The organism is Mycobacterium sp. PO1 (genome assembly GCF_017312405.1).
In the GTDB taxonomy this organism is placed as follows: domain Bacteria; phylum Actinomycetota; class Actinomycetes; order Mycobacteriales; family Mycobacteriaceae; genus Mycobacterium.
Window position 1 is genome coordinate 115,343 of record NZ_BLTG01000018.1, and the last position, 55,841, is coordinate 171,183.

The window sequence follows — 55,841 nt, forward strand, 5'->3', positions numbered from 1 at the left end:
CGACAGCGCCACGATCCAGCGCATGGCCGAACCCGGGGCCGTCGCTCCGGTCGGCCAGGTCGCCGACGTGGTCTCGCGTGGCGAGGGCGGGCTACTGGGGTTGGCGACCGCGGGGTCGACCGTCTACGCCTACATCACCACCGCCGCCGACAACCGGGTGGTCACGATGCAGTTCGACGGCACCGCGCTGAGTCCACAGACGCCGCTGTTCACCGGTATCCCGGCCGGGACCATCCACGACGGCGGCCGCATCGCGTTCGGGCCCGACGGCAAGCTCTACATCGCCACCGGAGAGACCGGCAGCCCGCAGCTGGCACAGGATCCGGCGTCCCTGGGCGGCAAGATCCTGCGCATCAATCCCGACGGCTCGGTCCCCGCCGACAACCCCGACCCCGCATCACCGGTGTTCTCGCTCGGGCACCGCAACGTCCAAGGGCTGGCGTGGGACGGCGCCGGCCGGCTGTGGGTCAGCGAGTACGGTGCCAACACCTGGGACGAGCTCAACCTGATCCAGCCAGGCGGCAACTACGGCTGGCCGACGGTCGAGGGCCGGGCGAACCGGGAGGGCCTGATCGACCCGGTGCTGCAGTGGCGTCCCGACGAGGCGTCGCCGTCCGGACTGGCGTTCCACAACGGGTCGCTGTGGATGGCGACCCTGCGCGGGGAACGCCTGTACCGGATCCCGGTCCGAGCCGACGGCAGCGTCGGTGATCCGGCGCCACTGTTCGTCGGCGAGTTCGGGCGGCTGCGCACCGTGGTGGTCGCCCCCGATGGTGCGCTGTGGTTCACCACGTCCAATCGGGACGGCCGCGGTGACCCCCGCCTGGGTGACGACCGCATCCTGGCGTTCCGGCCGTAGGGCTGGCGGTCGATCCTGACCGCACGGCGCTGCGGGGGCTACCGTCGAACCGTGTCGAGGTCGCGCGTTGCCCGCGTCTGCGGCGTGGGCGCGGTTCTGCTGACGCTCGCCGCGGTCGCGTCCTGCGGACGCCCGGCACCGCCTGCGGCCACCAGCACGACGTCGACCACCGCCGCGCCCGAAGCCGTCGCTCCCCGGCCCGATATGCCGGCCACCACAACGCCGTCGGTGGCTCCCGCACCCGAGTTCGCACCGATCGCCCAACTCGTGAGCGAGGCGATCGCGGCGCATCGCCTGCCCGGGGCGGTCGTCCAGATCGGGCACGGCGGGCAGATCGTGTTCCGCCAGGCATTCGGTGAGCGCAAAGTCGCCGGCGAACCAGGACTGGACGGATCACCCGCGCCCGCCGAACCGATGACCGAAGACACCATCTTCGACCTGGCTTCGCTGACGAAAAGCATCGCGACCGCGCCCGCCGTCATGCAGATGTACGAACAGGGCCGGTTACAGCTCGACGACCCGGTGCAGGCGTACCTGCCCGGGTTCAACCCGGACGACGACCCGCGGCGCGCCCGGGTCACGCTGCGGATGCTGCTGACGCACACCTCCGGCATCGCCGGCGACCTGAGCCTGGACGGTCCATGGGGACTGTCCAGCGCCGACAAAGCAGAAGGACTGCACCGTGCGCTCGGCGCGTGGGTGGTCTTCGAGCCGGGCGAGCGCTTCCACTACTCCGACATCAACTTCATCCTGCTCGGCGCGATCGTCGAGAAGCTCACCGGCGAGCCGATCGACACCTATGTGCAACGGAACGTCTTCACCCCGCTGGGCATGCGGGACACCCACTACCTGCCCGCGGCGAAAGCCTGTGGCCCGTACCGAATCCGGGGTACCGCCCTCGCCTACGACCCGAGCTCGCGCCCGGAAGACGACTGCGCCGCGGGCACCTGGAACACCGACCTGCTGGCCCGGATCGCCCCCACCGCCATCGACGAAGATACCCCCGGCCTGAACCCCGACTACGGCCATCAGCTGCGCGGCACCGTCCACGACCCGACCGCACGCCGGATGGGTGGCGTGACCGGCAGTGCCGGGGTGTTCTCCACCGTGCACGACATCGGCCTCTACGCGCAGGCACTGCTCGATCGACGTGCCGGGCGGCCCAGCACCTTCCCGTTGCAGCAGGACACCGTGACCCTGATGACGACGCCACAGCAGCCGGGCGACGTATCGGATCAGCGCGGCCTCGGCTGGGACATCGACAGCCCCCATTCAGCGCCGCGCGGCGCCATCTTCCCGGTCGGCAGTTTCGGCCACACCGGTTTCACCGGGACGTCGCTGTGGCTGGATCCCGGGTCGGACACCTACGCGGTGGTCTTGTCGAACGTCATCCACCAGCGCGGCGGCCCCCCGATCGTGACGTTGAGCGGTGATGTGGCCACCGCTGCGGCCCGCGCGCTGCACCTGTACGGGAGCTAGGGACGGGGCGCCCCCTCAAAGCAATCAAGCCCCCTCGAAAGGGGGCCTGATCAGGGTGGCAGGTAGAGGATTCGAACCTCTGTAGGCGTAAGCCGACGGATTTACAGTCCGCTCCCATTGGCCGCTCGGGCAACCTGCCTGGATGCTGCACAGCGCGCGTTACAAGATACAACGAGGGTGGGCCCCCAACACAAACCGGCGGGTGGGGGGCGGTGTTCGCGCCCACGGACACGACGGGTGAAGATGGACGCAAGCACCATCTATCGAGCCCATGAACTATCGAGCCCACGAAGTACCTGAGGGAGGGACGAGTCCAATGGCGGATTCATCGTTCGACGTCGTCAGCAAGGTCGACCGACAGGAAGTCGACAACGCGCTCAACCAGGCAGCCAAGGAGCTGTCCACCCGCTTCGACTTCCGCGGCACCGACACCAGCATCGCCTGGAAGGGCGAGGAGGCCATCGAGATCGTCTCCTCCACCGAGGAGCGCGTGAAAGCAGCCGTCGACGTCTTCAAGGAAAAGTTGGTGCGCCGCGACATCTCCATGAAGGCGTTCGACGCCGGCGACCCGCAGGCCAGCGGCAAGACCTTCAAGGTGACCGGCACCCTCAAGCAGGGCATCAGCAGCGAGGAAGCCAAGAAGATCACCAAGATCATCCGCGACGAGGGCCCCAAGGGCGTCAAGGCGCAGATCCAGGGCGAGGAGATCCGGGTCAGCTCCAAGAAGCGCGACGACCTGCAGGCCGTCATCTCGCTGCTCAAGGGCTCCGACCTCGACGTCGCCCTGCAGTTCGTCAACTACCGCTGAGCGGGGTCATTCCTCCACAGGGTGCCGCCAGGTGAGACGCCGGAAACGGGCGAAGCCGCGATCGGCGCTGTAAAACGTCGCATTGTTCTCCAGGGCGTAGGCCGCCAGGTAAGCGTCCGGTACGTCGTTGCCGCGCGCGTCGATGTCGGTGGCGAGCTGCCGGAACAAATCCCAGTGACGCTCTGTCGGTCGCAAAGCAACGACCGCAGGAGCGTCGCGTAGCGCCTGCACAGCCGCCCACGCTTCCGCGGGGCTGGTGGGCTCACGAAAAACCCGCCGATTGGTCATGATCCGCACGAACCCGCTCAGCACCACGTCTGGGACACCAAGGGGTTCATCGTCGTTGGCCCAGACCTCGAGCATCTTCCGATAGTCGTTGTGCTCGACGAGATCGGACCGGTGCGCGTAGACGAGGACGTTGGTGTCAACGCATCGCACCGAGGCTGTCCCCTTCCTCCATCACGTCCGACACCGCGGCATTCGAGGCAAGGTCCACGCCGGGTCGCAACCCACCGCTGCCGCTCGCCTGCACCGCGAACCGGCTCCGTGCACCCCGGTCGGCCGGGTTGAGGCCGCGACGCACCGCGTCCTCGAGCACCGCCGCCACCGTGCGGCCGGACCGGGCCGCGCGCTCCTTCACCTCGCGGTACAGCGCGTCATCGATGCGGATCGTCGTGCGCATATCGCCACATTAGCATCAGGACTGAGCATCAAGATGCCGACGATAGTCAGGCGTTGCCCGCCCACTCGCACCGGCACCGCGAAATCCACCCTCGTAGCGCCCCCGCAGTCCTAATCTGATCGCCATGGCACCTGCACAGCGCGAACCCAAAGTCGTCGTCCTCGGGGGCGGATCCTGGGGCACCACCGTTGCCTCCATCTGCGCCCGGCGCGGGCCGACACTGCAGTGGGTGCGCTCGCAGGAGACCGCCGACGACATCAACCAGAACCACCGCAACTCGAAGTACCTCGGCGACGAGGTCGAACTGGCGCACACCCTGCGTGCCACCACCGACTTCTCCGAAGCCGCCGAATGCGCCGACGTCATCGTCATGGGGGTGCCGTCCCACGGATTCCGCAACGTGCTGACCGAGCTGGCCCGTGAACTGCGCCCCTGGGTGCCGGTGGTGTCGCTGGTCAAGGGCCTCGAACAGGGCACCAACTACCGGATGAGCCAGATCGTCGACGAGGTGCTGCCCGGTCACCCGGCCGGAATCCTGGCCGGGCCCAACATCGCTCGCGAGGTCGCCGAGGGTTACGCCGCTGCAGCGGTGCTGGCCATGCCCGACCCCCATCTGGCCGCGCACCTCGGCGGGCTGTTCCGCACCAAACGGTTCCGGACCTACACCACCGACGACGTCGTCGGCGTCGAGATGGCCGGCGCGTTGAAGAACGTGTACGCGATCGCCGTCGGCATGGGCTATTCGCTGGGCATCGGGGAGAACACCCGCGCGATGGTGATGGCCCGCGCGGTACGCGAGATGTCCAAGATGGGTGAAGCGCTGGGCGGTCACCGGGACACCTTCGCCGGGCTGGCCGGCATGGGCGACCTGATCGTCACCTGCACCAGCCAGCGCAGCCGCAACCGCCACGTCGGCGAACAGCTCGGCGCCGGCAAGCCGATCGACGAGATCATCTCCTCGATGAACCAGGTCGCCGAGGGCGTCAAAGCATCCAGCGTCATCATGGAGTTCGCCGACAAGTGCGGCATCACGATGCCCATTGCGCGCGAGGTCGACGGGGTGGTCAACCACGGCTCCACCGTCGAGCAGGCCTACCGCGGGCTGATGGTGGAGAAGCCCGGCCACGAGGTGCTCGGCTCAGGTTTCTGAGCCTCTGGTTCCTGAGCCGGGGGTTTCCGGGCCGGAGGTCTCCAAGCCCCTGGTTGCGGGGACCGCTACTCGGGCCGGGCTCCCTAGTTGAAGTACGGGTTGGTGCCCTCGGGCCGCACCAGTAGCGGATTGACGGCGTTGACCCACGATGCGTCTGGAGTCACGACGAAACCGGCCTGGTTGCGGCTGTCCACGCACGCCGTCGTCGCACCGTCGGTGCCGCAGCTGACCGTCCCGAAGCTCAGCCGGGTGTTCGGCGGCAGCGCGGCGACCTCACCCTCGAAGATCGGCCGCGGGGTCGAGCCGAAGCCGGGCACCCCACCCGCCGCGCCGCTGATGACGTTGGCGCCTTGCGGCGCGCCCGGTAGCGGGCCCTGGCATCCGTAGCCGCCGGAACGCTGCAGCATGCAGGTCAGCGCACCGGCGGTGAACGCATAGGCCGTGCCGTCGAGCACCGCGTAGTCCTGCGGGTTGGCCGGCGCCCACGCATTGACGTTCGGCGGGGGTGGCGGCGGAGGCGGGGGCGGCGGTTGAGCCGCCGCGAGGCCGGGCAACGCGGCCACGCATGCCGGAGCGACCAGCATGCCTACCAGGATTCTGCGCAGCACCATCACAGACTAGATGTCGCCGAAGAGGCCAGCAGTGTTTCAGAACGTGAAGCTGCCCGCCGGGCTGAGCACGAACCCGGACTGGTCGAGGGTGTTCACGCAGGACGTCACGACGCCGTCGGTGCCGCAGCTGACCGTCTGGAAACTCATCCGCGTGTTCGGCGGCAGCGGACGCGGGTTCTCGATCGCGCCGTACATCGGCCGATCCGACACCGCGAAGCCGGGGCTGCCCTGCGCGTAGCCGGACACCATGTTCGCGCCGTTCGGCGCCGCAGGCAGCGGACCGCTGCAGCCGTAGCCGCCGGTACGCCGGTCCATCACGCACGTCACGCCGCCCGGCGCGCCGAACGAGTACGACGCGCCCTCGTTGACGGCGAACTCGGCCGGGTTCACCGGGGGCAGCGCGTTGATGTTCGGCAGCGGGCCCGGCTGGGCGGCGGCGAGGCCGGGTACGACGAGGCCGAACGCACCCACGGCCGCGACACCGGACAGCATTCTGGTCAGCACGTGGCACACCTTAAGCGGATCGGGCGCGGTAGAGCACCTCGAGTGTCGACTTTCGCGCCGAATTCGCTAGTAGCGGTCGGGGCTCCGATAGTCTCCGGGCCCGGCCATCGCCTCCAGCCGCGCGATGCGATCGGCGACCGGCGGGTGGGTGGAGAACAACTTGCCGATCTTCTCCCCCGCGCGGAACGGGTTGGCGATCATCAGGTGCGCCTGGTCGGCCAGCTGCGGCTCCGGCGGGAGCGGCGCCCGCTCGACGCCGACGCTGATCTTGCGCAGCGCACTGGCCAGCGCCAGCGGGTCACCGGTCAGCTCGGCGCCGGACTGGTCGGCCTGGTACTCGCGCGACCGCGACACCGCCAGCTTGATGACCGTCGCGGCGATCGGACCGAGCAACGAAACCAGAAGGATCGCAAAAGGATTCGTTCCCCCGTCGCGGTTGCCGCCGAACATCGAGGCGAAGAACGCGAGGTTGGCCAGCGCGGTGATCACCGACGCCATCGCCCCGGCCACACAGGAGATCAGGATGTCGCGGTTGTAGACATGCGACAGCTCGTGGCCCAGCACCGCGCGCAGCTCACGTTCGTTGAGCAGACCCAGAATGCCCGTCGTGCAGCACACCGCCGCGTTGCGCGGGTTGCGGCCCGTGGCGAACGCGTTCGGCGCCGCGGTGTCGCTGATGTACAGCCGCGGCATCGGCTGGCGCGCGGTGGTGGCCAACTCGCGCACGATCTTGTACATCACCGGCGCCTGCATCTCGCTGACCGGCTGCGCGTGCATGGCGCGAAGCGCCAGCTTGTCGCTGTTGAAGTAGACGTAGGCGTTCATGCCCACGGCGAACAACACCGCCAGGAACATGATGTTGCGCCCGAACATGGCGCCCACACCGACGATCAGACCCGAGAACACCACCAGCAACAGGAACGTCTTGAACCTGTTGGCATGCGGATGCCACGTCACCGTGCTTGCCTCCTTCAAAGCAGCCGACTCATCGAACCTGTCAGAGTCCTCGATCAGTCAACGCCCGGACCGGCGGCGCGGGTTCCGCCGGTTCAGCCGTGCCGATTGATGGTGTAGTCCACCAGCGTGGCCAGCGCCTGCCGTCCCGGCCCGTCCGGCAGGTGCGCCAGCTCGTCGCGGGCCTGCTGGGCGTAGCGGGCCACGGTGTCCTTGGCCATCGCGATGCCCTGTGAGGAACGCAACAGGGCCAGGGCCTCGGCGACGTCGTCGTCGTCCTCGACCGGTGCGGACAGCAGTGCGCGCAACCGGTCGGCGCCGGGTCCCGTTTCGCGCAGCGCGTACAGGACCGGCAGCGTGTGCACCCCTTCCCGAAGGTCTGTGCCCGGAACCTTGCCCGACTCGTCGGCGTCGCTGTCGATGTCGATGATGTCGTCGGAGATCTGGAACGCCGTGCCGACGATGCCGCCGAGCCGCGCCAGCCGCTCGACCTGGTCGTCGTCGGCGCCGGAGAACGTCGCCCCGAACCGGCCCGACGCCGCGATCAGGCAGGCGGTCTTCTCGTAGACCACCTTGAGGTAGTGCTCGATCGAATCGACCTGGTCGGCCGCTCCCTGAGTTTCCCGCATCTGGCCGGTGACCAGCAGCGCGAACGTGTCGGCGATCACCCGCACGGCGTCCGGGCCCAGCCGCGAGACCAGCCGCGACGCGGTCGCGAACAGGTAGTCCCCGGCCAGGATGGCGATGTTGTTGCCCCAGCGAGCGTTGGCGCTGGTCGCGCCGCGACGCATCTGCGCCTCGTCCATCACGTCGTCGTGGTACAGCGTCGCCAGGTGCACCAGTTCGATCACCGCGCCGGCCACGCTGACCTGCCAGGCGTCGGGTTCAGGACCCAGCTGCGCGGACAGGACGGTGAACAGCGGGCGGAACCGCTTACCGCCGGCCTGGAACAGGTGCTGCACGGCTTCGGCCATCAGGGCGTCGGCTCTGCCCAGCTCATCGGACATCAGTGTCTCGATGCGGGCGACGCCGTCACGAACATCCTGGGCGAACTGGGCATCCCCGAAGTCCACTCCCGCCACCACGGTCGCCGGTGTCCTCACACTGCCAACATACTGGGAGCCATGGACTCGTCGGCGGGCAGGAGCGAAGCGACCGGGGGATCAATCGCGGCTGATGTGGTCGTCGTCGGAGCCGGACCAGCCGGTTCGTCGGCCGCGGCCTGGGCGGCCCGAGCCGGTCGTGACGTCCTGGTCATCGACTCCGCGCGGTTCCCGCGCGACAAGGCGTGCGGCGACGGGCTGACCCCGCGCGCGGTCGCCGAGTTGCAGCGGCTGGGCCTCGGCTCCTGGCTGGACGGCAAGATCGCACACCGCGGGCTGCGCATGTCAGGCTTCGGCGCCGACGTGGAGATCGCGTGGCCGGGCCCGTCGTTCCCGCCGACCAGCAGCGCGGTGCCGCGCACCGAACTCGACGACCGGATCCGCCAGGTCGCCGCCGAGGACGGCGCCGCCATGCGTCTGGGCGCGAAAGCCGTTGGCGTACATCATGGGCCGTCGGACCGGGTGGCCGCGGTGGTGCTCGACGACGGCACCGAGGTGACGTGCACGGACCTGATCGTGGCTGACGGGGCACGCTCGACGCTGGGCCGCGAACTCGGGCGGCAGTGGCACCGCGAGACCGTCTACGGCGTCGCGATCCGCGGGTACGTCGCCACGCCCCGCAGCGACGAACCGTGGATCACCTCGCACCTGGAGTTGCGCTCCCCGGCCGGCGAGGTGCTGCCCGGCTACGGCTGGATCTTCCCGCTGGGCAACGGTGAGGTGAACATCGGGGTCGGGGCGCTCGCCACGTCGAAGCGTCCCGCCGAGGCGGGGCTACGGCCCCTGATGAGCTACTACGCCGGACTGCACCGCGACGAATGGGGCTTTGCCGGGGAACCGCGGGCGGGGCTGTCGGCGCTGCTGCCCATGGGCGGCGCGGTCTCAGGGGTCGCCGGGCCGAACTGGATGCTGATCGGCGACGCCGCGGCGTGCGTGAACCCGCTCAACGGCGAGGGTATCGACTACGGCCTGGAAACCGGGCGGCTGGCTGCGGACCTGCTCGGCAGCGGCGACTATTCGCGGGTGTGGCCTGCCGTGTTGGAGTCGCACTATGCGCGGGGATTCTCGATCGCGCGCCGGCTGGCGCTGCTGCTGACCTTCCCGCGGTTCCTGCCCGCGACGGGCCCGCTGGCGATGCGTTCGTCGGCGCTGATGACGCTCGCGGTGCGGGTGATGGGCAACTTCGTCACCGACGAGGACGACGACATGATCGCCCGGGTGTGGCGCGGCGCGGGCCGGTTGTCGGGTCGCATCGACGCCCGCCGCCCGTTCACGTGACGTTCGTGTACCGGGCGCCGATGCGGCCGCGGCGTGATGACCTCGACGCGCAGCCCGCGATCGAACGGGCGCTGACGCACGGGCTGTGCGGGTTCGGCGACGACCCGTCCCCACAGGCCGCCGAGCGGTTCGCCCGGCGCATCGACCGGTTCGCCGCGGCACCGGAGGGGTCGCTGGTGTGGACCCGCGACGGCGACGGGCTCTACTGGCTGGGGCGCCTCGCCGGGCCCTACTTCTACGACGCGGACGGTGAGTCCGTCGACCTCGTCCACGTCCGGCGGTGCGTGTGGCGGGAACAACCCGTCCTCGAATCGCAAGCGCCGCCTGCCGTCGTCGCGACGTTCGGGCGTGGGGGACGCAACTTCCAGCAGATCCACGACGACCACGTGGGCGCTACCTCGGAACGGTTGTGGCGCTAGCCTTCCCGGCGCAGCGCTGAACGCGCGGATTCGGTGCCGCGCGCGTTGGGTCGGGCTCGGACACGCGGGCTCGCGCCGTAGGGACGCACCAGGAGGCCCCGGGAGCGGCGGGTATAGATCAGCCGAGCGAGTAGGCGAAGCCGCTCACGTCACGCAGAGTGGCCCCGAACACCTCGGGCATCGCGGCGCCGAACAGCAGGTCACCGCCGTGACAGGTGCCGGCCACCACGCGCCCCACCGCGGGCACCCCGGCGCGCACCAGTCTGCGGTAGTACTGCAAGCCTTCGTCGCGAAGCGGATCGAGCTCGTTGACCGAAATAACATGTGGGGGAAGGCCACTGAGCTCAGCGTCGGTGGCCGCCGCTGCCCAACACGTCGCGTCGTCGGCGTACGCACCGTCCGGGTCGTAGAGCGAGCCGAGCAGCGCCGCCTGCTCACGGCTGATGAAGTAACCGTCGTTCTCCTCCAGCGACGGCAGGTCCTCGCACGCGTCGAGCCAGCGGTTCGAGATGAACGGGCACTGGGCGTAGAAGCCCGCGACCTCGCCGATCCACCCCTCGCGGTTGGCCTTGTGCGCCAATGTCAATGTGAGGTTCCCGCCGCCGGATTCGCCTGAGACGATGAGGTGGCTCACCCCGAGTTCACGGCGGTGCGCCGCCACCCATCTGGCAGCGGAGGCGCAGTCGTTGAGTCCGGCCGGATAGGGGTGCGCACCCAATTTGGCGCTGGAGTTACGGAATTCGACGCCGACGACCACCAGCCCCGTCGCGGCGAGGTGCTCACGCAACCCCACATACGCGGCATCGGCGGCGGAAGCGATCGCCATGCCGCCGCCGTGCAGATGCACCACCGCGGGCAGCTCACCGTCAGCATTCGCCGGCCGGCTCACGAACAGCGTGACGGTGTTGCCGTCGACGCCGGTGCACTCGGTCGTGGTGGTCGTGACGCCGTCGGGGCGCCCGAGGTCCTCGGCGATCGAGTCGAAGATCGCGCCGATGGCCTGCTCGCTCATCGCGGCGAACGCGTGCCGCTCTTCCGCCGGTGAATCGGGGGTCAGCCCGCTCGACGGAAAGTGGCCGTCCAGGCCGAAGCGGCGGAAGACCTCCACCATCCGGGGATCGGCACGTGGGTCGGTGCCCAGCGTGGCGTCAGGGTCGGCGAGGCGTCCGTGCGGCATGAAGGTGACGGTAGCGCCGTCCGCGGGCGGTGAGAGCGCTTTCGCCAGCCGCGAACGCGCGCCGAATGACGGCCTGGGGCGGCGCGTCGGCGTACAGACCCGCGCGCTCGCGGAACTTGGGGGCTCGCCGAGCTTGGGTCGCTCGCGGAACGTGGGGGCTCGCCGAACTTGGGGTCAGGGTTTGGTGGCGGCGTGCAGGGCGACGATGCCGCCGGTCAGGTTGCGCCACCGCACGTCCGTCCAACCCGCCGCCTCGATGCGACGGGCCAGCTGCTCCTGATCCGGCCAGGCCCGGATCGACTCGGCCAGGTACACATAGGCCTCCGGGTTCGACGACACGGTGCGCGCGATACGCGGCAGCGCCTGCATCAGGTACTCCTTGTACACCGTGGCGAACAGTCCGTTGGTCGGCGTGGAGAACTCACACACCACCAGCCGCCCGCCGGGGCGGGTCACCCGCGCCATCTCCCGCAGCCCGGCCTCGTGGTCGACGACGTTGCGCAACCCGAAGCTGATCGTCACCGCGTCGAACACCTCGTCGGCGAACGGCAGCCGGGTCGCGTCGCCCGCCACCTTGGGCACCGCCCGGGCCTGGCCGGCGGCGAGCATGCCCACCGAGAAGTCCGCCGCCACACACCAGGCACCGGAGCCGGCCAGCTCCACGGTCGACACCGCCGTCCCAGCGGCCAGGTCGAGCACCTTGTCCCCCGGGCCGATTCGCAGCGCCTCGCGCGTCGCCCGCCGCCAGAATCGGTCCTGGCCCACCGAGAGGACGGTGTTGGTCAGGTCGTAGCGCCGCGCGACGCCGTCGAACATCGAGGCGACCTCACGGGGATCCTTGTCCAGCGACGCGCGGTTCACAAGGGCGAACGTATCAGCACCTGTCATTCACCTGTGCACCTCGCAGACCGGGAATGCGACCGCCCCGAACGCGCATTGCAACCGGACATGAGTGGAAAAGTCTGGTTCATCACGGGAACATCGCGCGGCTTCGGCCGCGAATGGGCGATCGCGGCGCTCGAACGCGGCGACAAGGTGGCCGCCACCGCGCGCGACGTCGCCACGCTCGACGACCTCGCCGCCGAACACGGCGACGCGCTCTTGCCCATCCAGCTCGACGTCACCGACCGCGACGCCGACTTCGCGGCGGTCAAGGCCGCCCACGATCACTTCGGGCGCCTGGACATCGTGGTCAACAACGCCGGCTACGGACAGTTCGGGTTCGTCGAGGAACTCTCCGAGGACGAGGCCCGGGCCCAGATCGAGACCAACGTGTTCGGGGCGCTGTGGATCACCCAGGCCGCGCTGCCCTACCTGCGCGCCCAGCGCAGCGGCCACATCCTGCAGGTGTCGTCGATCGGCGGGATCACCGCGTTCCCCAACGTGGGCATCTACCACGCGTCGAAGTGGGCACTGGAGGGCTTCTCGCAGGCATTGGCTCAGGAGGTGGCCGAGTTCGGCGTGCACGTCACGCTCATCGAGCCGGGCGGATTCGCCACCGACTGGGCCGGTCCGTCGGCCAAACGCGCCACCCCGCTGCCCGACTACGCCGAGGCGCACGAGCGCTCCGAGCAGTGGCGGGCCTCGCGCTCGGCACGCCCGGGTGACCCGAAAGCATCAGCGGCCGCCGTGCTCGAGGTCGTCGACGCCGCCGAACCGCCGCTACGCGTGTTCTTCGGGGAGCTGCCGCTTCAGCTGGCCCGAGCCGACTACGAGAACCGGTTGGCGACCTGGGAGAAGTGGCAGCCCGTGGCGGAGCTCGCCCAGGGCTGAGCTCAGGCGGCCTTGGCGCTGCGCGCGCCCATCACCTCGAGGTAGTGCTCGAGGAGTTGGTCACACACCGCCGGCCAGGTCCGGCCGAGCACACTGCGCCGCGCGGCCACCGAGTACCGGGGCCGCTCACTGAGCAGATGATCCACGGCCTGCGGCAGGTTCGACTCGAAACCGCTGACCGGCAACAACATTCCCGTGTGCATGGGGGTGACGAGGTCGCGGGGGCCACCGGCGTCCGGGGCGATCACCGGCAGTCCGGAGGCCATCGCCTCCTGCACCGCCTGGCAGAACGTCTCGTGCTCACCGGGATGGACGAAGACGTCCATGCTGGCGTAGGCGGTCGCGAGCTCGGCGCCGTAGAGCGCACCGGTGAACACCGCCGAGGGCATCAGCGTCTGCAGCTTGGTCCGGTCCACACCGTCGCCGACGACGACCACCTGGACGTCGTCACGGCCGGCCAGCCCCGCCAGGCGCTCCACATGCTTCTCGGGGGCGAGGCGCCCGACGAACCCGACGACCGGTCGGCCGTCAGGCGACCAGTGCCGGTGCAACTGCTCGTCGCGGGCCGACGGCGCGAAGCCGGTGATGTCGACACCGCGGCCCCACTTGTGGACCCGGGGGATGCGGTGGGCGGCCAGGTTCTCCATCGCCGACGTGGACGGGGCCAGCGTGCGGTCGGCCTTGCTGTGCAGGCGCCGGGTCCACGCCCAGGAGGCCCGCGACAGCATGCCGATGCCGTAGCTCTCGGCGAATCCGGCCACATCGGTCTGGAACACCGCGACGGTCGGGATGCCGAGATAGCGAGCGGCATGCACCCCGCCCCACCCGAGCAGCGCCGGCGACGCGAGGTGCACGACGTCGGGTTCGAAACCGCGCAGCACACCGACCATGCGCGGCCGGGGCACGCCCAGCGGCAGCGACGTGACCTTGGGGAACATCTTCGACGGCACCCGGTGCACCCGCACCCCGTCGTGCACCCGGTCGGCGGCGGGTTCGCCGCGCGGGGTGTCCGGGGCGATGACGAGGACCTCGTGGCCGGTGCGGCGCAGATGCTCGATCACCCGAAGCACGGAATTGGTGACACCGTTGACGTTCGGGAGGAACGATTCCGCGACGATGGCAACGCGCACACCCGAACGGTGACATCGCCACCTGTCCCAGAGGTTGCCGACAGGGGTATGTCACACGAATTGCCGACCATTCTGTTCTTCGCGCAGCAACGTCGTGGGTCCGCCCGGGCGGATACCCTCACTTCATGCGCACTTCCACCGCAGCGCTGCTGGTCAGCCTCGTCGGACTGCTGGGCGCCGTCGGATGCAGCAGAGAACTCCCCGGTGTCGCGCGGCCCGACCTCACCCCGACACCGCTCTCGGTCACCGAGGACGGGACAGGCATCATGGCCGGATTCGACGACGCGCCCGCCCACATCGAGATCTTCACCGAACCGCAGTGCACCCACTGCCGCGACCTGCAATTGGATTTCGGTGACCAGCTCGCCTACCACATCACCGTCGGTGACCTGCAGGTCACCTACCGGCCGTTGACGTTCCTCGACGACGGAGGCGACGGCTATTCAGCCACGGTCGCCAACGCGATGTTCGCGGCCGCCGGTCCCTTCGGCCCGTCCGGCGACAGCGGCCGTTCCCCGGCCGACGGCACCCAGTTTCAGCGTTTCGTCGAGGAGCTCTACCTCAACCAGGACCCCGGTGGCGCCCCCTTCAGCGGCGACGAACTGCGCGAGATGGCGGTATCAGCCGGCGTGCCCGAAGCCGTGGCCGACCAGCTGGCGCGTGACCGGTCCGCGGTCGACATCGCCGAGATGAACGACACCAACTTCGTCTACCTCGTCGACGTCGACCCGGTGCAGACCGGCACCCCGACCGTCTACGACCTGGAAAGCCAGGAGAAGGTCGACATCCACGCCGAGGACTGGCTCGCCGAACTCGTGCACTCCTGAGTCACACGGTGCTCGCGCGCCGGTCGAGCCGGCGTTCCACCAGCGTCGTCACACCCAGCGCGGCGCCGGCGACGAGCCAGCCGACCACCGCGATCGAGCCGGCGGGAATGATCGCCAGCGCGGCGTTGCGGTCGCGGACCCGGACCAGGTCGGGGTCGTTGACGTCGTACTCGACGTAGATCCGCATCCCGTCGTCGAGCTTCGAGGGGTACAGCACCCCCAGTTCCGGCCGGTAGGTGATGCGGTCAGGGGTGACGAACTCGATCGTCGAGCGGCGATCGCCGGCGTCGAGCACGGTGGCCTCGGCCACCCCCATGTTGCGTTCGATCTGGCGGTCGTTGCGCCAGGCACCCAGCACCAGCAGCACCGACTGCAGCGTCACCAGGCACGCCGCCACCACGATTCCGATGCGGATGCGCCGCAGCATGCGCCCGGCCCGGGTCTCCCCCGGTTCGCCGTGCAGGTGCGGGCGCACCACCTCCCACACCGGCCGCAGCCGCTCGAGCAGCTGTTTCACAGACTCGCCTTGATCGCGGCGTGCAGGGCGCGCAGCGAGGACCTGTCGGCCTTCACCTCCAGCACCCGCATGCCGTCCTGCGGCTCGTCGAGCGCGCCGGCCAACTCGCCGATCTCGATCTGGCGGCTGTCGACGTGGTAGGCGCGGCACAGCGCGCCGACGTCGACGTCGTGCGGGGTGCCGAAGATCCGCGACGAGACGTCGGAGAACCGCGGGTCACCCTGTTCGAGCAGCTCGAAGATGCCGCCGCCGTTGTCGTTGGACACCACGATGGTCAGGGCGCGCGGCGTGGGTTCGGTCGGCCCGATCAGCAGGCCCGAGCTGTCGTGCACGAAGGTCAGGTCACCGAGCAGCGCGACCGTGCGGCCACCGTGGGCCGCCTCGTAGGCCAGCGCCGCGCCGATCGCCGTGGACACGGTGCCGTCGATGCCCGCCACCCCACGGTTGGAGCGCACCCGCACCTCCGGCGTCGTCAACCCGACCAACGCGAGGTCGCGAACCGGGTTTGAGGCCCCCAACACCAGCTGATCGCCGGGGCGCACCGCGCCGGCCACCGCCGCCGCGACATGCAGGCCGGTCGTCAAGGGATGCTCGGCCAACTGTCCGCGAACCGCGTCGACGGCGTGGCGGTTGACCTCCGCGCAGCGGCGCAGCCAGTCCGGCGACGGTTCCCCCGAGGTGACGGCACGGGTGCCGGTGGCCTGCGAGTTCCCGGACACGTCCGGCCACCGGGGTCCGGTGGTCAGCGCGAACACCGGAACCGAGGGATCGGCCAGCAGCGCCGACACCGGCCGGTGCAGGGTCGGCCGGCCGGCCATGATGACCTGCTTGGGGCGCAGCAGCCGCAGCGCCAGCGGGTGCAGCGGGTTCTGCGCGCGCGGGGCTGTGGGCTCGGCGACGGTGGGCAGGTGAGCCAGGTTCGGGTGGGCGCCCGCGCCGTGGCCCGCGATGACGACGGTGTCGGGGCCGAGGTCGATGTCGAGCGGCTGGTCGAAGCTGACCGGCGGGGTGTAGGTCCACGGGCGGCCGTGCGGACGGCCGTCGGGGGCATAGGGCCCGTCCGGGCTGGCGTCGGGCACCAGCGGTTCGCGCAGCGGGATGTCGAACTGCACCGGCCCGGCGTTGGCGGTGCGGGAGCCGGTGGCGGCCACCAGCACCCGGCAGGTCGCCGAGCGCCACTGTGCGTTGAGGGACTCCATGTCCTCGGCGTGCTCGGCCAGGCCCAGGCTGATGTTGGCGCGCACCTGGTTGCCGAAGTAGCCGAGCTGCTCGAAGGTCTGGTTGGCGCCGGTGCCGAGCAGTTCGTAGGGCCGGTTGGCGCTGAGCACGACCAGCGGAACCCGTGCGTAGTTGGCCTCCACGACCGCCGGGCCCAGGTTGGCCACCGCGGTACCCGAGGTCATCGCCACACACACCGGGGCCTGGTTCGCCCCGCCGCCCTGGGCCAGGCCGATGGCGAGGAAGCCCGCCGTGCGTTCGTCGATGCGCACGTGCAACCGCAGGCGTCCGGCGCGGTCGGCGTCGTGCAGCGCGAAGGCCAGCGGCGCGTTGCGCGACCCGGGGCACAACACGACGTCGCGGACGCCGCCGCGGATCAGTTCGTCGACGACTACGCGGGCCTGTGTCGTCGAGGGGTTCACCCCTACAGGGTATCGGCGAAGAATTCGAGGATCGCGGTGTTGACGACCTGGGGCTTCTCGATGAACCCGAGGTGGCCGGCGTCGGGGATCTCGAGGAATCTGCCGTTGGGCAGCGCGTTGGCGACCTCCCGCCCCAGGTGGGCGGGCAGCACGATGTCGTCGGCGAACCCGATCACCAGCGCCGGGGTCGTGACGTTCTGGTAGACGGGCAGCCGGCTGCTCTGCGGGGCGATCGACAGCTGGGTGTGTATCCCCGGCGTGGGCTTCTGCGGCCACATCGTGAACATGTCGATCCAGTCCCGCACCGTATTGTCGTCGTTCAGCGTCTTCGGCGAAAAGCTCTCCAGCAGGCGCAGTTTGGCCTCGTACTCGACGGGCAGCTGCACGCCGGAGCGGGCCATCGCCAGCTCGCCGGACCAGAAGAACTCGCGGGCGCGGTCGTGGCGGCCCCGGGTGGCCATCAGTACCGCCGAGTGGACCAGTTCCGGGCGGGCCACCATCAGCTCCTGGGCGATGTAGGAGCCCATCGACACCCCAACCAGACGCACCGGCGCCAGCCCGAGTTGCTCGATCAGTGCGACGGTGTCGGCGACCATCGTCTCGGTGGTGAACCCATCGGCGTTCTCGGTGGCGCCGATGCCGCGGTTGTCGAACGTCACACACCGGTAACCCGCGCGGGTGAACACCGGTACCTGGTGCAGATGCCAGGTTCGCCCGGCCCCGCCGCGGCCTGCGATGAACAGGACCGCCGGGCCGGAGCCGCGGTCGTCATAGGCCAAATTCACGCCGTCGACGCTACGTCGATCCCCGTTGAGACTGCATCCAGGGTGGAAAAGTGCGAGAAAAGTGCGCGCTCACCGCAGTATCAACGATCAGCGACGCGCTCAGGCCAGTCTCGGCGATCAGCGACGCGCTCAGCCCAGACTCGGCGATCAGCGGCGGGCCCGGCGCACGCGGGCCAGTGCCGCATCCCACAGCAGCCCGGTCGAGGCCGCCAGCGCGGCGGGGGTCGCCAACTGGCGGCCCATCATCGCGGTGGCGGTCGCCTTGGTGGCCGCCGAGGCCTTCGACATGTGCCCGGAATCGAACGGCGGCTTTGGGTCGTACTCCATCGACAGCTGGATGGCCTTGGCCTTCGCCTCACCACCGATCCGCCCGGCCAGCCACAGCCCCAGGTCGATGCCGGCCGACACCCCGGCCGCGGTGACGATCCGCTCGCCGGCATCGACAATGCGCTCATCCCCCACCGGCTCCACGCCGAACGTGCGCAGCACCGGCAGCGCCGCCCAGTGCGACGTCGCCCGTTTACCCTCGAGCAGCCCGGCCGCGGCCAGGATCACCGAGCCCGAGCACACCGATGTCGTCCACTGCGTGCTCTGGTGCACCCGGCGCACCCAGTCGAGGACCTTCTCGTCGCGGGCGTGCTGCAGCGTCGAGAAACCGCCCGGCACCAGCACGAGATCCGGGGCGGGTGTTTCGTCGAACGAGTGGGTGGCCCCGACCACCAACACGCCGGAATCGGCGGTGACCGGCCCGGGTTCGTGCCAGACGAACCGGACGTCGGCATCGGGAAGGTAGTGCAGGCTCTCGTAGGGTCCGATGAAGTCCAGGGCGGTGAATCCGGGGTAGAGCATGATCGCGATCTGCATGGGTTCTCCTTATCAGGCGAATGTCTTGCGGTACTGGTCAGGGGACACACCGAGGCGGCGAACGAAGTTGCGCCGCAACGTCTCCGCGGAGCCGAACCCGCACCGGGTGGCGATGACGGTGACCGGGTCGTCGGTCTCACAGAGTTGCCGGCGCGCCGCCTCGGTGCGGATCCGCTCGACGTAGGCGCCGGGCGCCTCACCGACCTCGTCGGTGAAGACGCGCGTGAAGTGGCGCGGGCTCATGGCTGCCCGCCGGGCGAGCTCGGAGACACTGTGCGTGCCACCGGGTTCGGCGTCGATGGCGTCCTGGACGTCGCGGATGGGGCGGCGCCGGGCCCGCGGCATCCACACCGGCGCCGCGAACTGGGTCTGCCCGCCGGGGCGGCGCAGGGGTAGCACCAGATAGCGGGCCACCGTCTGGGCGGCCTCGGTGCCGTGATCGTCCTCGACGAGCGCCAACGCCAGGTCGATGCCCGCGGTGACGCCCGCAGCGGTCCAGACCTTCGACGAGCTGCGCACGAAGATCGGATCGGGATCGACGGTGACGGCGGGGAATTCGGCCGCCAGCTGGGCGGCGAACGCCCAGTGCGTGGTCGCCACGCACCCGTCGAGCAGCCCGGCCTCGGCGGCCAGCACAGCCCCGGTGCAGACGCTGACCACCCGGCGGGCCTTCGCGGACACCGCCGTGATCCAGTCGATCAGCTCGGCGTCACCGCGGGCCGACTCGGTGCCCGCGCCACCGGGCAGCACCACGGTGTCGACCGGCTCGCCCGGGTCGGGTAGCGGATCGGCCACCAGGGTCAGGCCGGTTCCGGTGGCCACCGGTGCGCCGCCGACGGACACGATGCGCACGTCGTAACCCGTGCCCGCGGTGCGGGCGTCGTAACCCGTGCCCACGGTGCGGGCGTCGTAATCCGTGCCCGCGGCGCGGGCGTCGGCGTACAGCGAGGCCCCGGTGAACACCTCGAACGGACCCACCAGATCCAGCGCCTGCACGCCGGGGAACCCGACGAGGAGCACCGTGCGCGGCATGACCTCAGTGTTGGCCACCTTCGTCGTGGCGTCCAGGCCATGCACCCCACAGATCAGGACAGCATTGGCCAGCAGGCGCGGATCCGGTCGATCCACCACCGGACACGCTCGGGCGCCGCTGCCAGCGCGGTGACCCGCGCCGGGTCGGGGGCCACGGCCGCCGCGGGCAATTCGCCGTCGACCGGCACGACGGCCTCGACGACGTCGTCGACGAACAGTCCTCCGGTGCCGAGCCCGCAGGCGTGGGGCAACGACGGCAGACACCCCGCGGCGACCAGACCGATGCCGATGCCCACCGCCGAGTCCAGGGCGCTGGACACCACGATCGGGATGTCGATCTGCTCGGCGACGGCCAGCATGGCCCGCACCCCGCCCAGCGGGGCCACCTTGAGCACCGCGACATCGGCGGCGCGGCTGCGCACCACGTGCAGCGGATCCTCGGCCTTGCGGATGCTCTCGTCGGCGGCCACCGGCACCTGCACGCGGCGGCGGACCTCGGCGAGTTCGGGCACCGTCGCACACGGCTGTTCGAGGTACTCCAGGGGACCGTCCGCGGTCAGCGCCCGCGCGGCGGTCACCGCGTCGTCGACGCTCCAACCGCCGTTGGCGTCCACTCGCACGGTCGGCACCAGCGACCGCACCGCGTTGACCCGGGCAACGTCGTCGGCCAGCGACTGACCGGGTTCGGCGACCTTCACCTTCGCGGTGCGCGCACCGGGAAACCGGGCGAGCACGTCGGCCACCGCGTCGGCGGGCACCGCCGGCACCGTGGCGTTGATCGGGATGCGGGCGTGCCGCACCGACGGCAGCGGCCGATAGGCGGCGTCGATGGCGGCGGCCAGCCAGTGCGCCGCCTCGGGTGGGCCGTACTCGGGGAATGCCCCGAACTCGCCCCAACCCGCCGGGCCGTCGATCAGCGCGATCTCGCGGGTGGTGATCCCGCGGAACCGCACCCGCATGGGCAGAGAGACGACGTGCAGCCGGTCCAGCACATCCGACAGCTCGGGACGGGTCACCCGGCGCCCGCCAGCACGGCCTCGGCGGCGCGGCGGCCGCTGACCAGGGCCCCCTGGATCGAGGCGGTGTCGCGGTGATCGCCGCACACCCACAGCCCGTCCTGGACGCGGACGGGGCGGCGCACCGACAGCGGAGGCGACTGCGCCGGCAGCGCGTGCGGGATCTCGTGGCGGATGAGCAGCTCCCAGCCCGACGCGTCGGCGCCGAGGATCGCCGCCGCGTGCCGCCGGGTCACGGCTTCATCGGGGGCGGAGCCGTCGGGCGCCGCCAGGGCCGACGCGGCGATCAGGTGGCGACCGGGCGGCGCGTAGGTCGGTGCGGCAGCGCTGATGACGGCGGTGTTGAGCACCGGCCCCGGGTTCGCGGGGCGGCCGTCCACCCACAGCATCGCCGGCCCGGTCTGCGGCTGGTCGGTGGCCCACCAATCGGTCACCACGCCGTGCATGTCCGGTTCGGGCAGCCCGGCGAGCCCGGCCGCGGTGACGGGATCGGCGGCGACGACCACCTGTGCGGCCCGCACCGTGTCCGAGCCGTCGGAGACGACGAACCGACCGCTGTCGCGACGGATCTCGACGGCCTTGCGGTGCAGCGTGATCCGGTCTCGCAGCGGGCGGGCGAGTTCGGCGGGCAGCGCGGCCATGCCGCCGGCGGGCAGAGACGGCACCCCGAGGACGAACATGCGGGCCAGCAGCAGCGCGAACGCATTCGACGTGACACCGGTGTCGTCCAGCAGCACCCCGGCGAGGAACCGGTCGATCACGCGGCGGAGTTCACCGCGCACGCCGGCGGCGTCGAGCGCTTCGCGCAGGGTGGCGTCGGTGTTACCCGACTTCAGCACGCCGGGACGCAGCGCGGGCGCCACCCACCGCGCCGCCGCCAACACATCTCTGGGGCCGAGCCCGCCGCGGGCCAGCATCGCCGGCACCTTCTGCGGCAGCCGCAGCGGATGCACCCACACGGTCGAGCCGCGCTCACGGCGGACCGCCACGCCGGCGCCGAAGGGCTGCAGCCGCAGCGCGTCGACGTCCACGGCGCGCCCCAGCTCCGGATAGGCGGGGTTGAGCACCTGAAAGCCGCGGTCGCAGCGGAACCCGTCGACGACGTCCGTGCGGACCCGGCCGCCGATGCCGTCGGAGGCTTCCCACACGTGCACGTCACGTCCGGCCGCGGTCAGCACACCCGCGCACCGCAGGCCGGCCAGCCCGGCGCCGATCACCAGCACATCCATGTCGTCAACACTCATCGCAGCTCATGGTTACCCGTCGGCTCCACTATGACAGCCGCGCGGCGGTGACCAACTCGTGACGGGCTGATCCCCATCCGGTGCTGCGCCGGCCCCGAATCACAGGTGACATCGTGTCCGGGCGTGGGTAGCCCCTGCGAAGAGGAGGTCCTGTGTTCCAGAAAATCACCAAGGTCGTCGGGCAGGTCGCCGAGTCCGCGCTGTCCATCGCCGGCATCCGCACCGTGGAGGAACCGCACTACATCAAGCGCAGCCTGACCGAGGCGGTCGAGATCCGTGAGTACGGCCCGCGCATCGCCGCCGAGACCACCGTCAGCGGAGAGAAGCAGGGCGCGCTGAACACCGGCTTCCGCCGGCTCGCCGGTTACATCTTCGGCGGTAACCACCGCGAGGCGGAGATCGCGATGACCGCGCCGGTCGGGCAGGCCCGGTCCGGCGGCGACGACATCGCGATGACCGCTCCGGTGGCCCAGACCGGCAGCGCCGAGCAGGGCTGGACCGTGCGGTTCTTCATGCCGTCGAAGTGGTCGATGGAAACGCTGCCCACGCCCGATGACGACACCGTGCGACTCGTCCAGGTGCCCGCCGAGACGGTCGCCGTGCTGCGGTTCACCGGCGACCGCAGCGCTCAGGCCGTCGCCGCGCGGACCGAGGAGCTGATGAACACGTTGCGCGACAACGGGATAGAACCCGCCGGCGAGCCGACGTCATGGTTCTATGATCCGCCGTGGACGCTGCCGTTCCTTCGGCGCAACGAGGTCACCGTCGCGATCTGAGTGTCACACCGTGGCGCGGTCGCGGCCCTCCCAGTGCGGCTTGCGCAGCTCCTTCTTCAGCACCTTGCCGGTGGGGTTGCGCGGCAGCTCGTCGCGGATGTCGACCGACTTCGGGCACTTGTAGCCCGCCAGCCGTTCCCGCGCGAAGGCGATGAGCTCGGACTCGGAGACCTCGCCCTCGATCACCACGACGGCCTTGACGACCTCGCCCCATTTGTCGTCGGGCACGCCGATGACCGCGACGTCGACCACCGCGTCGTGCTCGGCCAGCACCCGCTCCACCTCCAGCGAGTAGATGTTCTCGCCGCCGGAGATGATCATGTCCTTGAGCCGGTCCTCGACGAAGATGTAGCCGCCGTCGTCGACGCGGCCGATGTCGCCGGTGCGGAACCAGCCGTCCGGCGTGATCGCTTCAGCGGTGGCCTCCGGCCGGTTGTGGTATCCCTTCATCAACTGCGTTGTGCGGAACCACAATTCACCCTGCTCGCCGGTCGGCACGTCCTCCAGGGTGTCCGGGTCGACGACCCGCACCTCGGCGTTGGGCACCAGGGTTCCGGCGCTGGTCAACCGCTCGGGGTGGTCCTCGGCGCGATGCGCGTCGGGCAGCAGCTGGCTGATCACCCCGCACACCTCGGTCAGACCGTAGGCCTGGACGAAGTCGGTGTCGGGCCACGCGTCCAGTGCCTGGCGCAGCAGCGGCAGCGGCATCGGCGAGGCGCCGTAGCCGTAGGTCTTGAGCGCGCCGAAGAGCTTGACCGCGTCCTCGCCCGTCTCCAGGACCTTGGCCAGCACGGCCGGGACGAGGAACGTGCGGTTGGCGCCTTTGAGAATGGCCCCGGCCAGCGCTGCGCCGTCGACGTCGCGGGTCATGACGCTGGGAATGCCGTCGTAGATACCGAATTGGACATAGGACATGCCGCCGACGTGGAACAGCGGCATCGACACCATGTTCTTGTCGCCCTCGTCGAATTCGAAGCCCTGGTGGGCGTTGACGGTGTGGGCGATGATGTTGGCCTGGGTGAGCTCCACGCCCTTGGGCCGGCCGGTGGTGCCCGACGAGTACATGATGATGCACACGTCGCCGGGATCGACGTCGGCGCTCCGATCGACCGGCGACGCGGCGGCCAGCATGGCCTCGTATTCGTCACCGTCTCCGCCGTCCGGGGTGACGGTGACGACGTGCTCGATGTGGGTGAGCCGGTCGCGGATCTTGTCGATCGCCGGCGCGAACTCCGCCCCGACGACGAGCAGCTTCGCGTCGGAGTCGTTGAGGACGAAGTCGAGCTCGTCAGCGGCCAGCCGGAAGTTGATGACCGCGTTGGCCGCGCCCAGAGACGCAGCGGCATAGGTCAGCTCGACGCACGCCGGGTGGTTCTTGTCGAGGAACGCGACGACGTCGCCGCGGCCGATGCCACGCTCGGTGAGCGCCCCGGCCAGCCGCCGGATGCGGTCGTTCCACTGCGACCAGGTCCACGACCGGTCGAGATAATCCATCGCCTCGGCGTCGGGCTTGATCTCGGCCCACTGCGCGACGCGTTCATCCAGAAAACGGGGTTCGGGCAGGTTCATGTCAGAAGCGTGCCACGCGGTCGGCTGCCGCTGACAGGTTTCGCCCAATCCCATTCAAGTGATTCACAGGTTCAATGGCTCCCTTGCAAAATGTAGATGTCATCGACTGTTTACCACGGTACATGTGAATGGTGATTCCGTGCTCTACGGAACGTCGGCGCGCGAAGGGGCCACGTATTGCGACGAAACCTCCGTCGTCAGGCATCGCCGCCGGCCGCCAAGTCCGCGATGTCACCGCAGACGGCGCGAGATGTCGACGTGCAGGCAGCACGATGTTAATGAGTGTTCTCAAACGTGATACACGTGAGCTGTCGTCCCCGACATACCGATTGACCTACTCGTATCGGCCTTTGACGCGTACATCCATCGGCTCGGAGACGTCATGAAGTTGTAAGTGATTCGGCGCTCCCGGCTTCGGCGACAAGCTAGGCTCGAGAGCATGCCGCCGGCCCAGAAGCGTCCTCGCGACCGGAAGGCGCAGATCGCCCGCGCGGCCTCCGACGCGTTCAGCACCTCCGGCTTTCATGCGGTGAGCATGGAGCAGATCGCGGCACGCGTCGGTGTCTCGGCTGCGGCGTTGTACCGCCACGCCCCAAGCAAATACGATCTGTTCCGCGACGCGATTCTCGGGTTGAGCGGACAACTCGTCACCGCCACCGACTTCGCCGACGCCGCAACGGACGTCGATCCCACCAGCCTCCGGCGCCAGCTGCTCGATGCTCTCATCGACACCTCTCTGGCCAACCGCGCATTCAGCGGACCCTACCGTTGGGAGGGGCGCTACCTGCGCGCGCAGGACCGGGCGGTGCTGGCGGCACAGGTCAAGCTCGTGCACCGCCGGCTGCACCGTCCGTTGATGCAGATGCGCCCCGATCTGACCTCGTTGCAGCGGTGGACGTTGTCGTCGGCGGCGTTGAGCGTGATCGGCTCGATCGCCGACCACCACGCCACACTGAGCACCCGCCAGATTCGGGCGCTGCTGTCGACCTTGGCGTCGGACATACTCGACGCCGAACTGCCCACCGCGCCGCTCCCGTCGACGACGCAGCAGTCTTCCCCCACGCAGCTCCCCACGGACACCGGTCCCGCGATGAAGTACGAGTCACTGCTGAAGGAGTCGTTGAAGCTGTTCCACAAGAACGGATATCACGACACCACCATCGCCGATATCGCTGCGGCCGCGGGCATGCCCGCGTCGGGCATCTACCGCTATTTCGCCGGAAAGGCGGACATCCTGTCCGCCGCCTTCCGCCGCGCCGCCGACCGGGTGTCGGCCGACCTCTCCGAAGCGCTCGCCGCGGAGACGGATCCGGGCCTGGTGCTGGACAGGCTAGTCGACGCCTACATCGCCAGGTCTTTTGCGAGTCCGGAACTGGCCTATCTGTACTACACCGAGAAGGGCAACCTGCCTGCCGACGACGCCAGGATTCTGCACAACATCCAGCGCGCGACCGTGGAGCGGTGGGCGCAGTTGGTCACCGACGTCCGGCCGGCGACGCAGCTGGCCGAGGCCCGCTTCATCGTGCACGCCACCTTCACGTTGGTCGTCGACCTGGGCCGGTTGGCCGACTACGACGATTCCGCCGAAACTCGAACGCTGGTGCGGACGCTCGTGCGTGTCACACTGCTGGGCGCTGACACGTGCCGCCGCCGCGGTCCCCTATCTGTCGACGGTTTGTCGGCCTGACATCCTCACGCGCCGTCACACACACCCGAATCCCGGATGGCGGTGCCGTACACGTTTGCCGTCGCGACGTTGGCATTGATCTGCCCGGACGGCAACCGGCGAGTGATCTTGTCGCTGATCTGGGTGAACTGAAACCACAACCGGTAGATCGAATCTCCGTGGAACAGTGGTGAATACTGGCTCTGATCGGGATAGTTGGTGATGAACAGCGTGTGGGCCCGGGGGTCCAGGAACGCCGCAGACCGGTCGAGGTTGGCCGCGACGGTCGCCGCAGCGGTCTGCACTCCCGGCGCCCCCCAGTCGTCGTCGCGGTCGCCGAGGAAGCCCTGGAAGCCGAAGACCCCGTCCATCAGCGGACCGTACTGGGCGTTGAACCATTGGCATGCGTCACGTTCGGCGGCAATCTGTTCCGGGGTGACCCTGACCTGCCACAGGTTGTACGGAAACGGCGTGTAGTCCGGAGTCCAGTCCGACGGATAGGGCTCGAACACCGGCAGCGACGGCGTGCCGGCTCCGCTGTCGGGCTGCGCGGTCGCCGCCGGTGCGGCTACCAGCGCGACGACTGCCACGGCGAGACTCTTGGCGACGAATCGCCCGAGTGTCACGGCGTTCCGCCGAACTCGGGACGCAGGACACCGGCGAGCGCGGCGAGCGGAATCCGCGCCTGCACCGTCCCTCCGTCCATCGACCACTGCATCACCCCCGGCGTGAAGTCGGTGGGTGAGTCTCGTCCGACCGGATAGTCCGGCATGTAGATCATCAGCTCGTCGGGGGTCAGAGCCCAGGCCTTGTAACCTCCCGAGTACACCGTGTCGGGCGTCCAGCGTTCTGCGACGAACGGGTAGCTGCCCGGCTGATGCGGCGGCGGGGCCGCGTCGAGGGCCGCAACGATGTACGGGTGCGCGAGAGGCGGAATTGCGGTCAGTGGATCGACCCCGGGTTTCACGAGGTCGGCGAGGTGAAGCCTCGCGCCGCGGGCCATGTCGAAGGTGAAGGTCCGGTAGGCGTTGTTGAAGTCGGGGCCGTCGGCGTGGTAGGTCTCGCGGTAGACCAGCGACAGCGCGTCCCCATGCCGGAACACCTGATAGTTACCCTCGCCGAAGCTGTCGGCGGCCATGCGTTGCCCGACGGTGCGCCAATTGCCGACCAACGTGGCCAGATAGTCGCGCAGCACCGGACCCGCAGCCGGGTCGTCGATCAGTTCGGTGGGAATCGCGACCTTGATGTCACGCACCGCGTTTCGGTCGGACTGGACTGTCGTGTGACAGTACTGGCCGTTCCAGGCGCCGCCGAGTTCTTCGCAGAACGAGGTCGCCGATGCCGAAGCCGTCGGCGCCGGGCCCAGTGCCGTGGCGACCACGACGAATGCCGCTGCCAGTCCAGCGTTGCGCATGACGCGTTGCCCGCCTTTCAGGGAAGCTCGACCTGGCTTGCGCGCCAGCGGCCGTCGACGTGGTCCATCGTCATCTTGATTCTGCTGCGGTCGATACGCGGGTCGGGCACGCTGGCGTTCTGGACCGATTGGTCGACGAACAACAACACCACGACCTGGTTCTCGGACGCCGACTGCACCGCCGACTCGAGCACCACCCCGCGGGCGGACGCCTCGTTGTCGATCAGCAGCTGACGCAACTGGGTGCTGGACTTGGTGTACATGTCCTTGAACTCACCGGTCGACCCGTCGAGCACCTGCGCGAAGTTCTCGTCGACATTGGTGGAGTCGATGCTGGTGAGCACCTGCGCGTAGGACACCGCAGCGGTCTGAGCCTGCGCCGCAGCCTGTTCCAGTTGCCGGTCCTGCCACAGCTGCCAGCCGAGATATCCCGACGTCGCGAACCCAGCCACCACCAGGGCGGCCAATGCGCCGACCAGAAACCGGCGTCGCCGACCTGGGGTCGCGGGCCCGGCGTCGTCGCTGTCGCCGTCTCCCGCGGTGTCCGGCTCCGCCGCGGCGTCGTCGGTCAGCCCTTCAGTCGCGGCGCCGTCCGAGGTGGCGGTGTCGTCTCCGGCCGTGTCGGCCTTCTGGTCGTCGAGATCTTCGCCGGTGGTCGACGGCATGGAGGCTCCTTCGTGGTGAGGTCGGGGTTCAGCGCGGGGGCTCGATCGGCAGAGTCGGGCCACCGTACGGAGTGGGAATGGTGTAGCGCCCCTTGGGGGTCGGGTCGGTCGTGCGGCCGAGGTCGGCGCCCGGCGGCGGGCCCGCGGTGTCGTCGCCTGCGGGTCGCGGCGCGTTCTTGGCGCCGCGCACGAGCACGCCGGGATGATCGTCGCGGCAGTACGTGTACATGAACGGCTCCGGATAGTCCGCCGACGACGGGGGCCGGCGCGGGGTGCCGTACTCGCAGGCGTAGCGCGGATAGATGTCGCCGGTGGCCCAGAATCCGTTGTCGTGCATCGTGCTTCCGATCGCATCCAGCAGCGAGGTGCGGTACTCGGGGAACAGCGAGTTCAGCGCCGGGACCCGTAGGTACAGCAGCTGCGACGTGCTGGCCAGGCTGCCCAGCAGCTGCACCATCGTGTCGGAGTTGTCGGTGAACAGATTGTCCACGGAGTTCAGCGACCGCGGTGCGCGGTCGGTCAGCCGGCGGTACCCGTCCTGCATCGAGGCCACCCCGCTCAGAGTTTCCCTCAGATTGTCCGACGCGACCTCGATGCCGGCATTCTTGTCGGCGGCCAGCTGCAACGAAACCCGGCTGGTCCGCAGCATGCTCGAGGTCTCCGGCAGCACCGAATCCAGCGTCGAGAGAAGGAAGGAGCCCCCGTCGATGATGTCGGCGAGCTTCTGCGGACCGGCTTCGGACATGCTCAGCTCGCGCCTGATGACCTCGAGCTTGCCGACATCGGTCTGGGCGAGGGCGCCGTCGGCGTGTGCCAGCAGCGTGGCCAGGGTCACCGGGACCTCCGCCCGGCCGAGTCCGATCACGCTTCCGTCCCTCAGATAGGGGCCGGCGGCCGACGCCGCGGCGAAGTTGATGTACTGCTCACCGGCCGGCGAGAGTCCCGAGACCTGGACGTCACTGGCCTCAGGGATCTTGACCGCGGCGTCGAGCGTGATGTGAGCATCCACCCCGGCCGGGGTGATCTCCAGACTCTGCACCCGCCCGACCGGAACACCGCGCAACGTGACGTCCTGGTTCGGCAGCAACCCGCCGGATTCGGGCAGCTGCACCACGACCCGGTAACTCGCGGCGAACGGATTGACCCGCAGCGCGCCGAGGAGCAGGTACGCGCTCGCCACCACGAGCGTCAGCACCAGTGCGGCGGCGGACAACCACGCCCGCCGGCGATGACCCCATCGCACCACCCCGACGACAGTGTTGGCTGCTCCGTTGATCATCGAGGCGGCTCCGGTGCGACGGTGACGATCTGCCCCGGTTCGGTCGGGCTGGGCGCCACCGGAACCTGCGGCACGGCGGGGCCCTTGCCGACGATCCGTTCCTGCAACCGCAGCAGCGTGAACTTCAGCGATCCGACCAGCTGGTGCCAGTTGTACCGCTTCGGTCCGTGCAGACCTTCGTCGCCGGCGAAACCGATATCCGGGATCGAGCCGAGGACCAACCGGTCGATGCTCACCCTGGTCGAAATGGCATTGCTGGGCATCGATTTGACGAACGGCGGCATCAACCGGTTGAGGGAGTAGAGGGTGGCATCGGGGGCCAGCACCACGTCGTTCCACGCCGCGGCGATCGTGTTGGCGTCCGCGATCACACTGCGACCGCTGGTGTCGTCACCGGCGACGGACGGGAACTTCTGCAGCTGCCCACCGACGTCACCGAGTTGAGTCACCAGATCGGCGATCTGGTCGGTCTGGTCGGCCAGCGTGTCGGTGGCCGGTCCGGCTTCGGACATCAGTTCCCCGAGCACCTCGTTCTTGGTTTCGATCTGGGCGGCGAGGTTCGTCGTCTCGGTCAACGCCGTGGAGATCTGCTCGGAGCGGGCGTTGAGCCTGCCCAGGGTGTGGTTGGTCTTGCTGATCAGGTCACCGAACGCCTGCCCCTGGTCACCGGTGGCCCGCCCCAGGCCGTTGATGATGTTGGTGAAGTTGCGCACCGCGCCACCGTTCACCAGGATTGCCGCCGAGCTCAGCACCGACTCGACAGTTGCCGCAGCAGTCGTCGCTTCCAGGGGGATCACGTCGCCGTCACCGAGCAGCCGGGCGCCCGGCACCACCGGCGTGGGCGGCTTGATCGACACGAACACGTCGCCCAGCGGGGTCGCCGAGCGCAGCTCGGCGGTGCTGCCCTCGGGCAGCTGCACGCCGTCCATGATCCGCAGCGTGGTCACCGCCGTGTAGTTGCGGGCCTGCATCGATTCGAGCTGTCCGACGTCGGCACCCGCCAGCTTGACCTTGGCGTGTGCGGGCAGGTTCAGCGCGTTGGCGAACACCGCGGTCAGCGTGTAGCCGTCCGCGTCGACTCCGGGTGCGGGCAGCGGGAGGCTGGCCAGACCTTCGGTGGCGCAGCCGCTGACGGTGACTGTTGCGACGGCCGCCGCGAGCCAGGTCTTCCGGATACGGCGACCGCGCATCACTTCTGCCCCATCGCGGCCAGCCCGTCGAGCACGTACGACAGCCCGAAGTCGGGCCCGAAGTCCTGCAACGTGCCGGTGCTGCAACCCAACTGGCGCAGTCCCATCATGTTGCACATCTCCTTGACGGTCTGCGTGTCGAACAACACCTTGTCGGTGAGGACGTGCACCCGCACCGCACCGTTCTTCTTGTCGATGATGTTGTAGAGGTTGTCCAGCGTCATCGGCGCCACGTCGAGGAACTCCATCAGGTCACGCTGGTGGTCCACCGTCGTCGTCACGGCGACATCGCCGTTGGCGACGATCTGTCTGACCTCGTCGCGGTGGGTGTCGAGCACTTCACCGACCTGGTTGATGACGTCCTCGAGCTTGCGGCCGGTGGCGCCGGTGCCGAAGTCCTCGTCGGCGAGGACCTGGCTGAGTTGACGCACGGAGCTCCCGAATTCGTCGAGGGTGGCCTCGTTGGCGGCCGCGGCCTCGAACAGGGAGCTGACGTTGCCGATGATGGTGGTGAGTTGGTCGCGGGTCACGTCACCGCGATCGGCGCTGAGCCGCAACGCCTCCGACAGCTCACCGAGCGCGTCCTTCATCTGCTGGCCGTTGCCGTCCACGACGGCCGCGCTGGCGTCGACGACGTCGGCGAGGGGGCCGTTGCCTCTGCCGTCGCCCTCCAGCGACATCGACAGCTTGTCCAGCACGTCGAGCACGCGGGCGAACTCGACCGGGGTCTTGGTGCGGTCCAGTCCGATGGTGGCGTGATCCGCCAGCGTCGGCCCGTCCTGATAGGGCGGGGTCAGCTCGATCTGCCGGTCGGTCAGGATCGAGTTGGAGATCGTCACGGCCTGGACGTCGGCGGGTATCTTGACGTCGCGGTCGACGGTGAAGTCGACCTCGACGTAGCCGCCCATCGGCCGGATCTCGGTGACTGTGCCCACCGGCATGCCCAGTACCGCAACGGTGTTGTCGACGTAGAGGCCCGCGGCGCTGTCGAACTGTGCGGTCACCGTGATCGTGTCCATCCGCTCCGCCAGGTACGACCACCCGATTCCGGCAGCCACCAAGGCGGCGATCAGCACGGTGCCGGTCAGTGCAGCGAGTCTGGTTCTGCGGCTGGTCATTTGCAGTCCTGGAAGTACTGGATCATGTCGAACTGTTTGGCGCGGCCGCTGATCGCGCACATCCACGAATCCACCAGCAGACCGTTGGTGACGTTCAGGTCGACGGCGTTGCCGTTTCCGGTGGCGTTGGCGAGCCCGCGCAGCGCGGGCGGGCCCGCCTGCAACGTGCTGCGCAGCAGATCGTCGTGCTCGCTGAGCATTCCGGAGAGTTCCCGCAGGTCGATGAGCAGCTGCTCCAGTTCGGGGCGGTTGTCCACCGCCACGGTGCTCAGCGTCTCCACGAGGTTGGTCAGCGCTGCCATCATCGCGTGGAAGCTCGCCCGGCGCGCCACGAACTCGCCCAGCAGCGCGTTGCCCTGGTTGACCAGGCTGCCGATCGTGGACTGTTGTCGGCGCAGGGTCGTGCTCACCATCTCGGTGGTCTCAAGCAGCTGGCCCAACTGATCTCGCCGTTCGGCGATGATCGTCGACAGCGTGTGCGTGTTCGCCAGCGCCTGCGGTACCACCGGTGGCAGTGTTTCGAGTTGCTTACCCAGGATCGCCAGGGATTGGGCGAACCTGTCCGAGTCGACCTGCTCATAGGTCCGGGTCACGTCGGCGAGCGCTTCCTGCAGATCGTAGGGAACCTCGGTGTGACGCAGGTCGAAGGTGTCGTCCGGCAACGTCCCCGCGCCGTCGGGTTCCAGCGACAGATATCGCGATCCGAGGATGGTGGTCACCTTGATGACGGCCCGGGACTCCCGGCCGAAGACGATGTCGTCGCGGACTTTGAGCCCGGCCTCGACATGATCTCCGGCCAGCGTCATGCTGGTCACCTCACCGACCGGGATTCCTGCCACCACGATGGGATTGCCCACCTGAAGTGCGGCGGCCTGCAGGAACTTCGCCGCGTAGTGCCGGTAACCGATGTTGGCCAACTGCACCATGAGCATGGCGCCGACCACGACGGCCACCACCGCGATCGCTCCCACGCCGAGCAGCGTCTTGTTGCGCTCCTCGAGCGGCTTCTTCCGGCGTCTGGTCGATGCTTCAGCCATTGGCCAGGTTCCTGCATCGGGGGCTGTAGGTGGCGTCGTTGCCGGGCGTGGCCGCGTCGACGACGATCGGGACCACGTCGTTGAGGCCGGGGAAGAAGCCGGTGGCGTTCAGATCGCAGGCGTACGCGTTGGCGTACGCCCCTTCGTTGGTGATGCGGGCGAATCCCTTGAGCAGCAGCGGCAGATTGGCTCCGGTGAAGGCCAGCTGCGGTTCGATGCTGACCATGTGCCGGGTGAATCCCGGCTCGCGGGTGACCAGTTCGGTGAGGTCGGGCTCCACCTCGTCGCTGATCGTCGACAGTTGGCTCATCACCCGCGAGATGGTGCCCATCGAGTCGACCAGCTCGGGTCGGCGCGCCTCGAAGCTGGACACCACGCCGCGGGTGGTGGTGATCACCTGGTCGAGATCGTCGTTGTGCCGGGCGAGATTGCCGACCACCGAGTTGAGGTCGGTGATGACCGCGCCGAGTTCCTCGTCGCGTCCGGCGAAGGCGTCGGTGAGCTGTGAGGTCTGATCGACCAGCGCCGTGATCGACGCGTTGTCCCCCTGCAGGGACTGGATCACTCCCTGGGTCAGGTCGTCGGCGGCGTTCGGGTCCAGCAGGCTGAACAGCGGCTCGTAACCGTTGAGGAGCGCACCGACGTCGAACGACGGGTCGGTGCGTTCGACGGGAATGACACTGCCCGCCGGCAACGGTCCCGGGTCGCCGACGCTGCCCAGCGACAGCCCGAGGTACCGCTGTCCGACGATGTTCTGGTACGTCACCGACGCGACCGTCGTGCCGAGCACCTGCTGGTCGCTCTGCACCACGAAATCGACCCTGGCGTGCTTGCCGTCGAGTTCGATGCCCTCGACGCGTCCCACCCGCACCCCGGCCATCCGGACGTCGTCGCCTTCGCGCAGACCGAAGACGTCGGTGAACACTGCGGCGTACGGGACCGTCCGACCGGCGACGTCACGCCGCAGTGTCGCGTACACCAGCCACGTCACCGTCACCGCCACCGCCATGAACAACGACAGCCCGATTGCGGCGCCCCGGATCTTCACCGATTCCCCCCTCTCGAGTTCGAATCCGCCAGGGACACCGTGGCACCGCGCGCGACGGGGCCGAGCAGCAGTTGGGTGGCCGTGGTGGCCGGCTGACCGGTGATCACTGCGAGCTGGTTGCGTTCCTGTTGACTGCCAACGGGTCCCACATTGCCGCCGTAGAAATTTCCGCCGGAGAAATTGCCGCCGTAGGAGTTGCCGCCGTAGGAGGCCGGCGCGGCCTCGGCGGGCAGGACCGGCCCGCCGGGGGCAGCCGGGACGGCCGGGCCGGTCGGGCCGGTCGGTGGCGCGGGCGCAGGTGGGGGCGGATCACCGGGTTTCGGCGCGACCGGCGCCACCGGAGACAAGATCTGCGGGGGCTGGGGATCGGGCACCAGCGCGGGGTTGGCCGTGTCGGGCACCGGCGCCGACGGCGGCATCCACGACGGCAGCGGCGGATTCGGGTCGGCCAGACTCGGGTTGTGGTCGACCAGTGGCGGTCCGACCGCCACCAGATTGCCGTTCTCACCGACCACCGTTCCGCTGGGCGGGGCCAGATCCGGAGGGGGCTGATAGTTCTGGGGCAGAAGCACATCCGGCAGCTCCGGACGCGTCGGCACCAGCGGCGCGGTGTAACAGCTCGGCCCCTTCAGCCCGGCGTACTGCGGGCAGTCGGCCCGCGTGTAGCTGTAGGTCGGGGTGAACGACAGGTTCACCCGCATGTTCGCCGTGTCCTGTTCGGGAATCCACACTTCGTCGAAGAACTTGTCGGACAACCCGTTGAGCTTGACGAAGGCGGGCACCCAGTGGGGCGAGATCTCGGCCAGCGATCCCAGTACCGGGGTCAGATCCGAGCTGATCTCGACCAGCTTGTCGGTGTGGTTGTTCAGCGCGGTGTCGGTGGTGCCGAGCGTGTGCAGTCCACCGCTGATCAGCGAATCCAGTTGGCTGCGTTGCCGGACCAGTGTGCGCATCGGCTCCACCGCCACGTGCAGCGCGTCGATCAACTCGGGGGCGGTCTGCTGCAGTCCCCGGGTGGCGTCGATGAGCGCCGAGACCGTCGTCGGGCCCGGGTCGCTCGCCACGATGGAGTCGATCTCGTCGACCAGCCTGCTGAGCTGAGCACCACTGGTCAGCAGCTCGGTGCGGCGATCCTCGGTGGCGGCGTTGACGGCGGCCAAGACGCCGATGGTCTTGTCCTCGCGGCCACGGCCGGTGGCCGCCAGGATGTCGCGCAGCTTGCTGATCGTCGTCTGGAACAGCACGGTGGGCAGCTCGGTGTCCTCGGGGATGTGCGCGCCTTCACTGATCGGCGGGCCGTGCCCCTGGTCGACCAGCTGCACCGACGACACCGCGAAGACGTTGCTCGGCACCACTCGTGCGGTGACGGTCGCGGGAACCGACTTGGCGTAGTGCGGATCCAGATCGATGTGCACGTAGTTCGGCTCGCCGTGCGCGGCGGGGGTGACGTCCTGCACGGCACCGACGAGTACGCCGTGGTACTTCACGTCAGAGCGTTGCGGCAGCCCGTCACCGACGTTGACCAGGTCGGCCACCACCCGCACGTAGGGGTCCAGCCGACCGGTGGCCTTCACCAGCAGCGTCGCCGTCACCACCGCGGCTACCGCCACCAACGCGAGGCCGGCCGCCAGCAGCTGCCGGTCGGAGGGTCCGCGGCCGTCCGTTTCGAACGAATTGCCCATTCAGCCCCCGAACCTCGCGCCGGAGTCGACCGACCACAGCGCCATGGTCAGCAGCATGTTGACCATGATCACCACGGTGATGCTGGCGCGCATCGCGTGGCCGGCAGCCACCCCCACCCCGACCGGACCGCCGCTGGCGTAGAAACCGTAGTAGCACTGGACCGTCGAGGCGATCCACACGAACACGATGGTCTTGATGATCGAGTACACGATGTCCTGCCCGGACAGCATCAGCGTGAAGTAGTGCAGATAGGAGCCGGTCGAACCGCCGGAGATGATCGTGACGACGACCTGGGTGGTCAGGTAGCTCACCGCCAGACAGGCGACGTACAGGGGGACCGCGGCCACGGTCGCGGCCATCAGGCGGGTGGTCACCAGATACGGAATGGGCCGGATCCCCAGCGAATCCAGGGCGTCGATCTCCTCGGCGATCCGCATCGAACCGAGCTGCGCGGTGAAGCGGCAACCGGCCTGCGTGGCGAACGCCAGCGACGCCGCGATCGGCGCGAGCTCACGGGTGTTGACCAACGACGAGATGATGCCGGTCGCCGGCCCCAACCCGAGCAGATCGAGAAAGTTGTAGCCCTCGATCCCCACCAGCGCGCCGACAGTGATACCCAGCACGATCGCCACGCCCGCCGTGCCCCCGCCCACCACCAACGAGCCGTTGCCCCAAGCGATGTCGGAGAGGAGACGGACGAACTCCTTGCGGTAGTGGGTGAACGCGACGGGGATGCCGGCGATCGCGCGGCCGAAGAAGACCAGCATGTGGCCGAGCCGCACGATGGGTCCGGTGGTGCGCTGGTAGAGCTTTCGCGCCGGAGCGAACAGGGCCGGGGTGAACTGGGATGCGGTCATCGGTCTACAGCCCCACCCGCGGGAACATCATGATGTAGAGCTGGCTGATCGCGACGTTGACCACCATCAGCACCAGGATCGATTCGACCACCGCGGCGTTGACCGAGTTCGCCACCCCGGTCGGACCACCCTTCGTCGACATTCCTTTCTGACAGGACACCACGGCGACGATGGCCCCGAACACGACCGCCTTGACCAGCGCCACGATCATGTCCCCCGTCGTGGCGAAGGCGGCGAAGGTGGCGACGAAGCTGCCCGGCGCGCCGTTCTGGAAGTACACGTTGAACAGGTAGCTCGCCAGGAAGCCGACGAAGCAGACGACGCCGGTGAGGGCGACACCGACCATGACCGCGGCCGCGAACCGGGGGACGACGAGTCGGCGCACCACCGACACCCCCATCACTTCCATGGCGTCGGTTTCCTCGCGCATCTTGCGCGAGCCGAGATCGGCGGTGATCGCCGAGCCCACGGCGGCGGCCATCAGGATCGCCGCCGTCAGCGACGCCGCCTGCCGGATCACCGCCAGCCCGCTCGCGGCACCGGCGAGCGACGTGGCGCCGACCTGACCGGCCAGCAACGCGAACTGGATCGACAGCGTCACGCCGATCGGCAGCGCCACCAGGACGGTCGGCAGCACCGCGGTGCCCGCCATGAAAGCGCCCTGCCGGATGAATTCCTGCCATTGGAAGCGCCCGGTCAGCAGATCGATGATGAGATATTGGATCGTCCGCACTCCGAGGACGAACTGGTCCCCGACCGTCGTCAGCGACGCCAGCGGGTGCCGCGAGACGTAGCCACCGGCCCAGTCGGTGATCTCCTGCACGCCGGCGTCGGGTGCCGCCTCTCTCGAAGGTTGTCCAGAAGAACTCGCACTCTGTTGAATCGTCATTTACTTATTGCTGGGTGCATCGGCAGCATCGGCGATCTCTCTGGTTCCTGTTCGTGCAGGATATCGACGTTCAGTAGGTCTAAATGACGTGTGCGACAAAAACCCTTCTCACGTCCCCGCGCAACCTTCACCATCCGTCGGACATGAGTATGCACATTAACTTCTCGATGTGGCAAAGATTGCCAAAAATTCTCAGGCACGTCGTGTCGATTCCCGCCGACGCCGTTCGACGTGTTGACGTGGGCCCCCGGAACACCCCGGCGCGACACTGGTACGGGCCCCTTCCCGAAAACAGAAGGAGAGACACGATGACCCGCTACATGCTGATCCTGCGCTCGACTCCCGCGGCAGAGGAAGCGATGGCGAACGTCGACTTCGAGGACGTGATCGCGGCGATGGGCCGCTTCAACGAGGAGTTGATCAAGGCCGGCGTCCTGCTGGCCGGCGAGGGCCTGGCCGGCCCCGAGGACGGCTTCGTCGTCGACTTCGACTCCGAGACCCCGGTCGTCACCGATGGTCCGTACACCGAAGCCAAAGAGCTGTTCAACGGGTTCTGGGTGCTGGCGGTGTCGTCGATCGAGGAAGCCAAGCAGTGGGCGGTGAAGTGCCCGCTGGGCCCCGGTGCACGACTCGAGGTACGCCGCATCACCGAGACCGAGGAGTTCCCGCAGGACAACGAATGGGTGCAGAAAGAGCTGCGGTGGAAGAAAGAGGGCGTCTGGAAGTAGCGTGCCGACGATTTCGGCGTGGAAGTCGTCTCTGAGCGGCGATTTCCGCGCCGAAATCGCGGATTTGCGAGCACTCGATGACTCAAATTGGAACACGTTCTAGTCTGTAGGCCATGAGTGACTTGCTGCGCCATCCGTTGCACTCCGGCCACCTGACCGTCGGCGCGCTCAAGCGCCACAAGGACAAGCCGGTGCTGTTCCTCGGGGACACCACGATGACCGGCGGCGAACTGGCCGACCGCATCAGTCAGTACATCCAGGCCTTCGAAGCGCTCGGCGCCGGCACCGGTGCCGCGGTCGGGCTGCTCTCGCTCAACCGCCCCGAGGTGCTGATGATCATCGGTGCGGGACAGACTCAGGGGTATCGCCGCACGGCGCTGCATCCGCTTGGCTCCCTGGACGATCACGCCTACGTGCTGTCCGATGCCGAGGTGACGTCGCTGATCATCGATCCGCAGCCGATGTTCGTCGAACGCGCGCTGGGATTGATGCAGAAGGTGCCGTCGCTCAAGCAGGTGCTCACCATCGGCCCCGTCCCCCAGGAGCTCGCCGACAGCGGGGTGGCCGCGGTCGATCTGACAGCTGAGGCGGCGAAATACCCGGCCAAGCCGCTGGCGGCGGCCGATCTGGCGCCCGATCACATCGGCGGACTGACCTACACCGGCGGCACCACCGGAAAGCCCAAGGGCGTGATGGGGACGACGCAGTCGATCACGACGATGACCACCGTGCAGCTGGCCGAGTGGGAATGGCCGGAGAACCCACGGTTCTTGATGTGCACCCCGCTCTCGCATGCCGGGGCGGCGTTCTTCACCCCGGTCATCGTCAAGGGTGGCGAGCTGCGGGTGATGACCAAGTTCGATCCGGCCGAGGTGCTCAAGGTGATCGAGGAGCAGAAGATCACCGCGACGATGCTGGTGCCGTCGATGATCTATGCGCTGATGGATCATCCCGACTCTCACACCCGCGACCTGTCGTCGCTGGAGACGGTGTACTACGGCGCGTCGGCGATGAACCCGGTGCGGCTGAAGGAGGCGATCCGCCGGTTCGGGCCCATCTTCGCGCAGTACTACGGGCAGTCCGAGGCGCCGATGGTGATCACCTACCTGGCCAAGAAGGACCACGACGAGAAGCGGCTGACGTCCTGCGGGCGGCCCACGCTGTTCGCGCGGGTGGCGTTGCTCGGCGACGACGGCCAGCCGGTACCCCAGGGTGAGGTCGGCGAGATCTGCGTGTCAGGGCCGCTGCTGTCGGGCGGATACTGGAACCTGCCCGACGCGACGGCCGAGACCTTCAAAGACGGCTGGATGCACACCGGAGACCTGGCCCGCGAAGACGAGGACGGCTTCTACTACATCGTCGACCGCACCAAGGACATGATCGTCACCGGCGGGTTCAACGTCTTCCCCCGCGAGGTCGAAGACGTTGTGGCCGAGCATCCCTCGGTCGCCCAGGTGTGTGTGATCGGAACGCCCGACGAGAAGTGGGGTGAGGCGGTGACCGCGGTGGTGGTCCTGCGTCCCGACGCCGCGTCCGACGAAGCCGCGGTGGCGACGATGACCGCCGAGATCCAGGCCGCGGTCAAGGAACGCAAAGGCCCGGTCCAGTCGCCCAAGCAGGTGGTCGTCGTCGATTCGGTGCCGATCACGGCGCTGGGCAAGCCGGACAAGAAGGCCGTGCGGAAGCAGTTCTGGGAAGGCACGGGACGTTCGGTCGGCTGAGCCGACAATTCAGCAGGAGTCGGCTGAGCCGAAGATTCAACAGGAGTCGGCTGAGCTAGCAGCCGCTCGCCAGGCCGGCCAGGATCCCGTCGAGCAGCGCGCCCGCGGTGCGGGCCGCCTGCTCGACGTCGCCGGCCGCGATGTGGTCGAGCAACAGGCCGTGATCGACGATCTCCACGGGCTTCTCGTGGGTGGTGGCGACGCTGGCGGTGATGGCCTCCATCAGCCCGCGGTAGAGCTCGAGCAGCATCGCGTTGTGTGAGCTCGCGACCACGGCGAGGTGGAATTCGGCATCGGCGCGGGCGAATTCGTCGGTGTCGCCGGCCGCCATGCAGTCGTCGCGGCGGAGCAACAATTCGCGCAGGACGGCGAGGTCGTCGTCGGTGCGGTGGGCCGCGGCCAGGCGCGCGGCCTCGACTTCCAGGCCGCGCCGTACCTGAAGGACGTCGCGCAGTTCGGCGCCGCAGAGCCGGCGCAGCGCACCCGACACCTCACTCGTGGCGCGGACATAGGTGCCGTCCCCCTGGCGCACCTCCAGCAGGCCGGCGTGCGCCAGGGCACGGACCGCCTCGCGGACGGTGTTGCGGCCCACCCCCAGAGTTTCGACCAGCACGGCCTCGTTGGGGATGCGCTCACCGACGGCCCACTCCCCGACGGCGACTGCATGGCGCAGCTGTTCGATGACCTGGTCGACCAACCCGGTGCGGCGCGCAGTGCTCAACGGCACAAAATACCCTTTCGTCCAATCATGGGATGTATGGCACTCTAGCAAGGTGAGCAGCCCGAAGCAGGACATCGACGCCAAGGCGGCCGACGCCGCTTCGCCGGCCTCAGATCGGGCCCCGACGATCGCAGGGGGCGTGCTGCTGGCGGTGGCGGTGATCCTGACCGCCTTGAATCTGCGCCCGGCCGTCACCAGCGTCGCACCGCTGCTCGGTGACATGCGCACCGACCTGGGGGTGACCGCTACGTGGGCGGGCCTTTTGACCACCCTGCCCGCGTTGTGCTTCGCGGCGGCCGGCCTGGCTGCGCCCTGGTTGTCGTCGCGGATCGGTCTGGGCCGCACGGTCTCTGCCGCGATGGTCGCGCTGACCGTCGGCCTCGCGGTCCGGGTCGTCGACGGCGCGCACCTCGTGATCGGCGCGACGCTGGTCGCGTGCGCAGGTATCGCCCTGGTCAACGTGCTGATTCCGGTCGTCATCAAGGGCTCCTTCCCCACCCGGGTCGGCCTGATGACGGGCATCTACACCGCCGCGCTGCAGGGCGGAGGGGCGCTGGGTTCGGCGGTCACTCCCGGCCTGGAGGAGCCCCTCGGTGGCTGGCGCAGCGCGCTGGCGGTCTGGGCGGTGGTCGCCTTCGTCGCGTTCGTGGTCTGGATGCCGGCCGCGCGTCGGCACCGCAGCGCCTGGACGCCGGTGGCCATTCCCCGCGGCGAACGCCGCTCTCTTCTCCGTAACCGGTTGGCCTGGACGGTCACCCTGTTCTTCGGCTGCCAGGCGTTCATGGCGTACATCGTGATGGGCTGGCTGCCCGAGGTGTTCATCGACAATGGCGTGGACAAGATGGACGCCGGGCTGCTGGTCGGGCTGACCTCGTTGATCGGGGTGCCGGTGGCGCTGGTGATCGCACCGCTGGCCGCGCGCCGCACCAGCCAGAGCGGCGCGATCGCCGGGCTCGGAGTGCTGGGCGTGGCCGGAGCGATCGGGCTGATGGTGGCGCCGGCCGCGCAGCCGGTGCTGTGGAGCGTGCTGATCGGCGCAGGCATGGGCGCATTCGCCATGGCGCTCACCGTCATCGCGCTGCGTGCCCGCACGCCGACCGACACTGCGCAGCTGTCCGGGATGGCGCAGGGACTCGGTTATCTGATCGCCGGGACCGGCCCGTTCCTGTTCGGGTTGCTGCACGACGTCTCCCACGGCTGGACGGTGCCGTGGCTGATGTTCCTGGCCGTCTACCTGGTGCAGATCGCGGCCGGGGTGCTGGCGGGGCGGCCGCGCTTCGTCTGAGGTGCCGCCGGGCAGAATGACGGGGTGACCGTGTCCCCCACCGACGTGCGCGAGACGGTGGCCGCGGTGTGGCGCATGGAGGCCGCCAAGATCGTCGCCACGTTGACGCGCGCGGTCGGTGAGGTCGGCCGGGCTGAAGACCTCGCCCAGGAAGCCCTCGTGGATGCCCTCGATCAGTGGCCCCGCACCGGGGTCCCCCGCAATCCGGGCGCCTGGCTGACGACGGTCGCCAAACGCAAGGCAGTCGACCAGTGGCGGCGTCAGGGCAACCTGGACGCCAAGTATGCGCTGCTGGCCCGTGAGTTGGCCGACCATGTCGACGAGGCGTGGGACCCCGACCGCATCGACGACGACGTACTGCGGCTGATGTTCATGGCGGCTCACCCCGTACTCACCCCGGAGAGCCGGGTGGCGCTGACCCTGCGGGTGGTCGGCGGACTGAGCACCGACGAGATCGCCAAGGCGTTCCTGGTCCCGAAAGCGACCATCGCCCAACGCATCGTCCGCGCCAAGAAGTCCCTGGCCGGGGTGGCATTCGAGGTACCGGACCGACCCGAATGGCCGCACCGGATGTCGACGGTGCTCAGCGTCATCTACCTGATCTTCAACGAGGGCTATGCGGCGTCCACGGGTCGGCACTGGTTCCGCGAGGAGCTGTGCGCGGAGGCGTTGCGCCTGGGTCGGGTACTGACTGCGCTGGCCCCCGACGAGGCCGAAGTGCACGGGCTCGTGGCACTGATGGAGTTCCAGTCCTCCCGGTTGCGCGCCCGGGTCGACGACGAGGGTGCGCCGATCCTCCTCGAGGACCAGGACCGGACGCGGTGGGACCGCGCACAGATACAACGCGGCGTGACCGCCCTGGGCGCCGCAGCACAAGCGCTGCACCGCCGCGGTTCTGGGTGGGGCCCCTATGCGTTGCAGGCGGCGCTGGCCGAAGGCCATGCCATCGCACCGAGCACCGCCGACACCGACTGGCACCGCATCGTGATGCTCTACGACGCGCTGTTGGGTCTGACGACCTCACCGGTCGTGGCGCTCAATCGCGCCGTGGCAGTGGCCATGGCCGACCCCGAGAACGGACCGCAGGCCGCGCTGGACATCGTCGATCACCTCGACGGACTCGACGGCTTGCACGCGCTCCCGGGTGTGCGGGCCGAACTGCTGCGACGCCTCGGTCGTCACGCCGAGGCGGCCGACGAGTTCGACCGCGCTGCGGCGCTGGCCGACAATGACCGGGAACGAGACGTCCTGATGGCCAAAGCCGCCCGCGCCAGGGTCGGCTAGGCGCCCGGCACCGCGGTGCGGGCGGCCACCGACGCGGCGCCGGACCGGTCGAACACGTCGATGACGACATCGGCGTCCTGGTAGCGGCCCAGGTGATGCAGACCTGCGGTGGCGGCGATGATCTCGTTGGCCCGGTCGCCCGACATCGGGTACTCCTCGACCCGATGGCGCCAGTGCGCGGCGACGACCGTGGCCGCCGCCGACAACCGCGGGACCTCGTGGTCCAGCACCGCGCGCAGGGTTTCCGGCTGCAGGTAGTAACACACTTCCGACAGCATCACGAGGTCGAAAGGCCCTGAAGGCCAAGGCTGATCGAGCGATCCGCGCATGAGCGTGACCCGGTCGCGCAGCCCCGCGGCGACCAGGCGCGCGTGGGTGGCGTCCAACGCCGCGACGCTGACGTCGGTGCTGACGACGTGATCACAACGCCCGGCCAGCTGCTCGGTCAGTACTCCGACCGAGCAGCCCGGTTCGAACGCGTTGCGGTACCGCTCATACGGCAGCATCGCGGTGGTGATCGCGTACTTGCGCCGCTCGTACCAGCGATGCTGCAGCTGCCACGGATCGGCCGCCTGCGCATACATGCGGTCGAAGAAGCTGTCGGGAAGCCGGGAACTCAGCGGAAGACCACCTCACCGACGGCCAGCAGCCGGTGCAGCACCGCGGGCGGCAGAACGGGGGGATCGTCAGGCGTCGGCGGCAGGAACTGGCTGCGGAAGCTCTGCGCCGCCAGCCGTTTCCGCTCGGTGGCCGCCGCATCCACCGGCGCGGTGGACATGCGCTGCCAGGGTACGGCGTCGTCGCCGGGTCGAGCCCAGTGCCACATCCACACCGGGTATTCCACCAGCACCGCCCCGGTGCGGCCGGCTGCCACGGCCGCCGCCCGGCCCACGGCCTCGTGGTCGGGATGACCGTCGCCGCGCCACGTTGCCGCGCACCAGGTGCCGGGCGGCTTCGCCGCCAGGATCTCGGTGAGCAGATCCGTCAGACGGTGCTCGTGCTCGGCGATCTCACCGTCGGACAGTCCCAGGCAGATCGGCGGGGCGACGCCCAGAACCCTTGCCGCCCGGTGCAGTTCGGCACGCCGGGTGCGCTCGAGCCGATAGCGCTGCAGAACAGACTGACTCGCGTACGCCGCGCCGCCGTCGCTGGCCGACACGATCTGCACCCGCACCCCGGCAGCGGCGAGTAGCGAGGCCGTCGCACCGAAGCCCAGCGTCTCGTCGTCGGGGTGTGCGCCGGCCACCACGATCTCCGGACAATCACTCAGGTCGAGGGGCGAGGCGTCCCACGCGGCGTTCAGCCACTGGTGCGTCGGCGTGCCCCCGCACGTCAACGGCCGGGCCGCGAGGCGCGCCGAGTTGCTCACGAACGCTGCGGTCACGCTGTCGCCCCTGCCAATTCGCCCAGTCGTGCGAGATCCCGCTCGGCGTGGCTCTGCCGCACGTAGATCGCCAGGTCGGCCACCCGAGCAGCGTGCCCGCCGTCCATCGACAGCGGTCCGGGACCCAGGGCACGTCCGGTCCGCGTGAGCGCTTCCTCCACGGCGGTCTCGGCGACGGCGCGGGCGCGGCGGGCCAGCAACTCGGCACGGCCCTTACGGTTCAACGGGTCCGCATCGAACTCGTCGGCCACCGATGTCAGCGTGGCGTCGGCGGCGGCCAGCGCGGCGTCCACCGCACCCAGGTGGGCCAGCGCGTGCGCGTCGGCACCGTCGGCACGCGCATACAGCGGCGCGGCGACGGCGCGGGCGCCGCCCACCCAGCAGGCCGCCACCCCGGCGGCCCCGTGCCAGAACCCCGGCCGGCTCAGGTACTCGCCCGGCCGCCCCACCTGCACCGCCGGCGTCGAGGTGAATTGCACGGAGCGGGTGTCGGATTCGGCCATCCCGGCGTTGCGCCACGTGCTGGGCAACGGCCGCACGCCGTGGGCGTGCAGGTCGACGGCGAACAGCGCACGCTCCCCGGACGGCAACCTCGCGGTCACCAACGCGTGAGTGCACAGCGCAGCGCCCGAACACCACACCTTGGTGCCGTCCAGCATGGCCGCAGCGCCGTGCTCGCGTGCCGACAGCACCGCGTTCCCGGACTCGGCGGCCCACACGCCCCACCACTGGCCGGGCTGCGGCGTCGGCCCGTCGAGCTCGGCCAGGATGGCCACGGCGTCGAGGTGGGCTTCGGCGAGCCGGCCGGCGGTCACGTCCGTCTCGGCCAGTTCGGCCAGCCGGCGCCAGCGGGTGGCGGTGGCACCCCCGCCGGGCAGCGGCAGATCCAGTGCACCCGACTTGATCCACTGCCTGACCACACCGGCATTCACGACGCGGCCCCTGACGCATTGTGGTCGGTACCCGAGCCCGACAGCGAGCGCAGATGCTGGGCGAAACCGCTGGGCGCGCGGCCCTCTCGGCGGTCCGAGGTCGCCACCGACAGCTGCGCGTCGCGGTCGATCCGCAACCCGGCGGCCTCGAATCGGCTGACGAGCTCGACGTCCTCGCCGGTGGCCAACGCCCGGAAACCACCCACCTGCCAGTACGCGTCGGCGCGAAAACCCATGTTGGCGCCGTGGACGTGATCGTGACCGGCCCCGCCGCCCCGATAGGCGCGCAGGTAACGGCGCGCCACCGTGGCGGGGAAGTTGCGCCACACGGGCACCCGGACCACACCCAGCACCATGTCGGCACCGCCGTGGCGCTGCACATCGGTCATGCGCAACAGCCAGTCCGCGTCGACGACACTGTCGGCGTCGGTGGTGGCGTACCAGGTCGCCTCCGGCGAGCTGCCGTCGTCATCCAGGGAGCGCGCGTAGTCGAACCCGGCGGCGCGAGCCGCACCGACATTGCCGGCGTCGACGGAGACGAAGTGCACGTCCAGCCCGTAGCGCGCAGCTAGGCGCTCGCTGCCGTCGTCGCAGGAATCCAGGACCACGACGATCGTCACCGGGGTGGGCGTGCACAGTGCGGCCGTGGTCAACGCACGCAGGCACTGGGGCAGATGCGCGATCTCGTTGTGCGCCGGCACCACGACCACGGTCTGCCGCAGAGCCGATTCAGGCGCTGTCATGGGGCTTATGTAGCCGCGCAGCGCATGTTTCACACCTGGCACGATGGAGGAGTGAGCGCCCGTGACTGACCATCGGCCCGAGACCTCGCCGCCGATCGAGGCGGTGCTGTTCGACTTCTCCGGCACGCTGTTCCGGCTCGAGGAGGACGACAGCTGGTTCGCCGGGATGGAGCTCGACAGCAGCCTCAGCCCGGCGCAGAGCCGCGAGGTCGACGGACACGTGCAGGCCGAGCTGATGCGCCGGCTCACCGCGCCCACCGGCCGGTCGGTGTCGATGACGCCCGAGGCGCTCGAGGCCTGGATCAACCGGGATCTCGCGCCGCACCTGCACCGGGAGGCGTATCTGCACGTGCTGCGCGAATCCGGGCTGGCCCATCACCACGCGGAGGCGCTCTATGCGCACGTGATCGACCCGTCCTGCTGGACGCCCTACCCGGATACCGCGCCCGCGCTGGCCGGACTGCGACGGCGCGGCGTCAAGACCGCCGTGGTGTCGAACATCGCCTTCGATCTGCGGCCGGCGTTCGACCCGCTGGACGGCGGCGTCGACGAGTTCGTGCTGTCATTCGAGGTCGGTGCCGTCAAACCGGACCCGGTGATCTTCCAGACCGCCCTCGACCGGCTCGGGGTCACCGCCGATCGTGCCCTGATGGTCGGTGACAGTGACGAAGCCGACGGCGGGGCCCGCGCGCTGGGGTGCCGCTTCGCGTTGGTCGACCCGCTGCCCACCCGGGAGCGGCGCGACGGGCTGATCGCCGCGCTGTGGGCCCACGGCCTGCAGGTGTGAGCGCGTAGGTTCTGCGGTATGGCCGACCCGAAGCCGCCGTGGTGGCTCAAACCGATGAACAAGGTGCTGATGGCCGCGACCCGGCTCGGCCTGATCACGGACGGGCCGATGGTGCTCACGGTCACCGGCCGCAAGTCCGGGCAACCACGGTCGACACCGATCACGCCGTTCGAGGTCGACGGACACCGCTACGTCGTCGGCGGCTTTCCCGGCGCGGACTGGGTGCGCAACGCCCAGGCCAACCCCGACGCCGTCCTCGTGCGCGGCAAGGTGCGTCAGCCGGTGCGCATGGTCGAGCTCAGCGCCGAGCAGGCCCGTCCGCTGCTGCGGCAGTTCCCGGTCCTGGTCCCCACCGGGGTCGGGTTCATGAAGAACGCCGGACTGGTGACCGGGCCGAACCCCGACGAGTTCGAGGCGCTGGCCGGGCGCTGCTCGGTGTTCCGCTTCGATAACGTTTGACCCCGTGACCGAGTCAGCGCACCCCATGAGCAACCCGTTCGACGCGGCCCGGTGGGAACCGGTCGCCGGTTTCGACGACCTGACCGACATCACCTACCACCGCCAGGTCGCCGACGGGACGCGACAGCCGACGGTGCGGGTGGCCTTCGACCGACCCGAGGTGCGTAACGCGTTTCGCCCGCACACCGTCGACGAGCTCTACCGGGTGCTCGACAACGCCCGGATGTCGTCCGACGTCGGGGTGGTGCTGCTGACCGGCAACGGGCCGTCCCCGAAGGACGGTGGCTGGGCGTTCTGCTCGGGTGGCGACCAACGCATCCGCGGCCGGTCGGGCTACCAGTACGCCTCCGGGGACACCGCCGAGACCGTGGACCCCGCGCGGGCCGGGCGGCTGCACATCCTGGAGGTCCAGCGCCTGATCCGGTTCATGCCCAAGCCGGTCATCTGCCTGGTGAACGGCTGGGCCGCCGGTGGGGGGCATTCGTTGCACGTGGTGTGCGACCTGACGCTGGCCTCGCGCGAGCATGCCCGGTTCAAACAGACCGACGCCGACGTGGGCAGCTTCGACGGCGGCTACGGCAGCGCCTACCTGGCCCGCCAGACGGGGCAGAAGTTCTCCCGGGAGATCTTCTTCCTGGGCCGCGCCTACACCGCCGAGCAGATGCACGCGATGGGCGCGGTGAACGAGGTGGTCGAGCACGCCGAGCTGGAAAACGTTGCGCTGCAGTGGGCGGCGGAGATCAACGGTAAGTCCCCACAGGCGATCCGGATGCTCAAGTACGCGTTCAACCTGCTCGACGACGGTCTGGTCGGCCAGCAGATGTTCGCCGGCGAGGCCACCCGGCTGGCCTACATGACCGACGAGGCGGTCGAGGGACGCGACGCGTTCCTGGAGAAGCGCGACCCCGACTGGACCCCGTTCCCCCGCTACTTCTGAGCGAATCCGGCGCGTTCGGCGACACCGAGCGTCGCCAAACGCGCCCGATTCACGAGAGGACGTGATGTGACGAGCAGAAACCCGCTGCGGCGGCTGGCCGAGCAGGTCGTGCTGACCGGTATGCGGCCACCGATCCTTCCGACGCTGCTGCAGTATCGGCCCAACCGCGAGGTCGTGGACCTGACCGGCAAGCGGGTGCTGATCACCGGCGCGTCGTCGGGCATCGGCGAGGCCGCCGCCGAGCAACTGGCCCGCCGCGGCGCGGTGGTCGTCGTGGTCGCGCGGCGCAGCGACCTCCTCGAGGGCGTCGTCGAGCGCATCCGCGCCGGCGGCGGCCAGGCCAGCGCGCACGTCTGCGACCTGGCCGACATGGCGGCCATCGACGGGCTCGTTGCCGAGGTCGAGGCCGAACTCGGCGGCATCGACATCCTGGTCAACAACGCCGGACGCTCCATTCGGCGCCCGCTGGCCGAGTCGCTGGAGCGCTGGCACGACGTCGAGCGCACGATCGCACTGAACTACTACGGGCCGCTGCGGTTGATCCGCGGCCTGTGCCCGGGGATGCGCGAACGCGGCGACGGGCACGTCATCAACGTCGCGACATGGGGCGTCAAAACCGAATCGCCGCCGCTGTTCGGGGTGTACAACGCCTCCAAGGCCGCGCTGTCGTCGGTCAGCCGCATCATCGAAACCGAGTGGGGCGACGACGGCGTGCATTCCACGACGCTGTACTACCCGCTGGTCAAAACCCCGATGATCGCCCCGACGCGGGCCTACGACGGACTGCCGGGGCTGTCAGCGGACGAAGCCGCCGGGTGGATCGTCACCGCCGCCCGGCACCGCCCCGTCAGCATCGCGCCCCGCGTCGCGGTCACCGCCGCCGCGGTCAACAGCGTGGCGCCGGCGGTCGTCGACACGCTGATGAAGCGGCAGCGCATGCAGCCCAAGAGCTGAGCGGCATGGGTATCACGACGCTCGCCGACGTGGTTCGCGTCCACGGCCGCGACCGGCCGGACGCGCCCGCGTTGATCGTCGGCGACCACACCATCACCTTCGGCGAGCTCGACCAGCGGTCCAGCCGGGTGGCACAGGCGTTGGCCGCGGCGGGCGTGGGGTCCGGTGACCGGGTCGCGTTCGTCGAGCGCAACGGCGCCGAGTTCTTCGACGTCGTGTTCGGGCTGGCCAAGCTCGGGGCCGTTGCGGTCCCGGTGAACTGGCGACTCGCCGCCCCCGAGATGCGCCAGATCATCGACGACGCGGGCGCGGCCCTGGTGATCGTCGGCGCCGACTTCGTCGGGCATCTGGAAGCCGTCGAAGACGGTCTGGAGGCCGGCGTCGTCGCGATCGGCGGGCACGACCGCTGGCCGTCCTTCGATTCGTGGGTGGCCGGCCACCCCGCCCGCGACCCCGGCGTGGTCACCGGGCCCGACGACCTGGTGTTCTTGATGTACACCTCCGGCACCACGGGCGCACCTAAAGGGGTGATGCTCGGCAACGCCAACTACCGCTGCAAATGCGCCGGGGTGGAGGGGCCGTGGCGGATGGACGCCGACGCGGTCACGCTGGCGGTGATGCCGCTGTTCCACATGGCCGGCTCGGGCTGGGCGCTGGCCGGGCTGTGGCACGGCGGCGCCGTCGTCGTGCTCCGCGACGTCGACCCCGCCGCGATCCTCGACTCGGTCGCGCGCCACGGCGTCACCAACCTGCTGCTGGTGCCGGCCGTCATCGCGTCGCTTCTCGAACGCGACGATCCGCCGCACACCAGCTTCGCCGACCTGCGGATCGTGGTCTACGGCGCCTCCCCGATCAGCGACGACGTGCTGCTGCGCGGCATCGACCGCTTCGGCAGCGTGTTCGCCCAGGTGTACGGCATGACCGAGACGACCGGGTCGGTCACCCAGCTCGACGGCGCCGACCACGTCGCCCACCTGCTGCGCTCGTGCGGCAAGCCCTACCCCTGGGTGCAGATCCGCATCGTGGCCCCCGACGGCAGCGACGTCGCCCCGGGCGCCGTGGGCGAGGTGTGGACCCGCTCCGCGCAGAACATGCTCGGCTACTGGAACAACCCCGACGCCACCGCCGCCGCACTGCATCCCGACGGGTGGTTGCGCACCGGCGACGCCGGCTACCTCGCCGACGGCTACCTCTACCTGCACGACCGGCTCAAGGACATGATCGTCTCCGGTGGGGAGAACGTGTACCCCGCCGAGGTGGAGAACGTGTTGATGACCCACCCCGGGGTCGCCGATGCCGCCGTCATCGGGGTGCCCGACGAGCGGTGGGGCGAGGCGGTCAAGGCGGTGATCGTGGCCAGCCCCGGTGCCGAGCTGAGCGCCGAGGACGTCATCGCCTACGCCCGCACCCGCCTGGGTGGATTCAAGCTGCCCAAGAGCGTCGACTTCGTCGCGGCGCTGCCCCGCAACCCGAGCGGCAAGCTGCTCAAACGCGCGATCCGCGAGCCGTACTGGGCGGGAACCGACCGCCGGATCGGTTGACCCGCGCCGACCGTGATAGGAACGACGGCATGGAGATTCTGGCCAGCCGGGTGTTGCTCCGGCCGGCCGACTACCAGAAGTCCCTGACGTTCTACCGGGACGCGCTGGGCCTGGCGATCGCCCGCGAATACGGCGGAGGCACGGTGTTCCATGCCGGGCAGTCGCTGATCGAACTGGCCGGACACGGCAGCCCCGCCGCCGGGACGCCACCGTTCCCCGGCGCCCTGTGGTTACAGGTGCGCGACCTCGCCGCCACCCAGGACGAGCTGCGCGACCGCGGTGTCGACATCGCCCGGGAAGCCCGTCGCGAACCCTGGGGGCTGCACGAGATGCACGTCAGCGACCCCGACGGCGTGACGTTGATCTTCGTGCAGGTCCCCGACGATCACCCGCTGCGCCGCGACACCCGCGGCTGACCGTTCAGCGCGCAGGCGCTGCGAGGGGCCAGCCGGCTGCCGACAGCCGGGTGGCGACCCGATCGATCTCCTCGCCCGTCAGCTCCGTCTCGGTCACCACGTGAATGGCCGCCCGGATCTCCGGCACCGACGCCGTTTCAGCGTCCCCGTCGGATCCGCTGCCGCGCAACACCATCTGCGCGATCGCCACCACCTCGTCCTCGGCCAGCGAGCGGGTCAGCAACGCCAGCAGCGGGAAGTAGTCCTGCCGCGGGATGCCCTGCGGGTAGCCCTGAGCCAACAGGACCAGCACCCTGTCGATGACCTTCGAAGACATAGCGTGTTGATTCTGACCCGGACGCACGAATTCCGCCAGACCTCCACCGCGGCGAAAACCGTTGCGACGAGGCACTTCACGTCGCAGGAGTGAGGTGTTCACCCGCCCGCCACCCGGCGGCAGGACCGCATTGGCCCGGCCTCCGTCCAGCCGGTTCGACTACCATCGGCCGCTGCGGAACCACCGGGTTCTGCGACGACGACAGGAGGGCACCACCATCGCCATTCTGCGCCCCGTCGAGATCCGGTCAGGCGCCGCCGCCGCGGCGACGCTGAGCGTCGTCGACGACATCCTGTCCGGCGGTGCCGCGGTCCTGCCGGTGCCGGCCGACGACCCCGGCCAAAGCGCCGCGCTGACAACGGCGTTGCGCGCCGGCGACGAGATCGACGACGCCGTCGCGGTGGTGCTGTCCACGTCGGGGACCACCGGCACCCCCAAGGGCGCACAGCTGACGTCGTCGGCGTTGCACGCCAGCGCCACCGCCACCCACACCCGACTCGGCGGCGGCGGCCGCTGGCTACTCGCGCTGCCCGCCTACCACGTGGCCGGGTTCCAGGTGCTGGTCCGCAGCGTCATCGCGGGCACCGAACCGGTCGCCCTCGACCCGGCGTTCGACCCCGCCGAGCTGCCCGGCGCCGTCGCGGCGCTGGGTTCGGGCCGCCGATACGCCTCGCTGGTGGCGGCCCAACTGGACAAGGCAGTGCGCGACCGCCGGGCCGCCGAGGCGCTCGCCGACCTCGATGCGGTGCTGATCGGCGGCGGACCGATGCCCGCGACGGTCGGCGAACGCGCGGCCGCCGCCGGTGTCCGCGTCATCCGGACCTACGGCATGAGCGAGACCGCCGGCGGATGCGTCTACGACGGGGTCGCGCTGCCCGGTGTGCAGGTGCGGGTGGATCCGCAGGCCCGCATCTGGCTGGGCGGCGCGACCGTGGCGGCCGGCTACCGCAACCCGGTCACGCCGGACCCGTTCGCCGAACCGGGCTGGTTCCGCACCGACGACGTCGGCGCCGTCGACGCCGCCGGCGTGCTCACCGTCGCCGGCCGCAGCGATGACGCGATCAGCACCGGTGGTCTGACGGTGCTGCCCGGCCTCGTCGAGACCGCGGTGCTGAGCCATCCGGCGGTGGCCGAGTGCGCGGTGTTCGGCGTGCCCGACGAGCGGCTCGGGCAGCGCGTGGTGGCCGCCGTGGTGCTCGAACCCGGCGCGGCCGTGACGCTCGACGAGCTGCGCACCCATGCCGCGCAGACCCTGGACCGCACCGCCGCCCCGCGCGAACTGCACGTGCTGGACGCGCTGCCGCGGCGCGGCATCGGCAAGGTGGACCGCCGCGCGCTGCGCCGGCTGGCCGAGGGATGAAGGGCCCACAGATCACCCCGGCGGACGGATAATCGGGCGATGAGCAACGAGGTGACCACGGTCGACGAGCTGCGTGCCATCGTCGGGCACCCCGTGGAGGCGGTGGCCAAGAAGGTGACCGATCGGTTGTCGGGCGCGCACCGGCTGTGGCTGGCGCACTCGCCACTCGGGTTCGTCGCGACCACCGACGCGCAGGGCCGCGTCGACGTGTCCCCCAAAGGGGATCCGCCCGGCTTCGTGCACGTCCTCGACGACCTGACGATCGCCATCCCCGAGCGGCCGGGCAACAAGCGCGTCGACGGCTACCTCAACGTTCTGCAGCGCCCGCAGGTCGGGACGCTGTTCGTCATCCCCGGGCGCGGGGACACGCTGCGGATCAACGGCCGCGCCCGCATCCTGTCCGACGCCGACTACTTCGACGCGATGGTCGTGCAGGGCAAGCGCCCCATCCTGGCGCTGGAGATCGCCGTCGAGGAGGTGTTCTTCCACTGCGCGAAGGCGTTTCTGCGGTCGGACGCCTGGGATCCGCAGCGCTGGGACCCGACCGCGGTGCCCAGCGTCGCGCAGATGGCCAAGGCGATGCGCACCGACATGAGCCTCGAGGAGCTCGAGCGCTACTTCAGCGAGGAGAACATGCGCTCGATGTTGTATTGAGCGCCCGCGCTCGTGCTGTACTGAGCGCCCGCGCTCGTGCTGTATCGAACGCCCGACCGTTACCGATGTCTGACCTGCCGGCGGCGCGCACAGGCTGGTCAGAACCCTGCGAGGGCACCGGCGAACGCGCGTGAATGCGCAGAATCGGACGGCCTGTCGCGGGCGGACACGCGCGCTCGGCCAAGATGGTGGGGTGCGAATCGGTCGCAGAGAGGCGGTGGCGGTCAGTGCCGCCGTGGTGCTCGTCGTGGCAGCGTTCGTCGTGCCGCGTCTCGACCTGGGCATCGTCACCCCGCTGATCAACGCTTCCCCCCAACGTTTCCGCAGCTTCGCCGACACCGCGCCGATCTTCGGCTGGTGGAACGCGCACGTCGGGCCCGGCACCGTCCCGGCGATCGCCATCGGCGTCGCCGCGGTGTTGTGGGGCCCGACGCTGGCCCGGCGGCTGCCCTGGCGGGCGCTGCCGTGGGTGGCGTGGGCGACGTCCTGCGCATGGGCGTTCAGCCTGGCGATGATCGACGGCTGGCAGCGCGGCTTCGCCGGCCGCCTCGAAGCCCGCCACGAGTATCTGCGCCAGGTGCCGTCGGTCACCGACGTCGGCGAGGCGGTCCGCACGTTCGCCGACCGGATCATCGACTACCAACCGGACTCATGGATCACCCACGTCTCCGGGCACCCGCCGGGGGCGCTGCTGACCTTCGTGTGGCTCGACCGGATCGGGTTGAGCGGCGGCGCCTGGGCCGGGCTGCTGTGCCTGCTGGTCGGATCCAGCATCGCCGCGGCGATCGTCGTCACCGTCCGCGCACTGGCCGACGAGGACGCCGCACGCACGGCCGCCCCGTTCGTCGCGGTGGCACCGTCGGCGATCTGGATCGCGGTGTCCGCCGACGGGTACTTCGCCGGTGTCGCCGCGTGGGGGATCACGCTTCTGGCGCTGGCGGTGACCGCCCGGGTGCGGCTCCCGTGGCTGGCCGCGGTGGGTGCCGGGCTGCTGCTCAGCTGGGGCATCTTCCTCAACTACGGCCTGGGGCTGATCGCGCTGCCCGCCGTCGCCGTGCTCCTCAGCGCCGCAACCTGGCGGGCCGCCCTGACGGCGCTCGCGCCGGCAGTCCTGGCCGCGCTGGCCGTGGTCGGGGTGTTCGCGCTGGCGGGGTTCTGGTGGTTCGACGGGTATGTGCTGGTGCAGGAGCGTTACTGGCAGGGGATCGCGAACGACCGGCCGTTCCAGTACTGGGGGTGGGCCAACCTCGCCTCGACGGTGTGTGCGATCGGGTTGGGCAGCGTCGCCGCACTGGCCCGCGCGTTCGACCTCGCGGCGGTCAAACGTCGCTCCGGGCTGCACCTGCTGGTGCTCGCCGCGCTGTTGGCGATCCTGTTCGCCGACCTGTCGCGGCTGAGCAAGGCCGAGACCGAACGGATCTGGTTGCCGTTCACGGTGTGGCTGGTGGCGGCAACGGCACTGCTGCCCCGGCCGTCGCTACGGTTCTGGCTGGCGCTCAACGTCATCGGTGCGCTGGCCCTGAACCACTTCATCCTGACCAACTGGTAGCGGTCAGCGGGCCACCAGGCTGGCCACGACGCGCTGCCCGATGGGGTGGACGTCGGCCACCGCCAGACCCACCCGGGCGGCGAGCGCGGGGACGCAGTCGATTCCCACCGACGCCCAGCGGAACCAGGGGCCGATCGTCTCCTGCGATTCCAGGCGCACCCAGCTGACGTTGATTCCCGTTGTCGCCGAATCGAATTCGGCGATACATCGGCCGCCGCGGCGCAACAGCTCACCGGCGCGACGCAGAATCCGCTCCGGGTCACCGCCGAGGCCGACGTTGCCGTCGGCCAGCAGCACGGTCTGCCAGCGCCCGGTGCCGGGCAGCGGGTCGAAGACGTCGCGACGCAACGCCGGGGCGCCGCTGCGGCGGGCCAGGTCGATCGCGGTCGCCGACACGTCCACGCCCAGGGCGGGAACTCCCCGCTCGATCAGGTGGGCCACCAAGCGTCCAGGGCCGCAACCCAAATCGATGGTCGGCCCCTGACAGAGAGCGACGATGGCCTCGTCGAAGACGGTGTCGGCGCTGCGGCCACCCAGCCAGCTGCCGACCGGCAACCGGCCCACCCGGCCGTCGTCGTGGCGCACCCAGCACCGTTCCCCGCCGAGCGCGCGGTCGTAGAGCTGCCCGAACATCAGATCCCCGCCTCTTCGGTGACCCGGCGGAACAGCGACCCGGGTGAACAGGCCGCACGCACGGCGACGACGTCGTCGATGGTGTCCACATCGGTCAGTTCATCGACCAGTTCTACACCGAGCCCGCTGTGCTGCAGCGCTTTCAGGGTCAGCTCACCGGTGTCGGGTGCCGACATCGGCACGTCACGCAGGCATTCGGCGGCGGCGGCATCGGTGACGCCCAGTACCCACCAGCCGCCGTCGCGCGCCATGCCCAGCACCGCGTCGGCGTCGGCCAGACCCGTCGCACACCGACCCAGCAGTTCGGCGGTGACCTGCGGGGTATCCATCCCGATCTGCACCACCGGCAGCCCCGACGTCGCCGCCGCGGTATCGGCGTGAGCATTGGCCAACC

General features: G+C 69.7%; 59 protein-coding genes and 1 tRNA gene (2 of these 60 running past the window's edge). 23 read left to right on the forward strand and 37 right to left on the reverse strand.

The genetic code is table 11. The features are described 5' to 3' along the window. Positions 1-859, forward strand: the 3' portion of a protein-coding gene (locus J3476_RS08255; RefSeq protein WP_207066004.1) for a sorbosone dehydrogenase family protein. It extends 185 nt beyond the left edge of the window; only the last 859 of its 1,044 coding nucleotides appear in the window; the start codon falls outside the window, past its left edge; it ends in the stop codon at positions 857-859. Positions 860-1,063: 204 nt separating this feature from the next. Then, positions 1,064-2,338 (forward strand): serine hydrolase, encoded by a 1,275-nt coding sequence (locus J3476_RS08260; protein ID WP_286182770.1) that lies wholly within the window; start codon positions 1,064-1,066, stop codon positions 2,336-2,338. A gap of 56 nt (positions 2,339-2,394) precedes the next feature. Here the strand turns inward: J3476_RS08260 and J3476_RS08265 are convergent. Beyond that, positions 2,395-2,477, reverse strand: a tRNA-Tyr gene (locus J3476_RS08265). A gap of 177 nt (positions 2,478-2,654) precedes the next feature. Here J3476_RS08265 and J3476_RS08270 point away from each other — a divergent pair. Continuing rightward, complete coding sequence (locus J3476_RS08270; protein WP_152515473.1) at positions 2,655-3,146, forward strand: YajQ family cyclic di-GMP-binding protein; 492 nt, start codon at positions 2,655-2,657, stop codon at positions 3,144-3,146. A 6-nt stretch (positions 3,147-3,152) separates the two neighbouring features. Here the strand turns inward: J3476_RS08270 and J3476_RS08275 are convergent, their stop codons facing one another. Continuing rightward, positions 3,153-3,584, reverse strand: a complete 432-nt coding sequence (locus tag J3476_RS08275) for a type II toxin-antitoxin system VapC family toxin (protein WP_207066006.1) — start codon at positions 3,582-3,584, stop codon at positions 3,153-3,155. Continuing rightward, positions 3,571-3,828: a ribbon-helix-helix domain-containing protein gene (locus J3476_RS08280; protein ID WP_207066007.1), complete on the reverse strand. Its 258-nt coding sequence runs from the start codon at positions 3,826-3,828 to the stop codon at positions 3,571-3,573. The genes J3476_RS08275 and J3476_RS08280 overlap by 14 nt, the downstream gene beginning before the upstream one ends. 124 nt (positions 3,829-3,952) lie before the next feature. On the opposite strand from J3476_RS08280, the gene J3476_RS08285 reads away from it, so the two are divergent. Next, entirely contained in the window at positions 3,953-4,978 is a 1,026-nt protein-coding gene (locus J3476_RS08285; protein WP_163672985.1) for an NAD(P)H-dependent glycerol-3-phosphate dehydrogenase, read from the forward strand. A gap of 83 nt (positions 4,979-5,061) precedes the next feature. Here the strand turns inward: J3476_RS08285 and J3476_RS08290 are convergent, their stop codons facing one another. The 4 genes from J3476_RS08290 to grcC1 all read right to left on the reverse strand — a co-directional run bounded on the left by J3476_RS08290 (position 5,062) and on the right by grcC1 (position 8,150). Further along, positions 5,062-5,589 carry a hypothetical protein gene (locus tag J3476_RS08290; RefSeq protein ID WP_207066008.1) on the reverse strand — a complete coding sequence of 176 codons (528 nt, stop codon included), beginning with the start codon at positions 5,587-5,589 and terminating at the stop codon, positions 5,062-5,064. A gap of 36 nt (positions 5,590-5,625) precedes the next feature. Next, complete coding sequence (locus J3476_RS08295; RefSeq protein ID WP_207066009.1) at positions 5,626-6,093, reverse strand: hypothetical protein; 468 nt, start codon at positions 6,091-6,093, stop codon at positions 5,626-5,628. A 66-nt stretch (positions 6,094-6,159) separates the two neighbouring features. Continuing rightward, entirely contained in the window at positions 6,160-7,050 is an 891-nt protein-coding gene (gene htpX / locus J3476_RS08300; protein ID WP_152515467.1) for a zinc metalloprotease HtpX, read from the reverse strand. A gap of 92 nt (positions 7,051-7,142) precedes the next feature. Next, positions 7,143-8,150: a nonaprenyl/(2E,6E)-farnesyl/geranylgeranyl diphosphat synthase gene (gene grcC1 / locus J3476_RS08305; RefSeq protein ID WP_207066010.1), complete on the reverse strand. Its 1,008-nt coding sequence runs from the start codon at positions 8,148-8,150 to the stop codon at positions 7,143-7,145. Positions 8,151-8,171: 21 nt separating this feature from the next. Between grcC1 and menJ the strand changes: the two genes are divergently transcribed. Further along, the gene (menJ, locus tag J3476_RS08310; RefSeq protein ID WP_207066011.1) at positions 8,172-9,428 is read left to right on the forward strand and encodes a menaquinone reductase; all 1,257 of its coding nucleotides are present in this window, start codon (positions 8,172-8,174) and stop codon (positions 9,426-9,428) included. Next, positions 9,425-9,847 carry a GAF domain-containing protein gene (locus J3476_RS08315; RefSeq protein ID WP_207066012.1) on the forward strand — a complete coding sequence of 141 codons (423 nt, stop codon included), beginning with the start codon at positions 9,425-9,427 and terminating at the stop codon, positions 9,845-9,847. Before menJ ends, J3476_RS08315 begins: the two co-directional genes overlap by 4 nt. Before the next feature lie 118 nt (positions 9,848-9,965). Here the strand turns inward: J3476_RS08315 and J3476_RS08320 are convergent, their stop codons facing one another. Together J3476_RS08320 and J3476_RS08325 are read right to left on the reverse strand one after the other, a co-directional pair. Further along, positions 9,966-11,024, reverse strand: a complete 1,059-nt coding sequence (locus J3476_RS08320) for an alpha/beta hydrolase fold domain-containing protein (protein ID WP_207066013.1) — start codon at positions 11,022-11,024, stop codon at positions 9,966-9,968. A gap of 174 nt (positions 11,025-11,198) precedes the next feature. Further along, a complete protein-coding gene (locus tag J3476_RS08325; protein ID WP_207066079.1) occupies positions 11,199-11,885 on the reverse strand; it encodes a demethylmenaquinone methyltransferase in 687 nt (228 codons plus the stop codon). Positions 11,886-11,972: 87 nt separating this feature from the next. On the opposite strand from J3476_RS08325, the gene J3476_RS08330 reads away from it, so the two are divergent. Next, on the forward strand, positions 11,973-12,797 hold the full coding sequence (locus J3476_RS08330) for an SDR family oxidoreductase (protein WP_207066014.1): 825 nt from the start codon (positions 11,973-11,975) through the stop codon (positions 12,795-12,797). 2 nt (positions 12,798-12,799) lie between these two features. Here J3476_RS08330 and J3476_RS08335 read toward each other — a convergent pair whose 3' ends face one another. Continuing rightward, on the reverse strand, positions 12,800-13,927 hold the full coding sequence (locus J3476_RS08335) for a glycosyltransferase family 1 protein (protein ID WP_207066015.1): 1,128 nt from the start codon (positions 13,925-13,927) through the stop codon (positions 12,800-12,802). Positions 13,928-14,052: 125 nt separating this feature from the next. Here J3476_RS08335 and J3476_RS08340 point away from each other — a divergent pair, with 125 nt between their 5' ends. After that, complete coding sequence (locus tag J3476_RS08340) at positions 14,053-14,754, forward strand: thioredoxin domain-containing protein (protein ID WP_207066016.1); 702 nt, start codon at positions 14,053-14,055, stop codon at positions 14,752-14,754. 1 nt (position 14,755) lies between these two features. Here the strand turns inward: J3476_RS08340 and J3476_RS08345 are convergent, their stop codons facing one another. The 7 genes from J3476_RS08345 to J3476_RS08375 form a co-directional block, all read right to left on the reverse strand. Further along, complete coding sequence (locus J3476_RS08345) at positions 14,756-15,271, reverse strand: DUF3592 domain-containing protein (RefSeq protein ID WP_207066017.1); 516 nt, start codon at positions 15,269-15,271, stop codon at positions 14,756-14,758. Then, entirely contained in the window at positions 15,268-16,911 is a 1,644-nt protein-coding gene (gene menD, locus J3476_RS08350; protein ID WP_207066018.1) for a 2-succinyl-5-enolpyruvyl-6-hydroxy-3-cyclohexene-1-carboxylic-acid synthase, read from the reverse strand. Before menD ends, J3476_RS08345 begins: the two co-directional genes overlap by 4 nt. Before the next feature lie 2 nt (positions 16,912-16,913). Next, on the reverse strand, positions 16,914-17,696 hold the full coding sequence (locus tag J3476_RS08355) for an alpha/beta fold hydrolase (RefSeq protein ID WP_207066019.1): 783 nt from the start codon (positions 17,694-17,696) through the stop codon (positions 16,914-16,916). A 147-nt stretch (positions 17,697-17,843) separates the two neighbouring features. Further along, positions 17,844-18,560 (reverse strand): DJ-1/PfpI family protein, encoded by a 717-nt coding sequence (locus tag J3476_RS08360; protein ID WP_207066020.1) that lies wholly within the window; start codon positions 18,558-18,560, stop codon positions 17,844-17,846. 12 nt (positions 18,561-18,572) lie between these two features. After that, positions 18,573-19,592 carry a GlxA family transcriptional regulator gene (locus J3476_RS08365; RefSeq protein WP_207066080.1) on the reverse strand — a complete coding sequence of 340 codons (1,020 nt, stop codon included), beginning with the start codon at positions 19,590-19,592 and terminating at the stop codon, positions 18,573-18,575. Between the two features lie 53 nt (positions 19,593-19,645). Then, positions 19,646-20,608, reverse strand: coding sequence for an o-succinylbenzoate synthase (locus tag J3476_RS08370; protein ID WP_207066021.1), 963 nt, complete (start codon positions 20,606-20,608; stop codon positions 19,646-19,648). Continuing rightward, positions 20,605-21,852 carry an FAD-dependent oxidoreductase gene (locus tag J3476_RS08375; protein ID WP_207066022.1) on the reverse strand — a complete coding sequence of 416 codons (1,248 nt, stop codon included), beginning with the start codon at positions 21,850-21,852 and terminating at the stop codon, positions 20,605-20,607. Before J3476_RS08375 ends, J3476_RS08370 begins: the two co-directional genes overlap by 4 nt. 152 nt (positions 21,853-22,004) lie before the next feature. Here J3476_RS08375 and J3476_RS08380 point away from each other — a divergent pair, with 152 nt between their 5' ends. Then, a complete protein-coding gene (locus J3476_RS08380) occupies positions 22,005-22,628 on the forward strand; it encodes a heme-binding protein (RefSeq protein ID WP_207066023.1) in 624 nt (207 codons plus the stop codon). A gap of 3 nt (positions 22,629-22,631) precedes the next feature. Here the strand turns inward: J3476_RS08380 and J3476_RS08385 are convergent, their stop codons facing one another. Next, on the reverse strand, positions 22,632-24,197 hold the full coding sequence (locus J3476_RS08385; RefSeq protein ID WP_207066024.1) for a long-chain-fatty-acid--CoA ligase: 1,566 nt from the start codon (positions 24,195-24,197) through the stop codon (positions 22,632-22,634). Positions 24,198-24,636: 439 nt separating this feature from the next. Between J3476_RS08385 and J3476_RS08390 the strand changes: the two genes are divergently transcribed. Continuing rightward, on the forward strand, positions 24,637-25,884 hold the full coding sequence (locus J3476_RS08390; RefSeq protein WP_207066025.1) for a TetR/AcrR family transcriptional regulator: 1,248 nt from the start codon (positions 24,637-24,639) through the stop codon (positions 25,882-25,884). Between the two features lie 5 nt (positions 25,885-25,889). On the opposite strand, the gene J3476_RS08395 is transcribed toward J3476_RS08390, so the two are convergent. Genes J3476_RS08395 through J3476_RS08445 form a run of 11 tightly spaced genes read right to left on the reverse strand, consistent with a single transcriptional unit; the run spans position 25,890 to position 37,043 of the window. Then, complete coding sequence (locus J3476_RS08395; protein WP_207066026.1) at positions 25,890-26,489, reverse strand: hypothetical protein; 600 nt, start codon at positions 26,487-26,489, stop codon at positions 25,890-25,892. Then, positions 26,486-27,277: a mannan-binding family protein gene (locus tag J3476_RS08400; protein ID WP_207066027.1), complete on the reverse strand. Its 792-nt coding sequence runs from the start codon at positions 27,275-27,277 to the stop codon at positions 26,486-26,488. The genes J3476_RS08395 and J3476_RS08400 overlap by 4 nt, the downstream gene beginning before the upstream one ends. A gap of 17 nt (positions 27,278-27,294) precedes the next feature. Continuing rightward, positions 27,295-27,942, reverse strand: a complete 648-nt coding sequence (locus J3476_RS08405) for a DUF3329 domain-containing protein (RefSeq protein ID WP_207066028.1) — start codon at positions 27,940-27,942, stop codon at positions 27,295-27,297. Between the two features lie 28 nt (positions 27,943-27,970). Then, positions 27,971-29,221, reverse strand: coding sequence for an MlaD family protein (locus J3476_RS08410; protein ID WP_207066029.1), 1,251 nt, complete (start codon positions 29,219-29,221; stop codon positions 27,971-27,973). Next, the gene (locus tag J3476_RS08415; RefSeq protein WP_207066030.1) at positions 29,218-30,411 is read right to left on the reverse strand and encodes an MlaD family protein; all 1,194 of its coding nucleotides are present in this window, start codon (positions 30,409-30,411) and stop codon (positions 29,218-29,220) included. Before J3476_RS08415 ends, J3476_RS08410 begins: the two co-directional genes overlap by 4 nt. Further along, the gene (locus tag J3476_RS08420; protein ID WP_207066031.1) at positions 30,411-31,529 is read right to left on the reverse strand and encodes an MCE family protein; all 1,119 of its coding nucleotides are present in this window, start codon (positions 31,527-31,529) and stop codon (positions 30,411-30,413) included. Before J3476_RS08420 ends, J3476_RS08415 begins: the two co-directional genes overlap by 1 nt. Beyond that, positions 31,526-32,566, reverse strand: coding sequence for an MCE family protein (locus J3476_RS08425; protein WP_207066032.1), 1,041 nt, complete (start codon positions 32,564-32,566; stop codon positions 31,526-31,528). Before J3476_RS08425 ends, J3476_RS08420 begins: the two co-directional genes overlap by 4 nt. After that, positions 32,559-33,614: an MCE family protein gene (locus J3476_RS08430; protein WP_207066033.1), complete on the reverse strand. Its 1,056-nt coding sequence runs from the start codon at positions 33,612-33,614 to the stop codon at positions 32,559-32,561. The genes J3476_RS08425 and J3476_RS08430 overlap by 8 nt, the downstream gene beginning before the upstream one ends. Further along, on the reverse strand, positions 33,611-35,296 hold the full coding sequence (locus J3476_RS08435; protein ID WP_207066034.1) for an MCE family protein: 1,686 nt from the start codon (positions 35,294-35,296) through the stop codon (positions 33,611-33,613). Before J3476_RS08435 ends, J3476_RS08430 begins: the two co-directional genes overlap by 4 nt. Beyond that, a complete protein-coding gene (locus J3476_RS08440; protein WP_207066035.1) occupies positions 35,297-36,154 on the reverse strand; it encodes an ABC transporter permease in 858 nt (285 codons plus the stop codon). A gap of 4 nt (positions 36,155-36,158) precedes the next feature. After that, positions 36,159-37,043: an ABC transporter permease gene (locus J3476_RS08445; protein WP_286182759.1), complete on the reverse strand. Its 885-nt coding sequence runs from the start codon at positions 37,041-37,043 to the stop codon at positions 36,159-36,161. A gap of 308 nt (positions 37,044-37,351) precedes the next feature. Between J3476_RS08445 and J3476_RS08450 the strand changes: the two genes are divergently transcribed. Both J3476_RS08450 and fadD8 read left to right on the forward strand, forming a co-directional pair. Further along, on the forward strand, positions 37,352-37,771 hold the full coding sequence (locus tag J3476_RS08450) for a YciI family protein (protein WP_207066036.1): 420 nt from the start codon (positions 37,352-37,354) through the stop codon (positions 37,769-37,771). 113 nt (positions 37,772-37,884) lie between these two features. Next, positions 37,885-39,492 (forward strand): fatty-acid--CoA ligase FadD8, encoded by a 1,608-nt coding sequence (gene fadD8 / locus J3476_RS08455; protein WP_207066037.1) that lies wholly within the window; start codon positions 37,885-37,887, stop codon positions 39,490-39,492. Positions 39,493-39,547: 55 nt separating this feature from the next. On the opposite strand, the gene J3476_RS08460 is transcribed toward fadD8, so the two are convergent. Beyond that, the gene (locus tag J3476_RS08460) at positions 39,548-40,219 is read right to left on the reverse strand and encodes a FadR/GntR family transcriptional regulator (protein WP_207066038.1); all 672 of its coding nucleotides are present in this window, start codon (positions 40,217-40,219) and stop codon (positions 39,548-39,550) included. 67 nt (positions 40,220-40,286) lie between these two features. Here J3476_RS08460 and J3476_RS08465 point away from each other — a divergent pair, with 67 nt between their 5' ends. Both J3476_RS08465 and J3476_RS08470 read left to right on the forward strand, forming a co-directional pair. Then, the gene (locus tag J3476_RS08465) at positions 40,287-41,498 is read left to right on the forward strand and encodes an MFS transporter (RefSeq protein ID WP_286182772.1); all 1,212 of its coding nucleotides are present in this window, start codon (positions 40,287-40,289) and stop codon (positions 41,496-41,498) included. 75 nt (positions 41,499-41,573) lie between these two features. Next, positions 41,574-42,782, forward strand: coding sequence for an RNA polymerase sigma factor (locus tag J3476_RS08470; protein WP_207066081.1), 1,209 nt, complete (start codon positions 41,574-41,576; stop codon positions 42,780-42,782). On the opposite strand, the gene J3476_RS08475 is transcribed toward J3476_RS08470, so the two are convergent. The 4 genes from J3476_RS08475 to J3476_RS08490 are packed head-to-tail and all read right to left on the reverse strand — an operon-like array spanning position 42,779 to position 45,841. Then, positions 42,779-43,366 (reverse strand): class I SAM-dependent methyltransferase, encoded by a 588-nt coding sequence (locus J3476_RS08475; protein ID WP_207066040.1) that lies wholly within the window; start codon positions 43,364-43,366, stop codon positions 42,779-42,781. The genes J3476_RS08470 and J3476_RS08475 overlap by 4 nt on opposite strands. A 32-nt stretch (positions 43,367-43,398) precedes the next feature. Beyond that, positions 43,399-44,166 carry a PIG-L deacetylase family protein gene (locus J3476_RS08480; RefSeq protein WP_207066041.1) on the reverse strand — a complete coding sequence of 256 codons (768 nt, stop codon included), beginning with the start codon at positions 44,164-44,166 and terminating at the stop codon, positions 43,399-43,401. Next, a complete protein-coding gene (locus J3476_RS08485) occupies positions 44,163-45,098 on the reverse strand; it encodes an acyl-CoA dehydrogenase (protein ID WP_207066042.1) in 936 nt (311 codons plus the stop codon). The genes J3476_RS08480 and J3476_RS08485 overlap by 4 nt, the downstream gene beginning before the upstream one ends. Continuing rightward, positions 45,095-45,841 (reverse strand): glycosyltransferase family 2 protein, encoded by a 747-nt coding sequence (locus tag J3476_RS08490; protein ID WP_207066043.1) that lies wholly within the window; start codon positions 45,839-45,841, stop codon positions 45,095-45,097. The genes J3476_RS08485 and J3476_RS08490 overlap by 4 nt, the downstream gene beginning before the upstream one ends. A 61-nt stretch (positions 45,842-45,902) precedes the next feature. Here J3476_RS08490 and J3476_RS08495 point away from each other — a divergent pair, with 61 nt between their 5' ends. The 6 genes from J3476_RS08495 (at position 45,903) to J3476_RS08520 (ending at position 50,935) form a co-directional block, all read left to right on the forward strand. Then, positions 45,903-46,628: an HAD family hydrolase gene (locus J3476_RS08495; RefSeq protein WP_286182761.1), complete on the forward strand. Its 726-nt coding sequence runs from the start codon at positions 45,903-45,905 to the stop codon at positions 46,626-46,628. 18 nt (positions 46,629-46,646) lie between these two features. After that, the gene (locus J3476_RS08500) at positions 46,647-47,087 is read left to right on the forward strand and encodes a nitroreductase family deazaflavin-dependent oxidoreductase (RefSeq protein ID WP_207066044.1); all 441 of its coding nucleotides are present in this window, start codon (positions 46,647-46,649) and stop codon (positions 47,085-47,087) included. 25 nt (positions 47,088-47,112) lie between these two features. Further along, complete coding sequence (locus tag J3476_RS08505) at positions 47,113-48,024, forward strand: 1,4-dihydroxy-2-naphthoyl-CoA synthase (RefSeq protein WP_207066083.1); 912 nt, start codon at positions 47,113-47,115, stop codon at positions 48,022-48,024. Positions 48,025-48,090: 66 nt separating this feature from the next. After that, positions 48,091-48,978, forward strand: coding sequence for an SDR family oxidoreductase (locus J3476_RS08510; RefSeq protein WP_207066045.1), 888 nt, complete (start codon positions 48,091-48,093; stop codon positions 48,976-48,978). 5 nt (positions 48,979-48,983) lie between these two features. Further along, positions 48,984-50,519: a long-chain-fatty-acid--CoA ligase gene (locus J3476_RS08515; protein WP_207066046.1), complete on the forward strand. Its 1,536-nt coding sequence runs from the start codon at positions 48,984-48,986 to the stop codon at positions 50,517-50,519. A gap of 29 nt (positions 50,520-50,548) precedes the next feature. Then, positions 50,549-50,935, forward strand: coding sequence for a VOC family protein (locus J3476_RS08520; RefSeq protein WP_207066047.1), 387 nt, complete (start codon positions 50,549-50,551; stop codon positions 50,933-50,935). A 4-nt stretch (positions 50,936-50,939) separates the two neighbouring features. Here the strand turns inward: J3476_RS08520 and J3476_RS08525 are convergent, their stop codons facing one another. Beyond that, positions 50,940-51,251, reverse strand: coding sequence for a DUF3349 domain-containing protein (locus J3476_RS08525; protein WP_207066048.1), 312 nt, complete (start codon positions 51,249-51,251; stop codon positions 50,940-50,942). Positions 51,252-51,468: 217 nt separating this feature from the next. On the opposite strand from J3476_RS08525, the gene menE reads away from it, so the two are divergent. From menE to J3476_RS08540, 3 genes are all read left to right on the forward strand, one after another. Next, a complete protein-coding gene (gene menE, locus J3476_RS08530) occupies positions 51,469-52,611 on the forward strand; it encodes an o-succinylbenzoate--CoA ligase (protein ID WP_207066084.1) in 1,143 nt (380 codons plus the stop codon). A 39-nt stretch (positions 52,612-52,650) separates the two neighbouring features. Then, on the forward strand, positions 52,651-53,265 hold the full coding sequence (locus J3476_RS08535) for a pyridoxamine 5'-phosphate oxidase family protein (protein WP_207066049.1): 615 nt from the start codon (positions 52,651-52,653) through the stop codon (positions 53,263-53,265). 193 nt (positions 53,266-53,458) lie between these two features. Continuing rightward, entirely contained in the window at positions 53,459-54,814 is a 1,356-nt protein-coding gene (locus J3476_RS08540; RefSeq protein WP_207066050.1) for a hypothetical protein, read from the forward strand. Positions 54,815-54,817: 3 nt separating this feature from the next. Here the strand turns inward: J3476_RS08540 and J3476_RS08545 are convergent, their stop codons facing one another. Both J3476_RS08545 and J3476_RS08550 read right to left on the reverse strand, forming a co-directional pair. Continuing rightward, on the reverse strand, positions 54,818-55,447 hold the full coding sequence (locus tag J3476_RS08545) for a class I SAM-dependent methyltransferase (RefSeq protein ID WP_207066051.1): 630 nt from the start codon (positions 55,445-55,447) through the stop codon (positions 54,818-54,820). Next, positions 55,447-55,841, reverse strand: the 3' portion of a protein-coding gene (locus J3476_RS08550) for a DUF2064 domain-containing protein (protein ID WP_207066052.1). Its footprint extends 271 nt past the window's final position; only the last 395 of its 666 coding nucleotides appear in the window; the start codon falls outside the window, past its right edge; the stop codon is at positions 55,447-55,449. Before J3476_RS08550 ends, J3476_RS08545 begins: the two co-directional genes overlap by 1 nt.

Excerpts from the sequence above, each read along its gene's own strand:
- J3476_RS08260 (WP_286182770.1), top strand. The coding sequence starts at position 1,064 with ATGCCGGCCACCACAACGCCGTCGGTGGCTCCCGCACCCGAGTTCGCA.
- J3476_RS08270 (WP_152515473.1), top strand. The coding sequence starts at position 2,655 with ATGGCGGATTCATCGTTCGACGTCGTCAGCAAGGTCGACCGACAGGAA.
- J3476_RS08280 (WP_207066007.1), bottom strand. The coding sequence starts at position 3,828 with ATGCGCACGACGATCCGCATCGATGACGCGCTGTACCGCGAGGTGAAG.
- J3476_RS08285 (WP_163672985.1), top strand. The coding sequence starts at position 3,953 with ATGGCACCTGCACAGCGCGAACCCAAAGTCGTCGTCCTCGGGGGCGGA.
- J3476_RS08290 (WP_207066008.1), bottom strand. The coding sequence starts at position 5,589 with ATGGTGCTGCGCAGAATCCTGGTAGGCATGCTGGTCGCTCCGGCATGC.
- menJ (WP_207066011.1), top strand. The coding sequence starts at position 8,172 with ATGGACTCGTCGGCGGGCAGGAGCGAAGCGACCGGGGGATCAATCGCG.
- J3476_RS08320 (WP_207066013.1), bottom strand. The coding sequence starts at position 11,024 with ATGCCGCACGGACGCCTCGCCGACCCTGACGCCACGCTGGGCACCGAC.
- J3476_RS08330 (WP_207066014.1), top strand. The coding sequence starts at position 11,973 with ATGAGTGGAAAAGTCTGGTTCATCACGGGAACATCGCGCGGCTTCGGC.
- J3476_RS08340 (WP_207066016.1), top strand. The coding sequence starts at position 14,053 with ATGCGCACTTCCACCGCAGCGCTGCTGGTCAGCCTCGTCGGACTGCTG.
- J3476_RS08360 (WP_207066020.1), bottom strand. The coding sequence starts at position 18,560 with ATGCAGATCGCGATCATGCTCTACCCCGGATTCACCGCCCTGGACTTC.
- J3476_RS08365 (WP_207066080.1), bottom strand. The coding sequence starts at position 19,592 with ATGCCGCGCACGGTGCTCCTCGTCGGGTTCCCCGGCGTGCAGGCGCTG.
- J3476_RS08375 (WP_207066022.1), bottom strand. The coding sequence starts at position 21,852 with ATGAGTGTTGACGACATGGATGTGCTGGTGATCGGCGCCGGGCTGGCC.
- J3476_RS08385 (WP_207066024.1), bottom strand. The coding sequence starts at position 24,197 with ATGAACCTGCCCGAACCCCGTTTTCTGGATGAACGCGTCGCGCAGTGG.
- J3476_RS08390 (WP_207066025.1), top strand. The coding sequence starts at position 24,637 with ATGCCGCCGGCCCAGAAGCGTCCTCGCGACCGGAAGGCGCAGATCGCC.
- J3476_RS08400 (WP_207066027.1), bottom strand. The coding sequence starts at position 27,277 with ATGCGCAACGCTGGACTGGCAGCGGCATTCGTCGTGGTCGCCACGGCA.
- J3476_RS08405 (WP_207066028.1), bottom strand. The coding sequence starts at position 27,942 with ATGCCGTCGACCACCGGCGAAGATCTCGACGACCAGAAGGCCGACACG.
- J3476_RS08410 (WP_207066029.1), bottom strand. The coding sequence starts at position 29,221 with ATGATCAACGGAGCAGCCAACACTGTCGTCGGGGTGGTGCGATGGGGT.
- J3476_RS08415 (WP_207066030.1), bottom strand. The coding sequence starts at position 30,411 with ATGCGCGGTCGCCGTATCCGGAAGACCTGGCTCGCGGCGGCCGTCGCA.
- J3476_RS08420 (WP_207066031.1), bottom strand. The coding sequence starts at position 31,529 with ATGACCAGCCGCAGAACCAGACTCGCTGCACTGACCGGCACCGTGCTG.
- J3476_RS08425 (WP_207066032.1), bottom strand. The coding sequence starts at position 32,566 with ATGGCTGAAGCATCGACCAGACGCCGGAAGAAGCCGCTCGAGGAGCGC.
- J3476_RS08435 (WP_207066034.1), bottom strand. The coding sequence starts at position 35,296 with ATGGGCAATTCGTTCGAAACGGACGGCCGCGGACCCTCCGACCGGCAG.
- J3476_RS08440 (WP_207066035.1), bottom strand. The coding sequence starts at position 36,154 with ATGACCGCATCCCAGTTCACCCCGGCCCTGTTCGCTCCGGCGCGAAAG.
- J3476_RS08445 (WP_286182759.1), bottom strand. The coding sequence starts at position 37,043 with ATGACGATTCAACAGAGTGCGAGTTCTTCTGGACAACCTTCGAGAGAG.
- J3476_RS08450 (WP_207066036.1), top strand. The coding sequence starts at position 37,352 with ATGACCCGCTACATGCTGATCCTGCGCTCGACTCCCGCGGCAGAGGAA.
- fadD8 (WP_207066037.1), top strand. The coding sequence starts at position 37,885 with ATGAGTGACTTGCTGCGCCATCCGTTGCACTCCGGCCACCTGACCGTC.
- J3476_RS08470 (WP_207066081.1), top strand. The coding sequence starts at position 41,574 with ATGGAGGCCGCCAAGATCGTCGCCACGTTGACGCGCGCGGTCGGTGAG.
- J3476_RS08475 (WP_207066040.1), bottom strand. The coding sequence starts at position 43,366 with ATGTATGCGCAGGCGGCCGATCCGTGGCAGCTGCAGCATCGCTGGTAC.
- J3476_RS08490 (WP_207066043.1), bottom strand. The coding sequence starts at position 45,841 with ATGACAGCGCCTGAATCGGCTCTGCGGCAGACCGTGGTCGTGGTGCCG.
- J3476_RS08500 (WP_207066044.1), top strand. The coding sequence starts at position 46,647 with ATGGCCGACCCGAAGCCGCCGTGGTGGCTCAAACCGATGAACAAGGTG.
- J3476_RS08505 (WP_207066083.1), top strand. The coding sequence starts at position 47,113 with ATGAGCAACCCGTTCGACGCGGCCCGGTGGGAACCGGTCGCCGGTTTC.
- J3476_RS08515 (WP_207066046.1), top strand. The coding sequence starts at position 48,984 with ATGGGTATCACGACGCTCGCCGACGTGGTTCGCGTCCACGGCCGCGAC.
- J3476_RS08520 (WP_207066047.1), top strand. The coding sequence starts at position 50,549 with ATGGAGATTCTGGCCAGCCGGGTGTTGCTCCGGCCGGCCGACTACCAG.
- J3476_RS08525 (WP_207066048.1), bottom strand. The coding sequence starts at position 51,251 with ATGTCTTCGAAGGTCATCGACAGGGTGCTGGTCCTGTTGGCTCAGGGC.
- J3476_RS08535 (WP_207066049.1), top strand. The coding sequence starts at position 52,651 with ATGAGCAACGAGGTGACCACGGTCGACGAGCTGCGTGCCATCGTCGGG.
- J3476_RS08545 (WP_207066051.1), bottom strand. The coding sequence starts at position 55,447 with ATGTTCGGGCAGCTCTACGACCGCGCGCTCGGCGGGGAACGGTGCTGG.